This window comes from Pseudomonas sp. HP_12, from assembly GCF_055283955.1.
The window spans coordinates 171,017-228,687 of the sequence record NZ_JBTOQG010000034.1 but is presented as its reverse complement, the minus strand read 5'-3'; the positions used below and the strand labels follow the sequence as shown (position 1 = coordinate 228,687).

Genomic DNA, 57,671 nt, shown 5'->3' with positions numbered 1-57,671 from the left:
GCCGCGGGCTTCAAGCATCCGGATGACCATCCGGTACTCTTTGCACATGCGCCGCATGATCTGCCCGACCGGGTTGAACTGGCCCAACTGCCGGGTGATGTCACGCTCGATGTTCTGGAACTCCAGCTTCACCGCGCCGGAATCAAACCCCAGCGGGCGATTTTCGTAGTACGCGCGGTCGACGTCCGGCAGGTGTTTGCCTTTGCCGTCGAGGAAGGTCTTGCGGATGTTGTCATCCCATTTCACGGCATCAAGGATTCGAATCGGCGTCTGCGCCACCACGATACGATCGGACAACGTGCGAATAGTCTGTTGGTATTCGTCCACCCGGTACCCCTTATTGAACCGTTTGCGCTATTTGGTCATGCGCTGATATTGAGCTGCTTTGAGAAAGACGTCGGAATTGGCCGGGTCGTCGAGGTAGGCAAAGACCTTGTCCATGGGACTTGAGATCAGCATGCCGTCGCCCTTCACCGTATCGACCCGCTCGCCGTCGAGCCCCTTCTGCTCGACCAACTGCTGAAACCGCTCCAGGTCCAGGTCATAGACCACCAGTTCGTCGGCACCGTTCTCGTTGTCGATCAGGTCGAAACCGGCGATGACGTAATTGCCGCCGTATTTGTCAGGCAGCGCGGCGGACACGTACCAGCGACTGCCGTGGCGCGACACGGTGAAGGCGTACTCGTCACGGTTTTTGCGATCGCCCTTACGGTAGCTGACCGCTTTGTAGCGGTCGGGGCCGGCGCGGCTGATTTCCAGTTCGAGCGGCTCGCCCCAGGCATTTTTGCTGCTCCAGGTGCCGAGCAATTTGGGCGGGGCGGTGTTGCTGACCGGAATCGGGTCCTTGAACGTCACCAGGCATCCGCTCAACAGCGCGAACGACAGGGCGAGCAATACGCTCCAGACTCTCATCGGGTTCTCCTTGAGGTATCAGCCAGCCATCGGCTTGGCAGTGCCCAGTACCAGATGCATCTGGCGAGTAAGAATAGCGAGCATTTCTTCGTCTGCGCCGGGCAGAGGCCCGTTGAGCAGCCCCTGATATTCCATCCGGCAGATGAGCCCCGTCAACACTTGGGCGTCCAGTTGCGGCTGGACCGAGCCCATGACTTCAAGAAACTGGGCGCTGCCCTGCAGCAAAATCTGCTGATGGGCACTCACCAGTGGAGCCAGACGCGGGTTGATCAGCGCTTCGAGGTGGAAGGCGTGCTCGGCAATGAGCTGGTCGCGACGGGTCAGCAATTGATGACGCACGTACTCCATGGTCATGCGCGCGATCTCATCCGCCAGCCGGGCACGGGCCTCGGCGCTGCCGTCATTGCGCGCGACCATCTCGCGCAGCAGCGCCTCGGTGTTGGTCCACAGCTTGGCCATGTACGCCGCGCTGCGTTCAACGTATTGCGCGAAGGCATCGGTGAGCAGGTCATCGATGTCTTTGAAATAGTAGGTGGTGGCAGAGAGCGGCACTTGCGCCTCGGCTGCGACCGCGCGATGCCGCACGGCCCGGACGCCGTCACGGATGAGGATGCGCATGGCCGCATCGAGGATCTGTTGGCGACGCTGTTCACTTCCCTGTCGACTCGCCTTGCGGCCCTGGTACTGAACACTCTGTGCGACTGCCGTGGCCAGGCCAGCGGCTCCCTTTTGAGCGATGGTGCGGTTCACAACTGGATTTCCTTTTTTCGAGTCATTCACATCACAGCAACGTCAGCTTACGGCGGTGTCTGCGCCGACGTCATCGCGAGCAAGCTCACTCCTGCAATCGGCGGAGTGCCCCTGCAGGAGTGAGCTTGCTCGCGATAGCCTTTCCAAATGCAGCCGCGCACTACGAACAGACAAAAAAAAGCCGCCCTGCGCAGGCGGCTTGTTTTGACGCTTAGGCTTGCGGCCGCATGTGCGGGAACAGGATGACGTCCCGAATGGACGGCGAGTTGGTCAGCAGCATGACCAGACGGTCGATGCCGATGCCCTCGCCCGCTGTGGGCGGCATACCGTATTCCAGCGCACGGACGAAGTCTGCGTCGTAGTGCATGGCCTCGTCGTCGCCCGCATCCTTGTCCGCCACCTGAGCCATGAAACGCTCGGCCTGGTCTTCCGCGTCGTTCAACTCGGAATAGGCGTTGGCGATTTCGCGGCCGCCGATGAACAGCTCGAAGCGGTCGGTGACGTTCGGGTTGTCATCGTTGCGACGGGCCAGCGGCGACACTTCGAACGGGTACTGGGTGATGAAGTGCGGCTGCTCCAGCTTGTGCTCGACCAGCTCTTCGAAAATCATCACCTGCAGCTTGCCCAGACCTTCGAAGCCCAGCACCTTGGCGCCGGCTTTCTTGGCGATGGCGCGGGCCTTGTCGATGTCGTTCAGGTCATCGGCGGTCAGCTCGGGGTTGTACTTGAGGATCGAGTCGAACACCGACAGACGCGCAAACGGCTCGCCGAAGTGGAACACCTTGTCGCCATACGGCACGTCGGTGCTGCCGAGCACCAGCTGGGCCAGCTCACGGAACAGCTCCTCGGTCAGGTCCATGTTGTCTTCGTAATCAGCGTAGGCCTGGTAGAACTCGAGCATGGTGAACTCGGGGTTGTGCCGGGTCGAAACGCCTTCGTTACGGAAGTTGCGGTTGATCTCGAACACTTTCTCGAAGCCACCCACAACCAGACGCTTGAGGTACAGCTCAGGCGCGATGCGCAGGAACATTTCCAGGTCCAGCGCGTTGTGGTGAGTCTCGAACGGCTTGGCTGCGGCGCCGCCCGGGATAGTCTGCAGCATCGGCGTTTCGACTTCGAGGAAGTCGCGCTGCATCAGGAAGCTGCGGATGTGGGCGATGACTTTCGAGCGAACGCGGAAGGTTTCACGCACGTCTTCGTTGACGATCAGGTCGACGTAACGCTGGCGATAACGCTGCTCGGTATCGACCAGGCCATGGTGCTTGTCGGGCAGCGGACGCAGGGACTTGGTCAGCAGGCGGACATTGGTCATTTCGACGTACAGGTCGCCCTTCCCGGAACGGGCCAGGGTGCCTTCGGCTGCAATGATGTCGCCCATGTCCCAGGTTTTCACCGAGGCCAGGGTTTCTTCCGACAGCGTCTTGCGGTTGACATAGACCTGGATGCGACCGGTCATGTCCTGAATCACCATGAACGAGCCACGGTTGAGCATGATGCGCCCGGCAACCTTGACCGGAATCGCCGCTTCAGCCAGCTCTTCCTTGGTCTTGTCCGCGTACTGTTTCTGCAGGTCGTTGCAGTAGTTTTCGCGACGGAAGTCGTTCGGGAAGGCATTGCCCTTGGCGCGCTCGGCCGCAAGTTTTTCCTTGCGCAGGGCGATCAGGCTGTTTTCTTCCTGTTGCTGGGCTTGCGGGTCGAGTTGTTGGTCGCTCATGTCTTGATTATCCATCACAGGTTCGTGGCCCTTCGTCTGGCCGGGAAGCGCGACGAAGGATCGCGGGCGGCGACGTCATGATGACGCGCCCGACCCGCAACAGTGGTGTGGCGATTACAGGCCCTGTTTGAGGCTCGCGATCAGGTATTCGTCGATGTCGCCATCGAGCACCTTGTCGCAATCGCTGCGTTCGACGCTGGTGCGCAGGTCCTTGATGCGCGAGGCATCGAGCACGTACGAACGGATCTGGTGACCCCAGCCGATGTCCGACTTGGTGTCTTCCAGCGCTTGGGAGGCCGCGTTGCGCTTCTGCACTTCCTGCTCGTACAGGCGCGCCCGCAGCATCTTCATCGCGGTGTCTTTGTTGGCGTGCTGGGAGCGTTCGTTCTGGCAGCTGACCACGGTGTTGGTCGGCACGTGGGTGATCCGGACCGCCGAGTCAGTGGTGTTGACGTGCTGACCGCCGGCGCCCGAGGAGCGGTAGGTGTCGATGCGCAGGTCCGACGGGTTGATGTCGATTTCGATGTTGTCATCGATTTCCGGCGACACGAACACGGCCGAGAACGAGGTGTGGCGACGGTTGCCGGAGTCGAACGGGCTCTTGCGGACCAGACGGTGTACGCCGATTTCGGTGCGCAGCCAGCCGAATGCGTATTCGCCCTTGATGTGGACCGTGGCGCCTTTGATGCCGGCGACTTCACCGGCCGACAGCTCCATGATGGTCGCGTCGAAGCCGCGCTTGTCGGCCCAGCGCAGGTACATGCGCAACAGGATGTTCGCCCAGTCCTGGGCTTCGGTGCCGCCGGAACCGGCCTGGATGTCCAGGTAGGCGTTGTTCTGGTCCATCTCGCCGCTGAACATGCGACGGAATTCCAGTTTTTCCAGGGCCTCGCGAAGACGCTCGACTTCAGCAGCAACGTCGTCGACGGCGGCCTGGTCTTCTTCTTCGGCGGACATCAGCAACAGGTCCTTGGCATCCACCAGGCCGGTGCTCATTTCGTCGAGGGTGTCGACGATCTGCGCCAGCAGCGAACGCTCGCGGCCCAGTTCCTGGGCGTACGACGGGTTGTTCCAGACGTTTGGATCTTCGAGCTCGCGGTTAACTTCGGTCAGACGATCATGTTTGTGATCGTAGTCAAAGATACCCCCGAATGGTTTCGGAGCGCTCGGACAGGTCCTTGATGCTGTTTAGGATCGGGTTGATTTCCATGGTGGGCAGCACTCGCAGGCGATTTTCACAAAGCCGGCGAGTATAGCGCAGCGAACCCCCCGATGGCAGCCCGTTGGGCAGGGCTGGGCCGTGATCGTCGTTCTTTGCGGGGACATCACCTGGTTACGGCCAGAGCGCGCAGGAATGTGGATCCCCGCCCTACCCCATCGCCACCTGATTGCGCCCGTTATGCTTCGCCGCGTACAGCCCCTGATCCGCAGTCTGAATCAGCTGGCGGCTGTGGCTGCCCACTTGCGGGACGACAGTGGCGAGACCGATGCTGACCGTCAGGCTCGAGCCCTGGCTGGGCGCGACGTGGGGGATGTTCATGCTGGCGATGGTCTGGCGCAGTTTTTCCGCCAGCAAACGTGCGCCACCCGGGGAGGTATTGGGCAGCACCAGCGCGAACTCTTCACCGCCGTAACGTGCGGGCAGATCGGAGGGACGGCTGGAGTTGGCGCGGATGGCTTTGGCGACCTGACGCAGGGCTTCGTCACCTTCGAGATGCCCGAAGGCGTCGTTGTAGGCCTTGAAGTAATCCACGTCGATCATCAACAGCGAGATCTGCGTCTGCTCACGGGTAGAACGGCGCCATTCCAGCTCCAGGTACTCGTCGAAGTGGCGGCGGTTGGACAGGCCGGTCAAGCCGTCGGAGTTCATCAGGCGTTGCAGCACCAGGTTGGTGTCGAGCAGCTGTTGCTGGCTGACGCGCAACGCACGATAGGCTTCATCGCGCTGCAGCAGCGTCATGTACGAGCGCGAGTGGTAACGAATGCGCGCGACCAGTTCGATGTTGTCCGGCAGTTTGACCAGGTAATCGTTGGCCCCGGCGGCAAAGGCGGCGCTCTTGATCAGCGGATCTTCCTTGGTCGAAAGCACGATGATCGGGATGTCCCGGGTCTTCGGATTGCTGCGGTACTCACGCACCAGCGTCAGGCCGTCGAGGCCGGGCATGACCAGGTCCTGAAGAATGACCGTCGGCTTGATCAGGATCGCTTGGGCAATCGCCTGATGGGGGTCCGCGCAGAAGTGGAAGTCGATGTTTTCTTCCTGTGCCAGCCCACGTCGGACGGCCTCGCCGATCATGGCCTGATCGTCGACGAGCAACACCATGGCAGCGTTTTCATCCGTGGCGTGCAGATCGTCCAGTTGCAAATCATGCATTCGGGGTCTCCTGGTCACAGGTCGGCTGTGAAATCACCTGGAAATTCATTGGGTGAATACCTCCTTCAAGCGAGGTGCAATCGATTCCAGAGAGCGAATTTCCGTGGCGGCGTCGATGGCCGCGGCCGCTTTGGGCATGCCATACACCGCACAGCTTTCCTGATTCTGGGCGATGGTGAGAAAGCCCCGCTGACGCATCAGCTTGAGTCCCTGCGCACCATCACGGCCCATGCCGGTCAACAAAACACCCACTGCGTCACCATTCCAATAGCTGGCCACACTTTCGAAAAACACGTCGATGGAGGGCCTGTAAATTTCGTTAACCGGCTCTGCGGTGTACGCCAGCGTGCCGTTCCTGAGCAGACGAATATGGTGGTTGGTGCCTGCCAGCAGCACCGTGCCCACTTGCGGCGGCTCGCCATGGCGCGCCAGCCTGACCTCCAGCCCCGAAGAGCTGCTCAGCCATTGCGCCATCCCTTCGGCGAACACCTGATCCACATGCTGAACCAGCACAATGGCGGCCGGGAAATCCGTCGGCAGCGCCTTGAGCAGTATTTCCAGCGCAGCGGGGCCGCCGGCCGATGAGCCGATCGCGATCAACCGCTGACGCTGTGCCGACTCGCGCACCGGTGGCGGCACAGGGCGAACCCGCGTGTCCCGCTCGCCAATGAGCCAGCCTATATTAAGTATCTTGCGCAACAAAGGCGCGGCGGCATCCTTGGGGTTGCCGGCACCCAGCGCGGGCGTGTCGACGACGTCCAGCGCGCCATGGCCCATGGCTTCGAACACCCGATGCACATTCTGCTCGCGGTCCACGGTGACGATGACAATGGCGCACGGCGTCGCCGCCATAATACGTCGAGTGGCCTCCACGCCGTCCATCACCGGCATGATCAGGTCCATCAGGATCAGGTCGGGGGTCAGCTGCGCGCAACGCTCCACCGCCTCGGCGCCATTGCTGGCCACCCAGGCAATCTGGTGCGCCGGCTCAAAGGCCAGCGCGCGGCGCAACGCCTCCACTGCCATGGGCATGTCGTTGACGATGGCAATCTTCATCCCTGCGCATCTCCTATCAACTCAACGACCGCATCGAGCAGCGCGTCGTCATGGAAACTGGCCTTGGCCAGATAGTAATCGGCGCCAGCGTCCAGGCCGCGACGGCGATCTTCTTCACGGTCCTTGTACGACACCACCATCACTGGCAGCGATTGCAGGCGGCTGTCGCGGCGCACCAGCGTCACCAGTTCGATGCCGTCCATGCGCGGCATGTCGATGTCGGTGATGAGCAAGTCGAAATCCTCACCGCGCAAGGCGTTCCAGCCGTCCATGCCATCCACGGCCACCGCGACTTCGTAACCCCGGCTGGCCAGCAACTTGCGCTCCAGCTCGCGCACCGTCAGCGAATCATCGACCACCAGCACGCGCTTACGGGCTTGGGTGTCCGCCTGCTGGCTGCGCCGGTCAATGCGCGCCAGGCGTCCGGTATTGAGCAGTTTCTCCACCGATCGCAGCATGTCTTCGACGTCGATGATCAACACCGCCGAGCCATCGTCGAGCAAGGCGCCCGCGGAAATGTCCTGAACCTTGCCCAGGCGCGGATCCAGCGGCAGAACCACCAACGTGCGTTCGCCGATGAAGCGTTCCACGGCGACGCCATACACGGCATCGCGCTCGCGAATGACCACCACTTTGAGCACGTCTTCACTGTGCTGGCTGGCCGGACGGTTGAGCAACTGCGTGGCGGCCACCAGCCCGACATGCCGCTCCTCGTGCCAGAAATGCTGACGCCCTTCCAGCTGAACGATCTCGTCGGCGCGCACGTCACGCATCCGCTCGATGTGCGCCAGCGGAAAGGCATACGCTTCGCCGCCAACGTCCACCACCAGACTGCGCACCACCGACAAGGTCAGCGGCACTTCCAGATGGAAACGGCTGCCCTGCCCGGCGCGCTGGTCCATTTCGACGCCGCCACGCAGTTGCCGAATCATGTGTTGAACCGCGTCCAAACCGACGCCTCGGCCAGACACTTCGGTGACCGTGTCGCGCATGCTGAAACCGGGCAGGAACAGGAAGCTCAGCAGTTCTTCTTCGCTCAACTGCGCAGCGGTTTCGGCGGGCGAGAGCTTGCGCTCAATGATATTCAGGCGCAGGCGCTCGAGGTCGACACCGGCGCCGTCATCGATCAGCTCGACCACCAGCAGCCCGGCCTGGTGCGAGGCCTTCAGTTGAATCAGCCCCTCGGCCGGCTTGCCGCAGGCGAGGCGCTGTGCGGGCAGCTCTATGCCGTGGTCGACCGCGTTGCGCAGCAAATGGGTCAGCGGTGCTTCGAGTTTTTCCAGCACATCGCGATCGACCTGAGTCTTTTCGCCGTCGATTTCCAGGCGCACCTGCTTGCCCAACGAGCGCCCCAGATCCCGGACCATGCGCGCCTGGCCCACCAGCACATCGGCAAACGGGCGCATGCGGCAGGCCAGCGCAGTGTCGTAGAGCAGTTGCGCGCGTTGCGACGCCTGCCAGCCGAACTCATCGAGGTCGGCGGTTTGTTGAATCAGCAAATGCTGCGCTTCGCCGAGCAGACGCCGCGCTTCGTCCAGCGCCTTTTGCGCGTCGGGATCGGTGTTGGCGCCGAGCAAGGCTTCAAGACTGTCCAGTGCTCGGGTGGCGCCGGTCTGCGTGCGTTTGACCCGCTGCATCGCGGCCAGATAAGGCTTCAACCGTTGGGTCTCGACCAGCGACTTGCTCGACAGGTCCAACAGGTTGTTCAAGCGTTCGGCGGTGACGCGCAGGACCCTTTCACCGGTCTCGGCCACACGTCGTTCACCGGGGCCATCTGCTTTAGGCGCCAGGTCGGCAACGGGCTCGACAACGGCGGCGGCCAGTTCTTCGGCGGCCGAATCCTGCGCAGACTGAAGCGAGGTGACCAGCGACTGCGCGTTGGCAAGCAAGATGTCTTCAAGGGAAGGCGACGCGGTGGGCACCAGCATGGCTTTCATGGCCGGATCGGCGCTGACCATGTTGTTCATCAGCGCCACATAGCCGTCCACATCCGCCTGAGGCACGCTGGCGCCGGGCGTGGCAATGCGCATCAGCAAATCGGTGCCCATCAGCAAGGCGTCGATGTGCTCGGGCAGCAGGTGCAATCGGCCTTCCTGGGCGCTGACCAGGCAGTCTTCCATGACGTGGGAAACACTGACGCCCGCGTTGACCCCGACAATCCGCGCCGCGCCTTTCAGCGAATGGGCCGCGCGCATGCACGCTTCCAGTTGATCAGCCTGAGTCGGATTGCGCTCAAGGGCCAGCAGGCCCGCGCTCAACACCTGAGTCTGGGCTTCCGCCTCCAGGGTGAAGAGTTCGAACAGCGACGCGTCGCGCATTTGATCGGGCGTCATGTCAGGCTCCGGTTCACGGCCGACAAGAGCTGGTCTTCATCGAGCAGGCGCAGGCTGCGGTTCTTCCATTGCACGACGCCTCGGGTGAAGCGTGCGTTGTTGTTCTGTGCCGACGTCGAGGCGGTGTCCAGCAGGCGCGCTTCGATGGCATGAATGCCGTCAACCTCGTCCACCGGCACCACCACCGGACCGCCGTCTGCCGAAACAATCAGCATGCGCGGCATTGTGCGGGCATCCCCGACCGGCGCGACTGAAGGGTCCAGCCCGAGCAGTTCGACGAACGACAGGCAGGCCACCAGGGCGCCGCGCACATTGGCAACGCCCAGCAAGGCGCGGGAACGCTGATGTGGAAGCGAATGAATGGCTTGCACCGGCGACACTTCCACCAGACACCGGGTCGGCAGGCCGAGCCACTCTTCGCCGAGACGAAACACCACGGTCGAGCGGGTTTCGACGTCGACGGCCAGCGCATCGGTGTGCATCGACACGCGCTGCTCCTGGGCCAGCGAGTAACGGTCGAGCAAGCGTGTTGCCGCTGCCGAGTACACCGAGCAGTTGCGGCAATGAATATGATCGGCAAGTAGCGGGCAGGACCGGTCGCCATGGATGCCGATGCGGTTCCAGCAGTCGTCGATCGCCTCGGCGGTGTCGCTGACCAGCTCTGTGTGTACGCGACTCATCCGCTGCGTCCTTCTTTAGTGACACCCCGTGCCGCGCGCTCCTGGAGCCTCCGGGCCCCTGCGCTGTCGCCCTGGGCGGCGAGCAGCGCGGCCAGTTGCGCCAGGGTTTCCGGATGCTGCGGTTGCAGATACAACGCCTTGCGATAAAACCCTTGTGCCGCGCTCGCCTCCCCCGCCACTTCGCTGAGCAGGCCCAGCCAGTAGAACACCGGGGCAACAGGTTCGAAGCGCTTGAGGTACTGCTCGCAGGCCACCTTCGCCTCGGCACTGCGGCCTTCATTGGCAAGGGCCGCGATGCTGCGCAATAACTCGGCAGCGTCGCCGTTGCCCGCGCCCGGCGCCGCCACCGCTTTGATGTCGGGTCTGAGCGCAGCCCTGCGTTCTTCGGTCAGCGCAGGATCATTCAACAACCTCGGCGCAAAGGGCTGCGGTTTACGAGCGCCGCGCGACAGGGCCGATGTTGGGTAAGCAGACGTTGGCTGAGCAGGCGATGAATCGCTTCGCGACGGCGCCATGGCTGGGGCAGTCCAGACGCTGTGGGGTTCGGAGATGGCCTCGTCACGTCGACGAAAGGCGAACGATTGGGGAATGCCAATCGACACCATGCCCATGCGCCCGAGCAGGCTGCCCTCGGCGGGGCCGATGAACAGCACGCCGTCGTCGCGGGTCATGCGTTTCAGCGCATCAAAACCCTGACGCTGGGTGTCGACGTCGAAGTAGATCAGCAGGTTGCGGCAGAACACGAAATCGTAGGCCGATTGCGCGACCGGCATAGCGGGATCGAGCAGGTTGCCGGACTGAAAGCGGACCTGATCACGCACCCGCTCCTCCAGTCGATAGCCCTCCTCGACCGCGCTGAAAAAACGCTCACGGAAACCCAGCTGGTCGCCGCGAAAGGAGTTTTTGCCATACACGCCCTGGCGCGCGCGCTGGATCGAAAGCGGGCTGATGTCCACTGCCTCCACGCTGAACTGCGGCCCGCGCAGACCGGCGTCGAACAGCGCCATGGCGATGGAATAAGGCTCTTCGCCGGTGGAGCACGGCAGGCTGAGAATCCGCAGCGGACGCACGCCATTGAGCTGCGCCAACCGGGCGTTGGCCAGCTTGCCGAGGGTGGCGAAGGATTCCGGGTAACGGAAAAACCAGGTTTCGGGGACGATCACCGCTTCGATCAGCGCCTGTTGCTCGTCCGCCGAAACCAGCAGCGTCTGCCAGTAGTCGTCGTTGTCCCGCGCCTTGGACAGCGTGCAGCGCTGACGCACGGCGCGCTCAATGATCGCCTCGCCCACCGACGCGACGTCCAGGCCGATGCGGTCCTTGAGAAAGGCGAAGAAACGCGCGTCGCTGCTCATGGCGCCGCCTCGAAGGCATCCGGGCTCATGGGCTGCTCGGGAAACAACAGTTCGCGCACGGCGTCACTGAGCAAGTCATCCACACGTATCCATTGCAGCAGGCCGTGTTCGTCCTCGCGCACCGGGCCCAGGTACGGCGCCTGCGAGTTGTCCAGGCCGTAGGCTTTGAATTCGTGGGGCGAGCAGCGCAGCGTGTCGGTCGCCTGCTCGAGGATCAGGCCCAACTCACGCGGCGGGCGATCGCCGCCGAGGCGGTAATGCACCAACACCAGCCGTGTGCTGGTACGCAACGGGGCGGGATGGCCGAAGGTCAGCGCGCTGAGATCGATGACCGGCACGATCGCACCGCGGTGGGCAAACACACCCGCGACCCAGTGCGGCGCCTGGGCGATAGGCTTGAGCATCAGCCGTGGCAGCACTTCGGCGACTTCTGTCGCTTGCAGCGCATAGCGTTCCGCACCGATGCGGAACAGCAGAAACAGCTTGTTCTTCGGCGACACCGCAGCGCTGCGCTTGGCTGAATGCTCGATCATGGGCCTGACTCAGACCTTGAAACGCGAAACGCCGCTACGCAGCCCCACCGCCACCTGGCTGAGCTCGTCGATGGCGAAGCTGGCCTGACGCAGGGATTCGACGGTCTGGCTGCTGGCATCACCCAACTGCACCAGCGCCTGGTTGATCTGTTCGGCGCCAGTGGCCTGAGCCTGCATGCCTTCGTTGACCATCAACACACGCGGCGCCAGGGCCTGCACTTGATGGATGATCTGCGAAAGCTGCTCGCCGACCTGGGTCACTTCGTACATGCCGCGACGCACTTCTTCGGAGAACTTGTCCATGCCCATGACGCCCGCCGACACCGCCGACTGAATCTCGCGAACCATCTGCTCGATGTCGTAGGTGGCCACGGCGGTCTGGTCGGCCAGACGCCGGACTTCGGTGGCGACCACGGCGAAACCACGGCCGTATTCGCCGGCTTTTTCCGCTTCGATGGCGGCGTTGAGTGACAGCAGGTTGGTCTGGTCGGCGACTTTGACGATGGTCACCACGACCTGATTGATGTTGCCGGCCTTCTCATTGAGGATCGCCAGCTTGGAGTTGACCAGATCGGCCGCGCCCATGACCGAGTGCATGGTTTCTTCCATGCGCGCCAGGCCTTGCTGACCGGAGCCCGCCAGGACCGAAGCCTGATCCGCCGCTGAGGTTACTTCGGTCATGGTGCGCACCAGATCCCGGGACGTTGCGGCAATTTCCCGCGACGTGGCGCCGATTTCCGTGGTGGTCGCCGCGGTCTCTGTGGCCGTCGCCTGTTGCTGCTTGGAGGTGGCAGCAATCTCGGTCACCGACGTGGTCACCTGAATCGACGAGCGCTGGGCCTGGGACACCAATGCCGCAAGTTCGGCGACCATGTCGTTGAAGCCAGTCTGCACTGATCCGAATTCATCGTTGCGATCCAGCGCCAGCCGCGTGCTCAGGTCGCCGGTGCGCATGGTCTCGAGAATCTGCACGATGCGATTCATCGGCGCCAGAATCGCGCGCATCAGCAACAGGCCGCACGCGGCGGCCGCCAGCAAGGCAATGATCAACGAAATGCCGAGGGTGATTTTGGCGCTGGAGACGGCGGCTTGAATGGCGTCGGACGCCTTGTCGGCGACCACCTTGTTCTTGGCGCCGAGTGCGTTCAGCTGTTTGCGACCCTCAAACCACGTGGGGGTGAGTTGCTCGGCGAAAATCCGTTGGGCCAGCGCGTAGTTGTCGCCCTGATAAGCCGCGAGCACACCGTTCAGCACCAACTGGTAGCGCTCGCGCAGTTGCAGAAACTGGGCGAAGTCGTTGCGATCCGATTCGTCGAAGATGCTTTTCTGGTAATTGACGATCTGCGCCTGCAGGCGGTCTTCGAATTCTTTGTACTGGTCTTCTTCAGCGCTGGTGAGGTCGCGACCGGCGCCTTCACTGAGCAAATGCTGGGTGGCTACGTAGCTTTCGACCCAGGCGCCGCGCACGGTGCTGCTGTAGAAAACGCCGGGCAGCGCGTCCAGTCGTACGGCATCGCCGCTGCTCTCGATCACCAGCAGGCGATTGAACGACACGATCACCATCAACAGCATGATGGCGATGATGACAGCGAAGCTCGCCAAAATCCGTTGACGCAACGTCCAGTTCTTCACAGTCAGCCCTCAAGGGTTCAACGCCGGCATGACCGGGTTCAAGAAGCGGACCGACGGACGGTCCAAAGCGAGCGGGAGTATAGCCTAGTGACTTCCCAATAAACGGGCTGTTTCCGACAAGGAAAACGCCATATCACACAGCCAGATCGGAAGTGTCTTACACGCTATCGGCTTGATGTGACGTTGCTTGATGGTACGAGTACGTTGTTGGCGGATGTCTGCAGCGGACGTTCAGCGCACGGGAGAGAAATGCGGGTCAGGTACCAACGGTTGTTGGGCCTGACCCGGCAGGTTTGCGGGTGTCGGATGGTGTATCCAGGGCGGGTCGCTGGACAGGCTGACGGTTTAAGGCTGCGCCTGACGCACCTGGTGCTCAAGCTCGGTCTTGAGGGCGGGATCGAGCTTCAGCTGCTTGGCGAGTTCGTCCAGGTAAGCGCGCTCCATGAAGTGTTCTTCGTCGACCATCATCACGCTGGCCAGGTACATTTCGGCGGCGATTTCCGGGGTGTGCGCCGCGCGGGCGACATCGGCCGGGTCCAGCGGCTTGTTCAGTTCAGCGTGCAGCCATTGCTGCAGTTCGTTGTCGCCGGTGATGCGGGTGAACTCGCCTTCGATGAGTTCGCGTTCACGGTCGTCAACGTGGCCGTCGGCCTTGGCCGCTGCCACCAGCGCCCGCAGGATGGCCTCGCTGTGCTGCTCGACCTGGGCCGGCGGCACGCGGTCCACGGTTTGCGGCTCAACCGGTTGCGCCACACCCTGACTCGCCTGCCAGTTTCCGTAGGCCTTGTACGCCAACACGCCCAACGCTGCGAGCCCGCCGTAGGTCAGCGCTTTGCCGCCCATTTTGCGTGCGCCTTTGTTGCCCATCAGCAAGCCCATCGCGCCCGCTGCCAACGCGCCGCCACCGGCCCCGGAGAGCAGCCCGCCAAGGCTCCCGCCCAGCTTGCCGCCCAGGCCGCTGCCACCGACTTTGCCGAGCAGATCGCCAAGACCGCCCTGCCCGTTTTGCCCGCTTTTGCCGCTCTTGTCGTGAGCGCCGGCCTTGTTTTGCAGCAGGTCCTGGCCGGATTTCAACAGTTGATCGAGTAAACCGCGCGTGTTCATGACTTCACCTTCAGAAGGGGGACAGACGATTCGACCCGCAGGTTAAGGCGAAGGCACCGACGCGCGCCGGGCGGGTTTGCTTCTGAATGTTGCGGCGACTGAGCGTCCAGAGGCCGGATGGTTTTCGCTCAACCGCATCCGCCCTGCACGAATGGGCTCGGTATTTGCTGCGCCAAGTTTGTCGAGGCTCGAACGGGGCACTACGCTCTGCACCACCGATCTCTGCCCAAACAACCACCATGAGGCAAACCCACCATGCCCGTGCACAAGACTGCGATTCTGAGCGCCGTGATCACCGCCCTATTCACCAGCGGCGCGGTGCAGGCCGCTGAAGCACTCACGGCGGTGGGCGATGGCGAGGGGCAACTGGATATCGTGGCGTGGCCGGGCTACATCGAACGCGGCGAAAGCGACAAGGCCTACGACTGGGTGACCGGCTTCGAGCAGGAAACCGGCTGCAAGGTCAACGTCAAGACCGCCGCAACCTCCGACGAGATGGTCAGCCTGATGACCAAGGGCGGCTATGATCTGGTCACCGCGTCGGGCGATGCGTCGTTGCGACTGATCGCCGGCAAGCGTGTGCAGCCCATCGACCCCACGCTGATCCCGAACTGGAAGACCCTCGACCCGCGCCTGAAAGACGGCCCCTGGTACACGGTCGAGAACAAAACGTACGGCACGCCGTACCAATGGGGCCCGAACGTTCTGATGTACAACACCAACGTGTTCAAGACGCCGCCGGTCAGCTGGAGCGTGGTGTTCGAGCCGCAGGATTTGCCCGACGGCAAACCGAACAAGGGCCGGGTCCAGGCCTATGACGGGCCGATCTACATCGCCGACGCCGCGCTGTATTTGAAGACCGCCAAACCGGAACTGAACATCGTCGACCCTTACCAGCTCACCGAGACCCAGTACAAGGCCGTGCTCGACCTGCTTCGCGCTCAGCAGCCGCTGATTCACCGCTACTGGCACGACGCGACGGTGCAGATGAGCGACGTGAAAAACGAAGGTGTGGCAGCGTCGAGTTCGTGGGGTTACATGGTCAATGGGCTGGTCGCCGACAAGCAGCCCGTTGCTTCAACCATCCCCCAGGAAGGCGCCACCGGCTGGGCCGACACGACGATGTTGCACGCCGAGGCCAAACACCCCAACTGCGCCTACAAATGGATGAACTGGTCGCTGCAACCGAAAGTTCAGGGCGACGTTGCGGCCTGGTTCGGCTCCCTGCCGGTGGTGCCTGACGCGTGCAAGGGCAACGAGCTGCTCGGCGCCGAGGGTTGCGAGACCAACGGGTTTGACCTGTTCGACAAGATCGCCTTCTGGAAAACACCCCAGGCCGAGGGCGGCAAATACGTGCCGTACAGCCGCTGGACGCAGGATTACATTGCGATCATGGGCGGGCGTTAAGCCATGACCCACGCTGTCCAGTTCACCCAGGTCTCGCGGCTGTTCGGCGAGGTGAAAGCCGTGGACCGGGTGTCCATCGACATTGAGGACGGCGAGTTCTTTTCCATGCTTGGCCCTTCAGGCTCCGGCAAGACCACCTGCCTGCGCCTGATCGCAGGCTTCGAGCAACCCAGCGCCGGCTCGATTTGCATTCATGGCCAGGAAGCCGCCGGCCTGCCGCCGTACCAGCGTGACGTCAACACGGTGTTTCAGGACTACGCGCTGTTTCCGCACATGAACGTGCGGGACAACGTTGCCTATGGCCTGAAAGTCAAAGGCGTCGGCAAGGCCGAGCGGATCAAGCTAGCCGACGAGGCCCTGAACATGGTGGCGCTCGACGGCTATGGCGCGCGCAAACCTGTGCAACTGTCCGGCGGACAGCGCCAGCGTGTGGCCCTGGCGCGTGCACTGGTCAATCGGCCGCGGGTGCTGCTGCTCGACGAGCCCCTCGGCGCCCTCGACCTGAAGCTGCGCGAACAGATGCAGAGCGAGCTGAAGAAACTGCAGCGCCAGCTGGGCATCACCTTCATCTTCGTCACCCACGACCAGACCGAAGCGCTGTCGATGTCGGACCGGGTCGCGGTGTTCAACAAAGGCCGTATCGAGCAGGTCGATACGCCGCGCAATCTGTACATGAAACCGGCCACGACCTTTGTGGCGGAATTCGTGGGCACCTCCAACGTCGTGCGCGGCGAACTGGCCCAAGCGTTGAGCGGCAGCCCGGGCACTTTTTCGATTCGGCCCGAGCACATCCGTTTTGCCGAGAGCGGCACTGCGACGCACGACATTCAGCTCAGCGGCGTGCTGCACGACATTCAATATCAGGGCAGTGCCACCCGCTACGAGGTCAAACTGGACAACGGCCAGACGCTCACTGTCAGCCAGGCCAATAGCCAATGGCTGGACACCGGGGCGCGCTATCAGCCGGGGCAACGCCTGACGGCATGCTGGGCGCGGGAAGCGATGGTTGCGCTACATGACGCGCCACGTGAGTCGCCAGAAATCGCGACGGGCGAGGCGCCTTGAGATGGGTCAGACGTTCACTGGCTCCGCACCGATGCAACGGCAATCGCCACTCCGACGCTTTTCCAACCTGCTCTATCGCCGCCAGAATCTGTACCTGGCGCTGCTGCTGATCCCGCCGCTGCTGTGGTTCGGCGCGATTTACCTCGGCTCGCTGCTGGGCCTGTTGTGGCAGGGCTTCTACACCTTCGACGACTTCAGCATGACCGTGACGCCGGACCTGACCCTGGCGAACTTCGGCGCGCTGTTCAACCCGGCCAACTTCGACGTCATCCGCCGCACCCTGACCATGGCGGTCGCAGTGTCCATCGCCAGCGCCATCATCGCCTTCCCCATCGCGTATTACATGGCGCGCTACACCACCGGCAAAACCAAGGCGTTCTTTTACATCGCGGTGATGATGCCGATGTGGGCCAGTTACATCGTCAAGGCCTACGCGTGGACGCTGCTGCTGGCCAAGGGCGGCGTCGCGCAATGGTTCGTTCAGCATCTGGGATTGGCGCCGGTGTTGCAGGGGCTGTTGAGCGTGCCTGGCATCGGTGGCAGCACCTTGTCGACCTCCCACCTGGGGCGATTCATGGTGTTCGTCTACATCTGGCTGCCGTTCATGATCCTGCCGATTCAGGCCTCCCTCGAGCGCTTGCCGCCCTCACTGCTGCACGCCTCCGCCGACCTGGGCGCCACGCCCCGGCAGACGTTCATGCAGGTGATTCTGCCGCTGTCGGTGCCGGGCATTGCAGCGGGCTCGATCTTCACGTTTTCGCTGACGCTGGGGGATTTCATCGTGCCGCAACTGATCGGCCCGCCGGGCTACTTCATCGGCAGCATGGTCTACGCCCAGCAAGGCGCCATCGGCAATATGCCCATGGCGGCGGCATTCACGCTGGTGCCGATCGTGCTGATCGCGGTTTATCTGGCCATCGTCAAACGACTGGGGGCTTTCGATGCACTCTGAAAAAGCGTCGTGGGGCCTAAAGATCTCAGCCTGGGGCGGTCTGGTGTTTCTGCACTTTCCGATCCTGATCATCTTCGTCTACGCCTTCAACACCGAAGACGCCGCCTTCAGCTTCCCGCCGAAAGGCTTCACCCTGAAGTGGATCGGCGTGGCGTTCGCGAGGCCTGACGTGCTGGAGTCGATCAAGCTTTCGCTGCAAATCGCCTGCGTCGCCACGCTGATCGCACTGGTGCTCGGGACGCTGGCCTCGGCAGCGTTGTACAGGCGGGACTTCTTCGGCAAGGACGGCATTTCGCTGATGCTGATTCTGCCCATCGCCCTGCCCGGCATCATCACCGGTCTGGCCTTGTTGTCGGCGTTCAAGACCCTGGGGATCGAGCCGGGCATGTTCACCATCATCGTCGGCCACGCGACCTTCTGCGTGGTGATCGTCTACAACAACGTTATCGCCCGCCTGCGCCGCACGTCCCACAGCCTGATCGAAGCCTCGATGGACCTCGGCGCCGATGGCTGGCAGACCTTCCGCTACATCATCATGCCCAACCTGGGCTCGGCGCTGCTGGCCGGCGGCATGCTGGCGTTTGCCCTGTCGTTCGACGAAATCATCGTCACCACCTTCACCGCCGGGCATGAGCGCACATTGCCCATCTGGCTGCTCAACCAACTCAGCCGCCCACGGGACGTGCCGGTAACCAATGTCGTGGCGCTGCTCGTGATGATAGTAACCATGCTGCCGATCCTCGGCGCGTACTACCTGACGCGGGGCGGGGAAAGCGTGGCGGGGAGTGGGGGGAAGTGAGCGGCTATCTTCATTCCGGAGGCCGACGCAGGACAAGTGTGGGAGTGACCGGGGTGGCGCTCCCACATGGATCTTCTCCAGTAGAACCAGCATCACAGAGCAAAAGATGCTGGAGCAGTGCAGATCAGCTATTCGGCGGTGTGATCAATCCCGTAAATCCGACTCATGAATCGGCTGGTCGCGGTGCGTTGCCCGCTGGTATTGCGCGGGCCATGTGGCCTGGCGTCCGCCCAGATGTTCATCGGCACGCAGCGGCCAGTACGGATCGCGCAGCAGTTCGCGGGCGAGGAAGATCAGATCAGCCTGGCCCGTCCGCAGAATGGTGTCGGCCTGGGTGGGTTCGGTGATCATGCCCACGGTGCCGGTGGCAATGCCGGATTCGCTGCGCACTCGAGCGGCGAATTCGGTTTGATAGCCCGGGCCCACCGGAATCTCGGCTTTGGCCGCAGTGCCGCCGGAAGACACATCAACCAGGTCGACGCTCAGCTCTTTCAAGCGTTTGCCCAGCTCGACGGTTTCGTCCGCGTTCCAGCCGCCTTCCACCCAGTCGGTGGCCGAGACGCGCACGAACAACGGCAGGTCTGCGGGCCAGACTTCACGCACGGCCTTGGTGATTTCGAGGGTCAGGCGGATGCGGTTTTCGAACGAGCCACCGTATTGATCCTGACGCTGGTTGCTCAGCGGCGACAGGAACTGATGCAGCAGATAACCGTGGGCAGCGTGGATTTCGACCACTTTGAAACCTGCGGTCAAAGCACGTTTGGCAGCATCGACGAAGGCCCTGATGATGTCCTGAATCTGGGCCTCATCCAGCGCCGTAGGCACGGTGTAGGTCGGGTCGAAAGCGATCTTCGAGGGGCCCCAGGTCGCCCAGCCGCCTTGGTCGGCAGGGATGGCGCCGCTCTGGCTCACCCACGGCCGCCATGTACTGGCTTTGCGTCCTGCATGGGACAGCTGAATGCCGGCCACCGCGCCTTGGGCGTTGATGAATCGAGTGATGCGCTGGAGCGGCTCGATTTGCTCGTCGTTCCAAAGGCCGAGGTCTTCCGGGGTGATGCGCCCGTCCTGGGTTACCGCCGCCGCTTCGGTGAAAATCAGCCCGGCGCCGCCGACCGCGCGACTGCCCAGATGGACCAGATGCCAGTCATTGGCCAGGCCGTCGGCGCAGCTGTACTGACACATCGGCGAAACCACAATGCGATTGCGCAAGGTCAGTTGGCGAAGGGTGTAGGGTTCAAGCAGCAGGCTCATGGGCACCTCTCAGGTCGTGTGGCAGGTTCCATACGTTGCGAACCTTGAGCCTAGTCGACAACCCGAGCGAAGTGAGGGTTCACTCATTTCCCTCCTGAAGCCAGACATCCTGAAACAACGCGTACACCTGTAGGACTGGCTTTAGCCGGGAAGGCGTCAGTGGCCACACCGCAAGTTGATCGCAGTTCAGCGTGGCGAGAGGTGAACCACCATCAGTTGCACGGTTTCGTTGCCGCGGAATTCGTTCAGGTCCAGCTTGTACGCCAGCTCGACCCAGCGCACGGTCGGGTTGGGCCATACGTCGCGATCAACGCTGAAGGCGATGCCTTCGAGCTTGACGCTGCCGCATTCGGTCTTGAGTACCATCTTCAGATGGCGCTCGCCGACCACTCGCTGCTCCACCAGCTGAAACACGCCATGGAACAACGGCTCGGGAAAGTGTTGCCCCCACGGGCCGGCGTTGCGCAGCGCACGGGCCAGTTCCAGGTGAAACTCTTCGACGGCCAGTGTGCCGTCGGACAGCAGCCGGCCGGTCAGGTCTTCTTCCTTGAGCTGGCGGCGCACTTCAGCATCGAAGGCCTCGGCGAATGCCGGGAAGTTGCCTTCCGGCAGCGACAGCCCGGCCGCCATCGCATGACCGCCGAACTTGCTGATCAGCTCCGGATGTTTAGCCGCCACGGCATCGAGCGCGTCGCGGATGTGAAAGCCCGGCACCGAACGCGCCGACCCCTTCAGCACACCCTCGCCTGCGCTGGCGAAGGCAATGGTCGGGCGGTGATAACGCTCTTTCAAACGCGAGGCCAGAATGCCGATCACGCCCTGGTGCCATTCGGGTTCGAACAGACACAGACCAAACGGCATCGACTCCAGCGGCAGGTCCTTGAGCTGGGCGAGCGCCTCGCGCTGCATGCCCTGCTCGATGGATTTGCGGTCCTGATTGAGCTCGTCCAGACGCACGGCCATTTCCCGCGCCTCGGTCTCGTCATCGCAGAGCAGGCATTCGATGCCCAGGCTCATGTCATCCAGGCGCCCGGCCGCGTTCAGGCGCGGGCCGATGATGAACCCCAGGTCGGTGGAGGTGATGCGCGAGGCCTCGCGACGGGCGACCTCGAGAATGGCGCGCAACCCCGGACGGGCACGACCGGCGCGGATGCGCATCAGCCCTTGGTGCACCAGAATCCGGTTGTTGGCGTCCAGCGGCACGACGTCGGCGACGCTGCCCAATGCCACCAGATCCAGCAACTCGCCCAGATTGGGTTGAGCGCGGCCCTCGAACCAGCCGATGTCCCGCAGTCGTGCGCGCAAGGCCATCAACACATAAAAAATCACGCCAACACCGGCCAGCGACTTGCTCGGGAAGGTGCAGCCGGGCTGGTTCGGGTTGACGATGGCATCGGCCGCCGGCAATTCGTGGCCGGGCAAGTGGTGATCGGTGACCAATACCTGCAAGCCCGCCGCCTTCGCTGCTGCGACGCCTTCAACGCTGGAAATGCCGTTGTCCACGGTCATCAGCAAATCAGGCTGGCGCTCAAGGGCGACCTGGACGATTTCCGGTGTCAGGCCGTAGCCGAATTCGAAACGGTTCGGCACCAGATAGTCCACATGCGCCGCACCGAGCAGACGCAGACCTAATACACCCACCGTACTGGCCGTCGCGCCATCGGCATCGAAGTCGCCGACGATGAGGATACGCTGACGCTGCTGCAATGCAGTCACCAGCAAATCGACGGCGGCCTCGATGCCCTTGAGCTGTTGGTAGGGAATCAGCCGGGCGAGGCCCTTGTCGAGCTCTTCCTCCGAGGCCACACCGCGCGCTGCGTATAACCGGGTGAGCAAAGGCGGCAGATCGCCGAGAAAAGGCAGGGTGTCAGGTAACTCGCGTGGTTCGATGCGCATTCGGGTTCCGCTGGTGTTCTCGTTGGGGCCGGTTGGGTGTAGCGATGTCACCGCGATGCCGCTGTTGTAGCGTCGCAATGCAGGACTGAATCAGCCCCGCTCGCCTGCCAGCCACTGCAGTTGCACTTCGTGCTGGCCGCGATCATCGGTGACGAAGATCGTGCCTTCGCTGATCATCACGTCCCACTTGATCACTCGGGGCATGTCCTTGGCGAGGATTTCCAGTGCCTCCTGGGGGACCGAGGCGATATTGACGTTCTTCAGCGTCTTGATCGCCGGTATGACCTTGCCTTCCCACACCCGCAGACTGCCATAGGCCAGCAGGCTGGTGCGTTCGGTGCGGCGCGAGCACCACGTCAGGCGGTCAGCGTCGGGCTGGCCCACTTCGATCCAGTGCAGCACGCGATCGTCCAGGCTCTTTTCCCACAACGCAGGTTCGTCGACGTCCGACAGACCACGGCCAAACGACAGATGCTCGTTGTACCAGAAGGCGTAGGCCAGCAGGCGCACGGTCATACGCTCTTCGGTCTCCGAAGGGTGACGGGCGATGGTCTGCTTGACGGTTTCGTAGACCCCGCGATCAAGGTCGGTGAGATTGAGTTCGAACTTGTAGGTCGTGGACGGCTGGGCCATGAACGGGCTTCTAGTAGAGACGGGAAAGGCGGCAAGTCTACCCGATGCAGCCCCGTTGAACGACCGAACTCGATGAGCGATGCGGCTCGCCCTTCAGATCGGAGCTGGGGCACAACGTTCGCGAGGCGTTACTCATGCCCCCATGACATGTGTTAAATAAATGAGGCACATCACCGATTCCTTGCTGCGAGACGCTGTCGATGAGGGTCAACGCTTCCATGCATGTCACCGGTTCCCGAATGCGCGCCGTGCTGCTCGCTGCTCTGCTCACGAGCCTGCCCGGTACCGCGTCGGCACGTGAAACGCTGATCTGGCTGCTGCGCGACTTCCCGCCGCTGACTATATTTTCCGGGCCGTTGGCGGGCCAGGGCGCCATCGACAAGCTGATCCCTGAGCTGACCGCCCGGATGCCGGAATACGATCACCAGATCATGCACGTCAATCGCGCGCGCGGAACGCAGATGCTCAATGACCCCGACGTGTTCGCCTGCGACCCGACCCTGCTGTGGACGCCCGAGCGCGACAAAACCATGTTGTTTTCCATCCCCTCGTATGCCACGCCCAGTAATGGCGTGACGATCGAGCGCAGCCGCCACGCGCTGTTCGCACCTTACATCGACGCCGACGGCCGCCTCGACCTCGCCGCCCTGCTGGCCAGCGACAGCGTTGACGTCGGCATCGTCGGCGAACGCAGCTACGGCCCGGTCATCGATAAAGTGTTGCGCGAGACCACTCGCCCCAAACGTCTGATCCTGCACTACGGCAATACAGCGGTGGGCAGCATGCTGGAAATGGAACGGCTGGATCGCTTTCAAGCGATTATCAGTTACTGGCCGGAAGCCCGATTTCACGCTCAGCAACAAGGCATTCCACTGGATGCGCTGGAATTTCTCCCGGTCAAGGGCGTGCCCAAATACCAGTTTGCTCACATTGCCTGTTCGAAGACCGAGAAGGGACGCGCGGCGATGGAGATCATCAACCGGGAAATGCGTGTGCTGCGGGTCACGCGGCTGATCGGGTTTTACGCGGAGTGGATGGTCAAGAAGGAGGATTATCTGCGCGACGCCCAGACATTCTTTGAGGAGCCGCCGAACTGACCCGGCATAGACCCGCGGCCTGGAGCGAAAAGCCGAATTTGAGACAAAAGAAACCCCGAGCAGCGGGGAGACTACTCGGGGTCAACCGTGGTCCATCTTGGACCCGTACGGCAGGCAGCATGAACATCGGAGCACAATGCCTGCGCCTGCCGTAACTGATAGGAGCCTACTGAATCGAGAAGGTTCCCCGCAGCTCAGACGAAAGGTCGAGCTGCAGCGTAAGCAGCGGACTGGGACACATTGCGCATGGCTGAGATGACACAAGGCTCGATGCGCCCTTCTGCCACCATCAAATCACGGTGAAGACCATCTACCACGTCAGTCAGCTGGCGCTTGTCGCCCAGTTGCGACGCAGAAAAAACACGCTCGATCACTATCGCACCCGCTGGATTTTTCAGCGTCACCAGACGCTCGCCCAGAATACCGGCAGGGCCAATGCTCACCTGATAAGGGGACAGCGCTTCGCTCAGTAGCAAGCTGATATTTTCCATCCGGATCACCACTCAACAATTTGAATGCAAAGGTGCTAACCAATGACCATTGGCAGCAGTGGAAAGTTCTGCGCACTGTGGCGAGTTGACACATGCGCACTGCCTGCCGCAGTTTGATTCCGGAGCATGCCTGCCGAATGTGACAGGCAGAATTCACGCCCCTGACGTCTTCGCCTGCTCCAGGTCGTCGAGCAACGCCTTCAACTGGCCTGCCGCCTGCTCGGCCGCTAGACGGGCATCGTGCAACTCACCTTCCAGACGCTTGCGTTCGCTGATGTCCATCCATCCGCCGAGCAAGCCCTGTAACTGACCGTCCGCGCGGTGGTAGGGGGCCGTCCATTCCGAGACGTCGATCTGGCGTCCGTCCAGCCGCAGTACCCGCTCGGTAAACACACGCTCCCGCGTCTCCAGCATTTTCATGTAGTCAGCGTGCATCTGCTGGGCGAGGTCGCCGGGAATGAGGTCAACATCGATCAGGCGACGACCCTGCAATTGCTCGTAACTGATGCCGAAAATTTCCTCATAACTGCGGTTGCAGGCGACAAGACGGCCGTGAAGATCACGCACGTAAATCGGATTGGGGATGCCGTCGAGCAGTATCCGCTTGAAGGCAAGCTGATCACCCAGTTGCGCCTCGGCGCGCTGCCGCTGGTGAATCTGAAACTTCAGGCGGCTGCTCCACGCCAGTGACACCAGCCCCAGCAGTAAGGAAGCGCCAGTGAGCCAGTATATCCAGGCGGGAATGCGGTTCCAGACCGAGGGGTGAGGATTCGCCGCGCCGAGCCATTTCAGGCGGATCGCACGCATTTCAGCCACCGGGAATTCCTCCAGGGCCTTGTTGAGTATGCCGAGCAATTCGGGCTGGCTTCTGACGACCGAAAATTTGTCCGGCGACCACATGCCCTCGACGCTGCGTCCGACCTTCAGCTCGCCCAATGGATACAGCCACGCGCCTGCCTCGTTCTGGATGGTCGCGTCGGCGTCGCCCTTCTCCACCAGTCGGCGGGCATCCTCATACGTCGCCACAAGCTTGAGCTGGATATGCGGATAGCGTTGCTGAATGAACCCGAGCAACGCGTGTCGTGCGGGAAGCGCCAGCACCTTGCCGGTCATGTCCGACAGCTGGAAGGACGGGTCGCTGTCAGCGTGCACGAGAAAGACCCAGTTGTTGCCGCCAAATGCGTAGGTGAAATTCAACAGCCTTTGGCGTTCCGGGTTTTCGGCCAGCGTGGTGTTCATGTGTGCACTGCCGTCCGTCAACGTCTCCAGCAGATCTTCGGTCGAGGCCGACTCCTGATACACGAACTGCAGACCGGTCATACGCGAAATACGCGCGAGCACCTCCACGTTCAAACCCACCCAGCGACCTTGATCATCCTTATAGACGTAGGGAGGGTGCTGGGTGGACGCGACGATGACCTGCGGATGTCTGCGAATCCACCGCCGTTCGACCGCGTTGATGTTCACCTGCCGTCGGGCAAGATCGGCGCCCAACCCGAGGGTCCAGCGCCCCTGGATTTCACGGATGACAGCGTCGTCCACGCCTTCCAGCGCTCGGTCGAAGAGCGCCCGCAGCGTCGAGTCTTGCTCTCGGAAGGCAAATGAAAAGCCTGTGGATGGCAGCAGGCTGTCGAACTTGGTCTGTAAACCGAGGTAAGGCCGCAACAGGCTGTAAGACTGCACCGTCAGCTCATTGGCAATGAAGGCGTCGGCGGAGTCGTTCGCCAGTGCCTCCATCGCGCTGTACAGCGTGGGCGCGACGACAATCTCACTGTCCGGGTAGAGCCGCTGAACCTGCGCGTCGTCCGCATAACCGTCCAGCAGCAACACGCGCTTTCCTCTCAGCGAAGGGTGCAGGTCAGCGTTGTTGCCCCTGCCGAACACCACTGTTCGGTCAGGAATGTAGTCCCGGCTGAATGCCAGTCCGGACGTTTCTCGCTCGAAACCGCTGGCGCTGGTCAGCAAGTCGATTTCTCCGGCCAGCAATGCCTTGACCGCCTGCGCGCGCTTTGCGAACCCGCGTATCTGCACGGGCATGGAAAGCTGCCCACTGATCAGGCTCAGGTAATCCGCGCTGATGCCTTGATAGCGATTATGGTCGGTGGTGATGTCGATGGGCTCATGATCAGCAACGGAAATGCCGACTCTCAACACTTTCCGTGCGTTCAGCCACTGGCGGTCCGCCTCGTCAAGAACAAGCGGCTGTTGCGCCACGACGGGCGCGCTCAGGCCGAACCGCAAGTTTTCAGCTGCATGGCCTGCGCGACTGCAGACGCACACGAGCATCAGCAACGCCCACAGCGCCGGTTGGAGATTCGGGATGCGGCTGCTAAATGCCGCTGAGTAAAAATGTTTAACAACCACGGGCATATACCGAAAAAAGAAAATTCTTCGGAAGTGTGGCACGCAGAAAAAACAAGGCCCGCTGCGAGGCGGGCCTTAGTTGTTACACGGCGATACGGTCAGAGAGGTTTGCCACGATTACCGTGCTGGCTGACAAAGGCCTGCATGGCTTTGAGGTCATTTGGCAGAACAGTGCAGCGCTCGTCTCGCTCGAACAAATCAGACAAATGTGCAGGCAGCTCAAGCGCTTTTCCTACACCGGCTTTCAGCACGGCGTCCGGGAACTTGACCGGATGCGCCGTTCCCAGGATCACCATTGGCGTGTCCAGGCTGCGGCGGCAGTCCCGCGCGGCTTTCACGCCGATCGCGGTGTGCGGATCGAGCAGCTCGCCGGTGCTGGCGAACACTTCAGCGATGGTCTTGCAGGTGTCTTCGTCACTGACCGCCAGCGAATCAAACAGCTTGCGGGTCTCGGTCCAGCGCTCTTCCTGAACGCTGAAACCGCCGCCCTGCCTGAAGTTGGCCATGAGCTCGGCAATCGCCCCGCCGTTGCGACCGTGCATGTCGAACAGCAGACGCTCGAAGTTGGACGACACCATGATGTCCATCGACGGCGACAACGTGGCGTGCAGGGTTTCCTTGACGTACTGATTGCCGCTCATGAAGCGGTGCAGGATGTCGTTGCGGTTGGTGGCAACCACCAGCTGGCTGATCGGCAAGCCCATGTTGCGAGCGAGGTAACCGGCGAAGATGTCGCCGAAGTTGCCGGTGGGCACAGAGAACGCCACCGAACGCGCCGGGCCGCCCAACTGCAGCGCCGCGTGGAAGTAGTAAACGATCTGGGCCATGATCCGCGCCCAGTTGATCGAGTTCACCGCGACCAGACGCGTGCCCTTGAGGAAGCTCTGGTCGGCGAAGCTGTTCTTGACCATTTCCTGGCAGTCGTCGAAGTTGCCTTCGATCGCGATGTTATGGATGTTCTCGCCGAAGATGGTGGTCATCTGGCGGCGCTGAACATCGGACACGCGGTTGTTCGGGTGCAGGATGAAGATGTCGACGTTATCGCAACGACGGCAGCCTTCGATGGCGGCCGAGCCGGTGTCACCCGAGGTGGCGCCGATGATGACCACGCGTTCGCCGCGCTTCTCGAGCACATAATCCAGCAGACGACCCAGCAGTTGCAGGGCGAAATCCTTGAACGCCAGGGTCGGCCCGTGAAACAGCTCCAATACCCACTCGTTGCCGTTCAGCTGACGCAGCGGCGCAACCGCAGCGTGGGAAAACACGCCGTAGGTTTCTTCGAGAATCTTCTTGAAATCCGCGTCGGGGATGCTGCCCGTCACGAACGGACGCATCACGCGAAAAGCCAGCTCGTGGTAAGGCAGGCCGGCCCAGGACGCAATCTCTTCCTGCGTAAAGCGCGGCAGGTTTTCCGGCACATACAGACCGCCATCGCTTGCCAGACCGGTCAGCAGCACATCTTCGAAATTCAGGGCCGGTGCCTGGCCGCGGGTACTGATATAGCGCATTTTTCAAACCTTCGGTTTGGGCGGCAAGCTCAAAGAGGCCAGCTGCAAGTCAAAACGCTTTGTCTTTGACCTGCAGCCCGGAGCCCGAAGCTCACCGCGATATAAGTTTGCTGTTACTTGCAGCTTGCCGCTTAACGCTTGCGGCTCGTCTCAGTTCAGATGCTCGACGCGGATGCGCACAACCGGTCCGGCAACGTCTTCCAGCGCTTCCAGCGCTTCGATCGCATCGTTCATGCGTTTCTCGACCACGCGGTGGGTCAGCAGAATCATCGGCACCAGGCCGTCATGTTCTTCGACTTCTTTCTGCATGATCGATTCGATGTTGATGCCGCGCTCGGACAGAATGCTTGCCACCTGGGCCAGCACGCCGGGATGATCCTTGGCCTGGATGCGCAGGTAGTACGCGCTTTCACACGCGTCGATCGGCAGGATCGGGTGAGCGGACAGCGAATCGGGCTGAAAGGCCAGATGCGGAACGCGGTTTTCAGGGTCGGTGGTCAGGGCACGGACCACATCGACCAGATCCGCCACGACGGATGAAGCGGTCGGCTCCATGCCGGCACCTGCGCCGTAGAACAATGTCGAGCCGGCGGCGTCGCCGTTGACCATCACGGCGTTCATCACGCCATTGACGTTGGCGATCAGACGGTCCGCCGGGATCAGGGTCGGGTGGACGCGCAGTTCGATACCGCTCGGCGTGCTGCGGGCGACGCCCAGGTGCTTGATGCGGTAGCCCAGCGCTTCGGCGTAATTCACGTCGGCGGTGGTCAGCTTGGTGATGCCTTCGGTGTAGGCTTTGTCGAACTGCAGCGGGATGCCAAAGGCGATGGACGCCAGAATGGTCAGCTTGTGCGCCGCGTCGATGCCTTCGACGTCGAAGGTCGGATCGGCTTCTGCATAGCCCAGCGCCTGCGCTTCAGCGAGGACGTCCGGGAAGGTACGGCCCTTTTCACGCATCTCGGTGAGGATGAAGTTGCCAGTGCCGTTGATGATGCCGGCGACCCAGTTGATGCGGTTGGCCGACAGGCCTTCACGAATGGCCTTGATCACCGGGATACCGCCCGCCACCGCCGCTTCGAAAGCCACGATGACGCCCTTCTCACGGGCCTTGGCGAAAATCTCGTTGCCGTGCACGGCGATCAGCGCCTTGTTGGCGGTGACCACGTGCTTGCCGTTTTCGATGGCCTTGAGCACCAGCTCGCGGGCGATGGTGTAGCCACCGATCAGCTCGATGACGATGTCGATTTCAGGGTTGCTTGCCACGTCGAACACGTCGGTCGTGGTCGGGGTACCGGTAATCTGGCAATTGGGGTTTGGTGTACGCATGGCAATCTGCGCCACTTCGATTCCACGCCCGGCACGGCGGGCAATTTCCTCGGCGTTACGCTTTAGCACATTGAAGGTACCGCCACCGACAGTACCCAGCCCACAGATGCCTACTTTGACCGGTTTCACTATGAACTCCCCATAAAACGGCCGACGCGAGGCCGGCCGTGGAATCAGCCGCATTCAGCACGGCTCGCTATTGATGAAGCGCTACGGACAGGCCGCTTCAATGTTTACCGCAGGAGGCTGCGATAAACGAAATTACTTGGCACTCAGCGCGAGTTTGGCCACTTGTGGCGCCGGCTGGTAGCCCGGAATCAGCTGACCGTCGGCCAACACGATGGCCGGTGTGCCGTTCACGCCGATGGACTGGCCGATTTCAAACTGCTTGGTGACCGGGTTGTCGCACTTGGGCGCCTGGATATTCTTGCCATCGACCATGCGGTCCATTGCACCGCGGCGGTCCTTGGAGCACCAGACGGCCTGAAGTTGTTCGTCACCCGGCGAGCCCAGACCCTGACGCGGGAACGCCACATAACGCACTTCGATGCCGCGCTTGTTCAGCTCCGGCACTTCGGCGTGCAGTTTGTGGCAGTACGGGCAAGTGGTGTCGGTGAACACCGTGATGTGGGATTTGGTCTCGCCCACGGCTGGATAGACGACCATTTCAGCGGCAGGAATGCCATTAATGGTCTTGGAAATCGCCTGACGCTCGACCTTCTCGGTCAGGTTAACCGGCTTGCCGGCCTGCATCTGGTACAGGTTGCCCTGCATGACGAACTGACCGTCGGCGCTGGCGTACAGAACGCGACCGCCCTTTAGATTCACTTCGTAGAGGCCGTTCAACGGACTGCTGGAAATGCTCTCGACGGGAATCTCCAGATTCAGCGATTCCAGGGTCTTGCGAATGGCTTCATCGGACGCCTCGTCGGCGTGGGCAAACAGGCTGAAAGAGCTGGCCAGCGCTACAACGGCAGCACCGAGAAAACGAGTGACGCGCATGAAAACTCCTCGAGCGGTGAGCAGACGGGCCGGGCTGAAAACGGGTGGCGGAAAAGCACCGGGATGTTTTCAGGGCCTTGATCTGCGAAACCGGCAAAGCCTATCACATAAGGCTCGCGAGGCCGACGCCCGCTGATGTACGACACATCGTAAATTACTGAAGTCCTCTATCCCCTAGGATGGTGCTTCGTGTGCATTTCCTGCAACCGCGCGCGGGCGACGTGGGTGTAGATCTGCGTGGTCGATAGGTCGCTGTGGCCGAGGAGCATCTGCACGACGCGCAAGTCGGCACCGTGGTTGAGCAGGTGGGTGGCGAAGGCGTGACGCAGAGTATGGGGCGACAGCGATTTGCCGATGCCGGCGACTTTGGCCTGGTGCTTGATGCGGTGCCAGAAGGTCTGGCGGGTCATCTGTTCACCGCGCTGGCTGGGAAACAGCACGTCGCTGGGCCGACCGTTGAGCAATTCGTGGCGAGCATCGCGCATGTAACGCTCGACCCAGACGATGGCCTCCTCCCCCATGGGCACCAGACGTTCCTTGCTGCCCTTGCCCATGATGCGCAACACGCCCTGGCGCAAGTTGACCTGCTCAAGCGTCAGGCTGATCAGCTCGGTCACGCGCAGGCCGCAGGCATAGAGCACTTCAAGCATGGCCCGGTCGCGTTGACCAATGGCGTCGCTCAGGTCGGGCGCGGCGAGCAACGCTTCGACATCGGCTTCGGACAAGGATTTGGGCAGTGGCTTACCCAGCTGCGGCATGTCGACCTGCAACGTCGGGTCGACCGCGATCAGCTTTTCTCTAAGCAAGTAACGATAGAAGCCGCGCACGCCGGAAAGCAGGCGCGCCGTGGAGCGGGGCTTGTAGCCGTTGTCGACCCGCCACCCCAGGTGGTCGAGAATCGCTTCGCGACTGACACTCATCAGGTCCACGCCTTTTTCCTGCAACCAACCGTTGAACAGCGCGAGGTCGCTGCGATAGGCATCGCGCGTGTTGTCCGAAAGCCCTTTCTCAAGCCACAGGGCGTCGAGAAAGCGGTCGATCATGGGATGGTCTATGGCGGGCATGGGTTCTGACTTGTGTGGTGAAAAGCGGGGGGGGGGCAGTTTTTCATACCTGCACAGGCGGGACAAAACCAAATGCCAGAAAGCAAAAAAGCAGCCCGTAGGCTGCTTCTTCATTCGCATGGGAAGACTGGGATTAAACCAGTTTTTCCTTGATGCGAGCTGCTTTACCGGACAGGTCACGCAGGTAGTACAGCTTGGCCTTGCGAACGTCGCCGCGACGTTTCACAGCCATGCTGTCGATTTGCGGGCTGTAGGTCTGGAAAGTACGTTCAACGCCAACACCGTTGGAGATTTTACGAACAGTGAAAGCACTGTTCACACCACGGTTACGCTTGGCGATAACAACGCCTTCGAACGCCTGCAGACGAGCGCGGTCGCCTTCCTTCACTTTCACCTGAACGACAATGGTGTCGCCCGGGGCAAAGGGAGGGATCTCTTTGGTCATCTGCTCTGCTTCGAGTGCAAGGATGATTTTGTTAGTCATGCTGTGCTCCTAAGGTAAACCGGTCTGATTTACCATCGATACGTTAACTATCGTCCCGCTCGCGGAGGTATTCCGCCAGCAGCTTCTTCTCTTCTCCAGAAAGCGAGCGGCTTTCCAGAAGATCGGCGCGTCGTTCATAGGTCCGCCCAAGGGACTGCTGTAAACGCCAACGCCGGATGTGTGCGTGATTGCCACTAAGCAATACGTCGGGAACACGCTGATCCGCATACACCTCCGGTCGGGTGTAGTGCGGGCAATCCAGCAGACCATCCGTGAAGGAATCTTCCTCCGCGGAATCTACATGCCCTAAAGCTCCAGGCAGCAGTCGCGTAACCGCATCTATCAGGACCATGGCCGGCAGCTCACCGCCAGATAACACATAGTCGCCAATCGACCACTCTTCATCGACATGAGCTTCAATGAAACGCTCGTCGACGCCTTCGTAACGACCGGCAATCAGGATAAGTGCTTCTTCCTGCGCCAGTTCGCGTACCGCAGACTGATCCAGCTTGCGGCCTTGTGGCGACAGGTAAATTACCTTCGCCGCATCCCCCGCCGCCTGCCTGGCCTGAACCAGAGCATCTTCGAGGGGCTTGATCTTCATCACCATGCCAGGGCCACCGCCAAACGGGCGATCGTCCACAGTGTGATGTCGATCAGTGGTGTAATCCCGCGGATTCCAACAGGTGAGCTGCAACAGCTCCTGTTTCACCGCACGGCTGGTAATGCCGTATTCGCTGATGGCGGAAAACATCTCGGGAAACAGCGTGATGACTTCTATGCGCAGGCTGGCCATTGCTTAGAAATCCGCGTCCCATTCCACCTTCATCTCGCCTGCAACCAGATCAACTGCCAACACGCATTGCTCCGTATAGGGCAAAAGGCGTTCGCGATCGTCCAGACTGCCTGCGCAGGGTTTGACCACCATTACATCGTTGGCGCCGGTTTCCAGAAGATGATCGACCTTCCCGAGCAATTGCCCAAGACCGTCAATGACCTTCAGACCTTCAAGCTGGTACCAGTAGTACTCGCCGTCGGTCAATTCAGGGAACAGGTTGCGTGGCACGCAGATCTCGTAACCGGCCAGAAGACGAGCTTCTTCACGATCATCAAGACCCTTGAGCTTGGCGACCAGGAACTTGTCGTTCCCGCGTCCACTGACCAGCTCGACCTGTTTCACATTGCCTTCGCGCTTGAGCGTCCAGGTTTTGTACTGCAACAGGTTTTCGGTTGGATCAGTAAAGGAATACACCTTCACTTCGCCGCGAACGCCGTGTACCGAGTAAATCTTGCCGATGACGATCAGATCGTCGGCGGAAGCTGGCGTCGCGTTCATATTGCTCAGGCCGCAGCCTTAGCAGATTCCTTCAACAGCGAAGCAACACGCTCAGAAGGTTGTGCACCAACGCTCAGCCAGTAGGCCAGACGCTCTTGGTTCACGGACAGACGGATTTCCTGACCACGGGCAACCGGGTTGAAGAAACCGATTTGTTCCTTGTGGGAACCGTCACGTGGGTTGCGGCTGTCGGTGACAGTCAGGTGGTAGAACGGGCGCTTTTTAGAGCCGCCAAGGGCAAGACGGATTGTTAGCATTGAACAATTTTCCTGTAGTCGGTGCTGCAAATCTAAGATGCACAGCGGGCATGGGTGCCCGAAAGGCCGCATATTCTAAGGAATATCCGGATTTTTGCAAATGACTTTTTCCGGCGTACGCCGTCGGGCCACCTAGATCTGCCATGGAGCCGTCAGGGATGACGGCAGTGAGTGCCTGCCTGAGCAGGCCACCGGGACGGTTGCCCCAATGAAGAACGCGCGGGAATAACGCCCGCGCGATGCAATTTACATTTTGGGCATACCGCCGCCGCCGGGCAGCATTCCGCCCATGCCGCGCATCATCTTGGCCATGCCGCCCTTGGTCGAAAACTTTTTCATCATCTTCTGCATCTGTTTGTGCTGCTTGATCAGACGACCGATGTCCTGCACCTGGGTGCCGGAACCCATGGCGATACGGCGTTTGCGTGAACCGCTGATCAACTCAGGGTCGCGACGCTCGGCCGGGGTCATCGAGTTGATGATGGCTTCCATCTGCTTGAACTGCTTCTCGGCGGCACTTTGCGCGTTGCCCATCTGCGACAGATTAACGCCGCCGATGCTTGGCAGTTTGTCCATGAGCCCGCCCAGGCCGCCCATGTTCTTCATCTGTTGCAACTGATCGCGGAAGTCTTCGAGGTCGAAGCCCTTGCCCTTCTTCAGCTTCTTGGCCAGTTTGTCGGCCTTGTCCTTGTCGAGGGTCTGTTCGGCCTGCTCGATCAGACTGAGCACGTCGCCCATGCCCAGGATGCGCGATGCGATACGGTCGGGATGGAACGGCTCCAGCGCCTCGCTCTTCTCGCCCATACCGATGAACTTGATCGGCTTGCCGGTGATGGCGCGCACCGACAGCGCAGCACCGCCACGGGCGTCACCGTCGACCTTGGTCAGGATCACGCCGGTCAGCGGCAGCGCGTCACCGAAGGCCTTGGCGGTGTTGGCGGCATCCTGGCCGGTCATGGCGTCGACCACGAACAGCGTCTCGGCCGGCTTGACCGCCGCGTGCAGCGCCTGGATCTCGCCCATCATTTCCGCGTCGATGTGCAGACGACCGGCGGTGTCGAGGATCACGACATCGATGAACTTGAGCTTGGCTTCTTTAATAGCCGCTTCGGCGATGTCGACCGGCTTCTGGCTGATGTCGGACGGGAAGAACGTCACGCCGATGTCGTTGGCCAGGGTTTCAAGCTGCTTGATCGCGGCGGGACGGTAAACGTCCGCCGACACCAGCATCACGGTTTTCTTTTTGCGTTCTTTCAGAAATCGGGCGAGCTTGCCGGCAGTGGTGGTCTTGCCCGCACCTTGCAGACCGGCCATCAGAATGACCGCCGGCGGCGTGACGTTGAGGGTCAGCTCTTCGTTGGCCGCCCCCATCATCTCTTCCAGCTCGGCCTGGACGATCTTCACGAACGCCTGGCCCGGCGTCAGGCTGCGCGACACCTCGGTGCCGACGGCGCGCTCCTTGATGCGATTGACGAAGTCTTTGACAACCGGCAAGGCGACGTCGGCTTCAAGCAGCGCCATACGCACTTCACGCAGTGTGTCCTTGATGTTGTCCTCGGTCAGCTTGGCCTTGCCAGTGACCTGGCGCAGCGTCTGCGAGAGACGATCTGTCAGATTTTCAAACATGCGTGATCCTTTGGGTTCGTGCTGAACCCCGATTGATGCGGCCCGGCCCGTAGCGGCCTTTTCAGTCGGCTGCCGACATCGCGACGCCTGCGCTTTAAAGGATGGCTACTAATAATAGCGACGCTATAAAGGCGGCTGAAACAGCGATCGGCAAGCCTGTGGCTTGAGCAGGTCGCGGATTATAGCGAAGACTCCGGCGCACGGACACCACGGCGTCTGCTTCTCTAGTCTTTCGTGGGATGCGCGTTATATGCCAAACTCACCCGCTTTCGGGCACGCCCAACAGGATCTATGTCCCCCTTGTCACCGAGTTTGCTCTTCAGCCTCGCCGCCGCCGTCTTTTACGCCGCTGCGACCGTCTACCAGGGTATGCGCCTGCGTCAGGGCCAAAAGGCCGACAAATGGCTGCTGTGCCTGATCGGCACCCTTGCCGTTGCCTGCCAGGCCAGTGCCCTGTTCGGCCAACTGGTGCGCCCTATCGGCCTGGGTCTGGACTTTTTCAGTGCCGCCAGCCTGATCGCTGTGTCCGTGATCATCGTGACCATGCTCGCGTGCATTCGTCTCCCGGTGGAAATCCTGCTGATCCTCCTGTTCCCGCTGGGGCTGCTGACGACCCTGATGGCGCAGTTTGCGCCCTCCGGTACGCTGCAGCCGATCATTGAAGAACACGGCATCATCAGCCATATTCTGCTGTCGATCCTCGCCTACGGGATGTTTACCATTGCGGTGTTCCAGTCGCTGCTCCTGTTGTTGCAGGATCATCAGCTGAAAAACAAACACCCCCTTGGCCTGATCAAAAGCTTCCCGCCGCTGCAAACCATGGAAAGCCTGCTCTTCGGCTTCCTCTGGGCCGGCTGGGTGTTGCTGTCGATGTCGCTGATTTCCGGCTGGCTGTTCGTCGAAAACCTGTTTGCCCAGCATCTGGTGCACAAAACCCTGCTGTCGATCCTGGCATGGATCGTCTTCAGTGTGCTGCTGTGGGGACGCCATCATCTGGGCTGGCGCGGCCACAAGGCGATCCGCTGGACCCTGGGCGGGTTCCTGCTCCTGATGCTCGCCTATTTCGGCAGCAAGCTCGTTCGTGAATACATCCTGCACATCTGACGGGCGTTGATCATGGATAATCTGCCGGTCGGCACAATGCTCACCCTGCTTGCCCTGCTCACCCTGTGGTCCGGGCTATTCAGTGCGGTCGAGGCTGCGCACCACAATCTCAGGGCAATGCCGGTCAACCCCCGCTCCAACGAACCACCGAAGCCGGTTCTGGCGTTCAACCTCAACAGCCTCATCCTCGGCAACACGCTGCTCAAGGCGCTGATTACCGTCCTCGCCACGTTACTTGCCATCGGCCACTGGTATTTCCACGGTCCGCTGATTGCCTGGCTGGGCGTCGCCAGCGTGCTGGTGGTGGTGACCGAATTCATTCCGCGAAAGCTGGCGGCGCGTCGCCCCGAATCTATTCTGCTGCTGGGCAACAACGTGCTGCGCATCCCGGTTCGCCTGTTGCAGCCGCTGACCTGGATCTACAAGAACATCGCCAAAACGCTGTTGCGCCCTTTTCTGTCGAAGCGTCGGCCAGACAGCGTCGATGACGATGACGACGCGCACCCGACGGTCTATCAGGACAACGAAAGCCAGTATGGCCGCGCCCACGTGATCTCCGGAATCTACGCGCTGGACCGCATGACCGTGAACGACATCCTGGTGCCGCGCAGCGAAGTCGACGGCATCAACCTCGACGACACCATCGAAGAAATCATCGACAAGCTGATCATCTCCCGGCACACCCGTCTGCCGGTCTACCACAACGACATCAATCAGGTGGAAGGCGTGCTCAACACGCGGATGATCAGCCACCTGCTGCCGCGCAACGAACTGACCAAAGAGGCACTGCAAGCCGCCTGCTACGAGCCGTACTTTGTGCCGGAAAGCACGCCACTGCAGATGCAGCTGCTCAACTTCCATAAGCAGCAGCGGCGCATGGGCGTGGTCGTCGATGAATACGGCGAGGTACTGGGCATCGTCAGCCTCGAAGACATTCTCGAAGAGATCGTCGGTGAGTTCGAAAGCGAGCAGGCCCTCGATAACCCGCACATACAGCCGCAGCCTGACGGGCGTCTGGTGATTGATGGTGCGGCGTCGATTCGCGATCTGAATAAAAGCCTCGCCTGGCATCTGCCCTCCGATGGCCCCAAAACCCTCAACGGGCTGATCACCGAAGCGCTGGAGACGATCCCCAACAGCGCGGTCTGCCTGAAGATCGGGCCCTACCGCCTGGAAATCCTCGAAACCGAGGACAACCGTGTCAGCCGGGTGCTGATGTGGCTGAACACCCGCACCAAAGACGTGATCTAAACAGGCAGGCGGCGCCCTGAAACACTTGTTTCCGCGCCAATCCCCTTAATATAATCGATCCGCTTACCCAGCCCCGCCGATCCGCGTGCTACCCGCACAAAGCGCGATCCGGCCAGTCACACAGCCTGACCGCTCACGCGACACCCTGGCCTTCGCTCCCATCCCGAGCACGCCACGCGCCTTTGCCCGCATCCGGGCTAATCTGTTCAGCGCTGGACCCAAAACAACAATTACGATTGCCGCAGCGCGCGCACGAAATTTCGTCTCCCGCTGACAGGCGATACGACTGCCAGGGATATCCGCATGACCATGACTTCTGCCTGTCCAACCCGCGACGAGAGCGAAACCCGCCCCGCCAACTCCGCGGCCCGCGTCGCCACCGCCAGCTTCATCGGCACCGCGATCGAGTTCTACGATTTCTACGTGTACGCCACCGCCGCCGCGCTGGTGATCGGCCCGGTGTTCTTTCCGCAAACCTCCAGCACCGCACAGATGCTGTCGGCGTTTCTAACGTTCGGGATCGCCTTTCTCGCACGTCCGCTGGGCTCGGCGCTGTTCGGCCACTTCGGTGACCGTGTCGGCCGCAAATCGACGTTGGTCGCCTCTCTGTTGCTCATGGGCGTCTGCACCACGCTGATCGGCGTGTTGCCGGGTTACGACGCCATCGGCTCATGGGCGCCGATGCTGCTCTGCGTGCTGCGCTTCGGCCAAGGCCTCGGACTGGGCGGCGAATGGGGCGGCGCGGCGCTGCTGGCCACCGAGAACGCGCCCAAGGGCAAACGTGCGTGGTTCGGCATGTTTCCGCAGTTGGGTCCTTCGATCGGTTTCCTGGCAGCAAACGGGCTGTTTCTGACGCTGGCGATGACGCTGGACGACGAGCAATTTCGCTCCTGGGGTTGGCGCGTACCGTTTCTGCTCAGCGCCGTGCTGGTCATCATCGGGCTGTACGTGCGGCTGAAGCTTGAGGAAACGCCCGTCTTCGCCAAGGCCATCGCCCGCCATCAGCGTGTGAAACTGCCGATTGTCGAACTGTTCGGTCAGTACTGGAAGCCGATGCTGCTGGGGGCAGCGTCAATGGTGGTCTGCTACGCGCTGTTCTATATCTCCACCGTCTTCTCGCTGAGCTACGGGGTGAAAACCTTGGGTTACAGCCGCGAGTCGTTTCTCGCCATGCTGTGTTTTGCGGTGCTGTTCATGGCCCTGGCGACGCCGCTTTCGGCATTGGCGAGTGATCGATTTGGTCGCAAGCCGGTGCTGGTGATCGGCGGCGTGCTGGCGATTCTGTCGGGCTTTCTGATGGAGCCCTTGCTGACCCACGGCACGACTTGGGCGGTGACGCTGTTTCTGTCGATCGAGCTGTTTCTGATGGGCGTCACCTTCGCGCCGATGGGGGCGATGTTGCCGGAGCTATTTCCCACGCGGGTGCGTTATACCGGCGCGTCGGCGGCCTACAACATCGGCGGCATTGTCGGTGCCTCGGTCGCGCCGTTCTTCGCACAGAAGCTGGTGGAAATGGGCGGTTTGAGCTGGGTCGGTGGGTATGTCTCGGCGGCAGCACTGATCAGCGTGATCGCCGTGCTCTGCCTGAAAGAAACCCGGCATGCGGACCTGGATACGATTGCCTGAGCAAACCGGATATCGACGGTGCGTCATAGCCAAACAAAAACGGCGCCCCTGAGGGCGCCGTTTTTCATTCAGCGTGATGCTTACAGCTGAACCTTCACCGCCATCGAAGCGCGAGTGGCCTTGCGACGGGCCGCTTCGATTGACTCGTCGCGGGCCAGAGCCACGCCCATGCGGCGCTGACCATTGACCTCGGGCTTGCCGAACAGGCGCAGCGCGGTGTCCGGTTCGCTCAGGGCTTGTTCCAGGTTGGCGAACGCCGTCTGGGTCGATTGACCTTCGACCAGAATCACCGCCGACGCCGATGGCCCGAACTGGCGAATCAGCGGGATCGGCAGACCGAGAATGGCCCGGGCGTGCAGCGCGAACTGCGACAGGTCCTGGGAGATCAGCGTGACCAGACCGGTGTCGTGGGGGCGCGGCGAGACTTCGCTGAACCACACCTGATCGCCCTTGATGAACAGCTCGACGCCAAACAGACCACGGCCACCCAGCGCTTCGGTTACCGCTTTGGCGACGCGCTCGGACTCGGCCAATGCGACCGGGCTCATGGCCTGGGGCTGCCACGATTCCTGATAGTCGCCCTTCTCCTGACGATGCCCGACCGGCGCGCAGAAGGTGGTGCCGCCGACGTGACGCACGGTCAGCAGAGTAATTTCGTAATCGAAATCAATGAAGCCTTCGATGATCACCCGGCCTTTGCCGGCACGACCGCCTTCTTGGGCGTAGTCCCAGGCCTTCTGAATGTCCGCGTCGGTTTTCAGCAGGCTCTGGCCTTTGCCCGACGAGCTCATCACCGGTTTGACCACGCACGGGAAGCCCAGGTCTTCGACGGCTTTTTTGTAGTCTTCGAAGGTGTCGGCGAAGTGATACGGCGAGGTCGGCAGATCCAACTCCTCAGCGGCCAGACGACGAATACCTTCGCGGTTCATGGTCAGCTGCGCAGCGCGGGCCGTCGGAATGACCGTGAAGCCTTCGGACTCCAGCTCCACCAGAGTCGCGGTGGCGATGGCTTCGATTTCCGGGACGATGTAATGGGGCTTCTCGGATTCGATGACCGCACGCAAGGCGGCGCCGTCGAGCATATTGATCACGTGGCTGCGGTGCGCGACCTGCATCGCCGGAGCGTTGGCGTAACGGTCGACGGCGATCACTTCAACGCCCAGGCGTTGCAGCTCGATCACTACTTCCTTGCCAAGCTCGCCGCAACCGCAGAGCAAAACGCGGGTCGCGGTCGGCGAAAGTGGAGTTCCGATTTGAGTCATCTCAGGTCCTCGTGGAGCAGGTCGAGGGTTGCTCGCCGTGTGCAAGCAACCGCAGGTAGAAAGGCGCGCAATTTACCATGAAGGCCGGGGAATGGGATGCAGCGCCGCAGGGTTGATTCAACCTCGAGGGCTGTTGCCACTCACCTGAAACATCATCCCGCTTGCCCTCGCCCGCTCATCGCAGGCGACCAACACGGCACGGCGCGCCTGGTTGTCCATTCGGCTCCAGCCGGTGATCTCGGCCACGGTGCGCTGGCAACCGGTGCAGATGTCGGCGTCGTCCAGTGCGCAAATGCTCACACAGGGAGAGCGGACCGGCTTTTCATGGATCGGCTGTTCATCGAGGGGTGCGGCATGGATGGGGGGTTCGGCGCTGGACATCAATCTTCCTGCGGGGCCAGGTCACGCGCGTAGCGCTGGGCGTTGTGGACGTAGTGGGCGGCGCTGGCGTCGAGCATCTGCTTCTGTGCGTCAGTCAGCTCGCGGACGATCTTGCCCGGCGAGCCCATGACCAGCGAACCGTCAGGAATGACTTTGCCTTCGCCGATCAGTGAATTCGCGCCGATGATGCAGTGTTTGCCGATCTTCGCGCCGTTGAGGATGACCGAGTTAATGCCGATGAGCGTGCTGTCACCCACGCTGCAACCATGCAGCATCGCGTTGTGGCCGATGGTCACGTTGCGGCCGATGGTCAGCGGCGAGCCCATGTCGGTGTGCATGACGGTGCCGTCCTGCACGTTGCTGTTCTCGCCGATGTCGATCAGCTCGTTGTCGCCGCGCAGCACGGCGCCAAACCAGACGCTGGCGTTGGCCTGCAAGCGCACATTACCGATGACAGTGGCTGTCGGCGCGATCCAACTGCTGGCGTGCGCGTCGACGCGGGCATCGCCCAGGCGGTACTTCATGGTCTGCTCCTCATGGCTCGGTTCTCATGGCTCGGCTCTCATCGCTCGGCGCGGCCGTGGCTCAGGATTTCAGCGTGTGGATGATTGATCGTTTGGGCGGTTCGTTGAGGTCGATGCCGCTGTCGAACAACAGGTTCATCAGCTCGACGATCATGATCGCGGTCAGGCCCCAGATCTTGTACTCGCCGAAGCGGTAACTCGGCACGTACCAGCTGCGCCCTTGATAGTCGATGCGGTGGGTGTGTTCGCGCGCATCCTGGCGGAAGAAATCCAGCGGCACGCTGAAGACCGCCGCGATCTCGCCATCATTAGGGGTGTATTCAACGAAGTCGGGAATAACGCCGACGTAGGGCGTCACTTTGATGCCGTGCTTGGAGATCAACGGACTCAGCGGGCCGATCACCTCCACGAGACCCGGTGGCAAACCGATTTCCTCTTGGGCTTCGCGCAGCGCCGTGAAGATCAGGTCAGGGTCTTCCGGATCACGCCGTCCGCCCGGAAAGGCCACTTCGCCGCCGTGGGTCGAAAGGCCGCTGGCGCGCAGGGTCAGCACCAGTTCGGGCTCTGCGCTGCGAGTGATGGGCAGAAGCACGGCGGCTTCGGGAAAGCGCGCGTCCGTTTCCAGCATCACCGGCGTGTGGCTGCTCATACGGTGAAGTAGCTCATCCAGCATGGGAATTCTCGATCGGTTGCCTGCCCGGCATCATGCACCAAAGCGAAGATGCGCCCAAGTCTTGTAGGACAACCCGCCCGCGCAAGACGCCTCTTGCCGTCCACCCGCGCTACAGCTCAAGATAGCCGCTGCCAACAGGAACCCGATTCGATCATGAAATTCTGCAGCAACTGCGGCGAACAGGTCATCCAGCGTATCCCCGAGGGCGACAGCCGCCCGCGTTACGTGTGTGAACATTGCGACACCATTCACTACCAGAACCCCAACATCGTGGCCGGCGTCGTGCCGGTGTGGGGTGAGAAAGTGTTGCTGTGCCGTCGCGCCATCGAGCCACGACTGGGTTACTGGACGTTACCCGCCGGTTTCATGGAAAACGGCGAAAGTGTCGAGCAGGCCGCGCGCCGCGAGACACTTGAAGAAGCCTGCGCGGAGGTCGAGGACCTGCAGCTGTATTCAATGATCGATGTGCCGCACATCAACCAGGTGCACATCTTCTACCGCTCGAATCTGGTCAAACCGGAGTTCGCGGCCGGCATCGAAAGCCTGGAAGTGAAGTTGTTCGACGAAGCCGATATCCCGTGGTCGGAGCTGGCTTTCCAGACTGTCAGACGTACCCTAGAATGCTTTTTCCGCGACCGGCGGCAGCAGGATTTCCAGGTGTACACCGATTGCCTGTCCGTCACACCTCCTCATAAAACCACTTGATCAAGACGACGGCGCGCGATTGCCGCGCAGGCTTCAGGGATACCCTTTTCATGCGTTGGTTGCTTGCCGTTTTATGCCTGTCGGTTGTGCCGATGTCCCAGGCTGCGTTCACTCAGACCATCGTGCCCAAAGGCAGCGAACAGAAGTTCGTCGGCGGTAAGGTTGTCGACACCCAGAACATCGCGGACCGGACCATCGATAAGGTGTTGGTGCTTAAATCCGCGCATCAGCTGCAGCTGATCAGCCGTGGCGAGGCGCTGAAGACCTATCGAATCTCACTGGGCAAGGCGCCCATCGGACCGAAACTGCAAGAGGGAGACCAGCGCACACCGGAAGGTTTCTACTGGCTCGACTGGCGCAAGACCAGCGACGCCTACAACCTGTCGATGCACATTTCCTACCCCAACATCTCCGATGCCGCACGCGCCCGTCGCGAAGGCGTGAAGCCCGGCAGCATGATCATGATCCACGGTACGCCGATCAATGACGATTATCCGGAGTGGTATTTCCACACGCTCGACTGGACGAACGGCTGCATCGCGATGCGCAACAGCGATATTCGTGAGGTGTGGGATCTGGTGAAAGACGGCACGATGATCGAGATCAGGCCGTAAGCATCTGCGGGGGTCATGCAGAAAGCATCTGTCTAAAGCAAGGCTGCGGGGAAAGCTAGATATCTTCCAGTTTCCACACGTCATAAGCCGGTACTTCGTAAGGATGACTGGCCTTCAACGCAGCAACCGCCTGCCCGATCAGCTCATCTGACACGACAAGCTCGACCTTCCATTCCTGAACCTGCTCGACCTCGCCGGCGTGCCCGATGAACGGCTGACTGCCGTCCAACGGGCGAAACTGGCCTTGCCCGAGCACCTGCCATGAGCAGCAGTCATACGCGCCGATTCGCCCCGCACCGGCGGCGAACAACGCGCTTTTGACCTGCTCCACATGGCTCGGTGGCACAAAGAAGGCCAGCTTGTACATCAGCGGTCAGTTAACCCAGACGCGCGCGTTACGGAACATGCGCATCCACGCGCCATCTTCAGCCCACTCATCCGGACGCCACGAGTTGGTCACGGCGCGGAACACACGCTCAGGGTGCGGCATCATGATGGTGACGCGACCGTCAAGCGTGGTCAGACCCGCGATACCACGGGGCGAGCCATTTGGGTTGGCTGGATAGGTTTCAGTGACCTTGCCGTGATTGTCGACGAAACGCACGGCAACGGTGCCGGACAGATCGGTTTCAATCAGCGCCTCAGGGGTCTTGAACTCGGCGTGACCCTCACCGTGCGCGATGGCGATAGGCATGTGCGAGCCGGCCATGCCTTGCAGGAAGATCGACGCCGACTTCTGGATTTCGACCATCGCCACGCGCGCTTCGAACTGCTCCGAGCGGTTGCGCACGAAGTGCGGCCAGAACTCGCTGCCCGGGATCAGTTCGCTGAGGTTGGACATCATCTGGCAACCGTTGCAGACACCCAGCGCGAAGCTGTCGCTGCGGGCGAAGAAGCCCTGGAACGCATCCCGTGCACGGCTGTTGAACAGCGCGGACTTGGCCCAGCCTTCGCCGGCACCCAGTACGTCGCCGTAGGAGAAACCACCGCACGCCACCAGACCTTTGAAGTCATTGAGGTCGACGCGACCGGCGAGGATGTCGCTCATGTGCACATCAACCGAGGCGAAACCGGCGCGGTCGAAGGCAGCCGCCATTTCAACCTGACCGTTGACGCCCTGCTCACGCAGCACTGCCACTTGTGGGCGAACGCCCTTCTTGATGTAAGGCGCAGCGATGTCGTCGTTGACGTCATAGCCCAGCTTGACGTTCAGGCCCGGGTTGTCTTCTTCCAGCAGCGCATCGAATTCCTGATCGGCGCAATCGGCGTTATCACGCAGGCGCTGGATCTGATAGCTGGTTTCGCTCCACTGGCGCTGCAGCAGGCGGCGATCGCCTTTGAACACGGTGTCGCCGCTCAGGCTGATGATCACGTCGCTGTTGTTGATCGGCTTACCGATCACGGCAACGCAATCTTCGCCCAGGCCGGCAGCGCTGAATTGCGCGAGCACGAGCGGCGTGGCGTCCTGGCGAACCTGGATCACTGCACCCAGCTCTTCGTTGAACAGAATGGCCGCGACTTTTTCGCGTTTGCCGGTCAGCGTGTCGAGTTCGAGGTTCAGGCCACAATGGCCTGCGAACGCCATTTCCAGCACGGTCGCCATCAAGCCACCGTCGGAACGGTCGTGATAGGCCAGCAGGTGGCCGTCGGCGTTGAGGCCCTGAATGACGGCGAAGAAAGCTTTGAGGTCTTCGGCGTCATCGACGTCCGGCGCGACGCTGCCGAGCTTGCCGTGGGTCTGGGCGAGAATCGACGCGCCCATGCGGTTATGGCCACGACCGAGGTCGATCAGGATCAGATCGGTCAGGCCCTTGTCCATGCGCAGTTGCGGGGTCAGGGTTTTGCGGATGTCGGTGACCGGTGCGAAACCGGTAACGATCAGCGACAGCGGCGAGGTCACGGTTTTTTCGGTGCCTTCGTCGCTCCAGCGGGTCTTCATGGACATCGAGTCCTTGCCCACCGGAATGGTAATGCCCAGCTCGGGGCACAGTTCCATGCCGACCGCTTTCACGGTGTCGTACAGCCGCGCATCTTCGCCCGGGTGACCGGCAGCGGACATCCAGTTGGCGGACAGCTTGATGTCGGAGATCTTGCCGATACTCGACGCGGCGATGTTGGTCAGGGTCTCGCCAATCGCCATGCGGCCGGACGCCGGAGCGTCCAGCAAGGCCAGCGGCGTGCGCTCGCCCATCGCCATGGCTTCGCCGGTGTAGACGTCAAAGCTGGTTGCGGTGACGGCGACGTCCGCCACGGGCACTTGCCACGGGCCGACCATTTGGTCGCGATTGACCATACCGGTGATGCTGCGGTCGCCAATGGTAATAAGGAAGCTCTTGCTCGCGACTGCCGGGTGATGCAGCACGCGCTGCACGCTCTCTTCGATGTCGAGGGCGCTCGGGTCGAAGTCGTCGCCCAGCTCGGTTTCACGCTCGGCCGAACGGTGCATGCGCGGGGCCTTGCCCAGCAGCACTTCCAGCGGCATGTCGACAGGGTTGTTGCCGAAGTGGCTGTCGGTGACGGTCAGTTGCGGCTCTTCAGTCGCCTCGCCTACCACCGCAAACGGGCAACGCTCACGTTCGCAGATGGCTTTGAAGCGTTCGAAATCAGGGGCGCTGACGGCCAGAACGTAACGTTCCTGGGACTCGTTGCTCCAGATTTCCAGCGGCGCCATGCCTGGCTCGTCGTTCGGCACGTTGCGCAGCTCGAAGCGGCCACCGCGGCCGCCGTCGTTGACCAGCTCCGGGAAGGCGTTGGACAGACCGCCCGCGCCGACGTCATGGATGAACGCGATCGGGTTGGCCTCGCCCAGCTGCCAGCAGCGGTCGATGACCTCCTGACAACGGCGTTCCATTTCCGGGTTTTCACGCTGTACCGAGGCGAAGTCCAGGTCAGCCGAGCTGGTGCCGGTGGCCATGGAGGAAGCTGCGCCGCCACCCAGACCGATCAGCATCGCCGGGCCGCCGAGCACGATCAGCTTGGCGCCGACGGTGATTTCGGCTTTCTGCACGTGCCCTTCGCGAATGTTGCCCATGCCGCCTGCGAGCATGATTGGCTTGTGGTAGCCGCGAACTTCATCGCCGTGTGGCGTGCTGATCGACTGCTCGAAGGTACGGAAATAACCGGTCAGGGCCGGACGACCGAACTCATTGTTGAACGCCGCGCCACCCAGCGGCCCTTCGATCATGATGTCCAGCGGCGTCACGATGCGCTCGGGTTTGCCGTACGGCTTTTCCCACGGCTGCTCGAAACCCGGAATGTTCAGGTTGGACACCGTGAAACCGGTCAGGCCGGCTTTCGGCTTGGCACCACGGCCGGTTGCGCCCTCGTCGCGGATCTCGCCGCCGGAACCGGTGGCTGCGCCCGGAAACGGAGCAATCGCCGTCGGGTGGTTGTGGGTTTCGACCTTCATCAGAATGTGCACCGGCTCCTGAACCGCACCGTACTCGCGGCTTTCAGGATTCGGGAAGAAGCGGCCGGCCACGCTGCCGACGATCACCGAAGCGTTGTCCTTGTAAGCGGACAGCACGCCTTCGTTGTGCATCTGATAGGTGTTCTTGATCATGCCGAACAGGCTTTTTTCCTGGCTCTGGCCGTCGATATCCCAACTGGCGTTGAAGATCTTGTGACGGCAGTGCTCGGAGTTGGCCTGCGCGAACATCATCAGTTCGATGTCGTGGGGGTTGCGCTTGAGGCCGGTGAACGCGTTCACCAGATAATCGATTTCGTCTTCGGCGAGGGCCAGGCCCAGTTCGACGTTGGCTTTTTCCAGCGCCGCGCGGCCGCCACCCAGTACGTCGATGGCGATCAGCGGCTTGGGCTCGGCGTGGCTGAACAGGCTGGCGGCCTCTTCGAGCGCGCCCAGTACGATCTGGGTCATGCGGTCGTGCAGCGCGTCGGCGATCAGCTGTGCGTCGGCGTCGCTGAACTGGCCTTCTACATAAAAGGCAATGCCGCGCTCAAGACGCTGGATCTTGGTCAGGCTGCAATTGCGCGCGATGTCGGTGGCCTTGCTCGACCATGGCGAAATGGTGCCGAAACGCGGGAGGACCAGGAACAGGCGGCCCGCAGGCTCCTGCACCGGTACGCTCGGACCGTATTTCAGCAGGCGGGCAAGCACTTGCTGCTCGTCTTCGGTCAGGACGCCATTGACCTCAGCGAAGTGGGCGAATTCAGCGTACAGGCCACTGACAGCCGGAACTTTATCGTTCAGCTGCGCAAGTAATTTCTTGTGGCGGAAGGCGGAAAGGGCGGGAGCACCACGCAGGATCAACATCGTCGGGACAGCCTCGGGAAGGGGGTGTGCTTTGAGGCCGTGCATTCTAGCCTAATCGCTCACCGTCGGCACCCGAAACCACGGCATGGGATGCACCCGAATGTCGGCTCCGGGCGCTTGCCTGCGTCGTAAGGTAAAAAATCCTCTGCTCTATCAGACGCGACCCGCGCTGTCGAGATATGGCGGTATGGCTGCTTTGCGTATACTGCAACGATGTTTTCCCAATCAGATTTCCGCCCACGCTGTGCCAAGTGGCTCATCGCAACCGGAATCTTCCTGCTGCTCGGCGCGTGTGTGGAGAAACCCAACACGCTGGAACGAGTCAAGGAGGATGGCGTTTTGCGCGTCGTCACCCGCAACAGCCCGGCGACCTATTTTCAGGACCGCAACGGTGAAACCGGTTTCGAGTACGAACTGGTGAAGCGCTTCGCCGACGATCTGGGCGTTGAACTGAAAATCGAAGCCGCCGACAACCTCGACGACCTGTTCGATCAGATGGGCAAACCCGGCGGGCCGGTGCTGGCGGCAGCGGGTCTGGTCAGCAGCGAAAACCGCGCGAAGCAGGTACGTTTTTCCCACTCCTATCTTGAAGTCACCCCTCAGGTCGTTTACCGCAACGGTCAGTCGCGCCCCACCGATCCGGGCGATCTGGTCGGCAAGCGCATCCTCGTGCTTAAAGGCAGCAGCCACGCCGAGCAACTGGCAGCGCTGAAGGTCAAGTACCCCGGCATCAACTACGAAGAGTCCGATCAGGTCGAAGTCGTCGACCTGTTGCGCATGGTGGACGAGGGCCAGATCGACCTGACCCTGGCGGACTCCAACGAACTGGCGATGAACCAGGTGTATTTCCCCAACGTGCGCGTCGGCTTCGACCTTGGCGATGGCCGCGATCAGCGCTGGGCAGTGGCATTAGGCGATGACAACAGCCTGCTCAACGAGATCAACGCCTATCTCGACAAAATGCAGAAGAACGGCATGCTGCAGCGACTCAAAGACCGCTATTACGGGCATGTCGACGTGCTCGGTTACGTTGGCGCCTACACCTTCGCCCAGCACTTGCAGGAACGCCTGCCCAAGTACGAGAAGCACTTCCAGACCGCCGCCAAGGCTGAACAGGTCGACTGGCGTTTGCTGGCGGCAATCGGTTATCAGGAATCTTTATGGCAGCCGGGCGTGACGTCGAAGACCGGCGTGCGCGGCTTGATGATGCTCACCCAGAGCACGGCCCAGGCCATGGGCGTGTCCAATCGGCTCGACGCCAAACAGAGTATTCAGGGCGGCGCCAAGTATTTTGCCTACGTCAAGGAACAGCTCGACGACTCGATTCAGGAGCCCGATCGCACCTGGCTGGCGCTGGCGTCCTACAACATTGGCACAGGCCATCTGGATGACGCGCGCAAGCTGGCGGAAAGCGAAGGCCTGAACCCGAACAAGTGGCTGGACGTAAAGAAGATGCTGCCGCGTCTGTCGCAGAAGAAGTGGTACAGCAAGACCCGCTACGGTTATGCCCGGGGCGGCGAACCGGTCAGTTTCGTCGCCAACATCCGCCGTTATTACGACATCCTGACGTGGGTGACGCAGCCGCAGATGGAGGGCGGTCAGGTCGCGGAGGGCTCGTTGCATGTGCCCGGAGTCGACAAGACCAAACCGTCGGAAGAGAAAGCGCCGCTTTAATCAGTGTCAGAAACTGTCCGGGATGGCCTCAAAAACACAGGACTTGTGGGAGTGAGCTTGCTCACGAAGACTGATTCCGAGGCGCTGGAGGTGTAGTGATTTCACTCACACGGCCTGACAGCAAACCCAGCTCCAGCTACCCCTTCGCTCGCCTCATCCTGAAAAACTCGCTCAGCATCGTCCCGCACTCCTCCCCCAGCACCCCGCCTTCAAACAGCACGCGATGATTGAGGAACGGCTGCATGAAGAACTGCCCCTGACTCTGCACTACCCCCGCTTTCGGCTCAGTCGCGCCATACACCACGCGGGTGATGCGCGAGTGGACGATCAAACCGGCGCACATGCTGCAGGGTTCCAAGGTCACGTACAGCGTGCTGCCCGGCAAGCGGTAATTGCTGAGTGACTGCGCCGCTGCGCGAATGGCGACCATCTCGGCGTGGGCGCTAGGGTCGCTGCCGCTGATGGGGCAATTGAAACCCCGGCCCACGATTTCACCGTCCTGCACCACCACCGCGCCGACCGGCACCTCGCCCAGCAACGCACCCTCCGCTGCCAGCGCCAGGGCTTCACGCATGAAGTGCTGATCGCGGCTGCGATCGATGATAGGCGGCTGACGCATCAGGAGACCTCGATAGCGGCCATGAGACCGGTTTCCATGTGATCGATCACATGGCAGTGAAACATCCATACGCCGGGATTATCCGCCACCAAAGCGACGCGCGCGCGCTCATTGCGCCCCAGCAGGTAGGTGTCGGTGAAGTACGGAATCACGTCCTTGCGATTGGAGGCGATGACTTTGAAGCTCATGCCGTGCAAGTGAATGGGATGCTGATACTGCGTCATGTTCTTCAGCTCGAAGATGTAACTCTTGCCTCGTTCAAGCCTGGCGATCGGCCGGTCGGCACAGGTCTTGTCGGTGATGTCCCAGGCCTGGCCATTGATCTGCCACAAGCTGGGCAGTTTGCCGTTGTCGACATTCACCGACACTGAACCGACCCACTCGAAATTGAAATTGAGCTTCTCGGCGTTGGCCAGATCAGGCTCGGCGACCGGATTCGCCGGCAGCTCAGGCGGCCATTTGCCCGGCGCATCGTTGTTGGCGACCGAGCGAAAGGTGCCCAGCCGTACGGGGCCGTTGCGCAGGGAGATCTCTTCACCGACGGCAGGCGCCTTGATCGCCAGACAGATGCGCATGCCCGGCCCCAGCCAGTAATCCTTGCCCAGCGCGCGCGGTTTGACCGGGTTGCCGTCCAGGGCGTAGATCATCGCCTCCGCGCCCGGCAGGTTCAGGCGATAGGTCACTGTGTTGTCGAGGTTGAGAATGCGCACCCGAGTGATTTGCCCGGCAGGCAGCTCGACGACGCCTTGTGGCACGCCATTGACCGTCGACAATCGCCCCGCCGTGCCCTCGCGGGCGGCCTCGCGAATGACGCTGAAATCGGTGAAAGCGCCCTCCTCGTCAACGTGCCAGCTCTTCAGGCTGACCACGCGTTCGTGGGCAAACCCGGTGGGCTCGCGCTCCTCGACGATCAGCGGCCCGACCAGCCCGCGACCGAGTTCCTCGCTGCTGCTGACGTGGGGGTGATACCAATAGCTGCCAGCGTCCGGCACACGGAATTTATAGTCGAAATACTCGCCCGGCTTGACCGGCAATTGCGAGACGTACGGCACGCCGTCCATCTCCAGCGGCAGCCGAATGCCGTGCCAATGAATGGTGGTTTCAACGGGCAGGTGATTGATGAACCGCACCCTCAGCCATTCGCCCTGCCTGACGCGCAGTTCAGTGCCCGGCGCCGAACCGCCGAATGCCCAGGCGGGCGTCTGGTGTCCCGCAACCAGCTCGACGTCCAGCGGCGCGGCGATCAGCTCGTAATCGTGCCCTTCGCCCGGTCCGCGCTTGCCCAGCCAATACCTTGAGGCACCGCCCGCGCCAAGCCCGACCACGGCAAGACCGGCCAGACCTCCGAGTATCTGTCGACGGGTAAAAGACATGTACGAAAAAACCTCAAACGACGGGTCGCATCCTTGAACGATGCGAGGGGCGGACACGATACACCTGCACTTACAGAAATTTAAGAAGACCGCGTACGCAATACATATTTAGTGCCAAATCAATCGGCAATCCCGCCAAGCTTGTCTTCCCGTTCATCAAGGAAGACGAATATGACCACCGCAGCTAATCACCTGTCCTCTGCTACCCTGGACCAGGATCGAACCGCCCTCATCAGAATAAGTGAGCGTCTGGTCGAGGCCTGCCCGGACATGCGTGAAATGGCCCGCAGCATCGCCCGGGAAATCCTCCTGCGTCAGACAGGTCACGACGCCGAGCCCGACACGGTTTACTGGCACCGCTTCCACACGGCGGTTAGCAGTCCGCGATCATTCAATGGCTGGCAGCACCGCGATGCGCCCTATCAGTCGATGACCCTCCCGCAGCTGGTCATGCACCGTTTCAACCCCCACGACCAAGACAACGCCGACACCCTGCAGATGCTTAGCGGGTTCTACACCGCAGACGCCGATGCGGACGCCTTCGATGAGCGAAACGAGGTCAGGATGTTGCCCGCTCAGGTCATGGGTGAGTTTTGGTCAGTGGATTTCAAATCCCGCTATCACGAGAAGCTGAAGGCGTTCTGGCGCGACTTCGCCGATCACTTCCGCACCATGGCCAAGGCCAACTTTATCGCCAGCGCCCTTGAAGACCATCAAGCGGGATGGCTCACCGAAGAGGATCTGCGAAGCGTCCTAGGCGTGGCGAACGTAGAACCGTCCGAGTCACCAAGCCTGGAAACTCTTCAAGCCAGCGCTCCGGCCAGCGCCGCAGCGAGCGTCTGGACCTTCGACGTGATCGGCTATGAAGCCAGCGATATCCTGCGCATCGTTACCGCTGGCGGCCGACAGATTCTCTACACCCCCGGCGAGGTGCAGGCGTTTCATGCTTTCGCGAATCCGGAAGAATTGCATTGGTGGCTGCTGTCGCAAAACAACCGCCCGGAGCGACGCGCGCGTTTCATGGGTCACTTCCCGCTGTCAGCCCACGGCGAGGCTGACGACAACATCGGGTTGTTTCACGGCCTGGACGTGCTTTACACCACATGGGGCGCAGCGAATCCCGGCGTGATCAATCAACACAGCCAGCACGTGTCGGGCGACCCGTTCACTCGTCTGCGCGACTCGATCCGCACGCGGATGTTGGCCGACGCAGACCTGGCGCTGCACTCCAACGGCGACCTGCGCAAACAGATGTGGATCGGCTATCTGCGGTCGTTCTCCCAGCTTTCCGGTGCGCTGGCGGCGGTTGACTGGCCGATTGCGCTGGCAGCCGTGGGCGCGGGCATCGCCGACATGGGCCTCAACATTGATCAGGCCGTGAACGGCGCGAGCACGGCGCAGCGCAAGGCAGGGGTCATCGGGGCCGTCACGGCAGGCGTCGATGTGCTGTTCAACAGCACCTTTCTCGCCGGCGGTGAGGCGATATCGGAAGGCGAGGTGCTGCAGCCTGAATTTGAGGGGGAGCCAGTACCCGAAGTCGATGAGCCTATTGATGGATTCGTTGAAACGCCGGGCTTCGAACCAGAATCCGTTTACCCCTTTGAACGCAACGATGGGCTGGCCTCCTTCGAGACCAACATGCTGCTGGATGCCTTCGAACCCATAGGCGAAGAAGGCCGCATGAAAGGCGTCTACCTGACTGATCAGGGCGAGACATTTATCGAGATCGATGGCTTCGCCTACGCCGTTCGCTACATCAACGAGCTCAAATCCTGGGTCATCATTGATCCGGAAAATCCTTTCTCCTTTTACCGAAACTTGCCTGTGCGCCTGAACGCTGCCGGGGCATGGGAGCCCGTCACACCCTTGGGTCTGTCAGGCGGCGGGAAGGTGCTCGGCAAGATCGGGCCCGGTCGTGGTGTCGGCGTTTCTCCGCAGACGACCACCCTTCCCAGCCCATACGAAATCCCCGACGCGCTGAAACCGGAGGTCATGGATGGCGCGCAGTATGGCGGTCGCTTTGTCGACGATCGCTATCGCAGTCCCGATTTCGACAAGCCCGACCCGTACGACGAGTTCAAGCGCATCCGTCGCAATCTGCGAGACGACGCCAACGCATTCTTCAACACGCTGGAACAGCCAAAGCGTCCAGAGATTCCCGAACTGCCTGCCAACGCGCCGCTCAAAAGCGTTCTCAAGAGCCTATTCAAACGCTCGTCGGGCCTGGTCATCGGCGAGAGTCATGCCGGGATCGGCAGCAAGCAATTTCTCATTGAACAGATGCCGTTACTCGCCAAGCTCAAGGTGAAAACCCTCTACATGGAGCACATGCTCACCGACTTCCATCAGGCTGATCTGGATGCTTTTTCGAGAACCGGCACTTTGTCGTCTCAGCTCGAGGAGTACATCAAGACGCTGGACAAAGGCCATCGAACTGACCCAACCGGAAAGTACACCTTCATGTCCGTGCTCAAATCCGCGCAAGAAAACCGCGTGCGCATTCGGGCAATCGACTGCATGGCGAGCTACCGCGTCGACGGCATGGAGGGCGCGGAGCAAACGCTGCGGCAGAAGGTGATGAATTATTACGCCAAAGGCGTCATCGACGCGGACCAGGGCGCGGGAAGCGGCAGCAAATGGGTAGCACTTGTGGGTAACTCCCACGCTAATACCTACCAAGGCGTTGCCGGTGTCGCGGAACTGGAAGGGGCTGTAGGGCTGCGCATTGAGGACGTTCGTGTGGCAGAGTCAGCGGGAATAACCCCAGACCCCGGCATAGAAACGACCGACACGGTGGGCCGTCGTGCGGGACGAGTGCAGAGTGATCTGCGTCTGCAAGTTCTGGTCGCCGCGCCCCGGATTGAGCTCAGCCTGGAGAACAAGCTGCTTCGAGCGGGCATGTTCACCCTCGATGACAGTGATGGTCAGTTGACCCTCGTTCACCGCAGCAATGAAGGCGTGGCGGTTCGTACCGAGGTCAAAAGGGAGGGCAAGCGCGTCTTTATCGACCGGCCGAAGTGGCAGCGAGTGAGCGGACGTCGGTTTGAGACGTTGGGGGATTTGACGTCGGCGCTGGAGCTGATGGGGATGACGTTGGTGCGGTGAGGCCTTGAAGCTTTGAATGCAAAAAAGCCGGGGGATGCGTTGATGCCCCCCGGCCTTTAGGCTACGACGTTATAACGAGTTCAGATCAGAATTTGATCATTCCCACTCAATCGTCGCAGGCGGCTTGCTCGACACGTCATACGTCACGCGCGAAATGCCTTCGATCTCATTGATGATCCGGCCGCTCACCGTTTCCAGCAGCTCGTAAGGCAGGTGTGCCCACCGTGCGGTCATGAAGTCGATGGTTTCGACGGCACGCAGGGCGACGACCCAGGCGTAACGACGGCCATCGCCGACCACGCCAACCGATTTCACCGGCTGGAACACAACGAAGGCCTGGCTGACTTTGTGGTACCAGTCGGCTTTGCGCAGCTCTTCGATGAAGATGTGGTCGGCGCGACGCAGCAGGTCGGCGTATTCCTTCTTCACTTCACCGAGGATGCGCACGCCCAGGCCCGGGCCCGGGAATGGGTGGCGGTAGACCATGTCGTACGGCAGGCCGAGTTCGAGACCCAAACGACGGACTTCGTCCTTGAACAGTTCGCGCAGTGGCTCGACCAGTTTCAGGTTCATCTCTTCCGGCAGGCCGCCCACGTTGTGGTGCGACTTGATGACGTGAGCCTTGCCGCTTTTTGCGCCAGCGGACTCGATGACGTCAGGGTAGATGGTGCCCTGGGCCAAGTACTTGATGTTGTCGAGCTTGGTCGACTCGGCGTCGAAGACGTCGATGAAGGTGCGCCCGATGATCTTGCGCTTCTTCTCCGGATCGCTTTCGCCGGCCAGGTTGTTGAGGAACTGGTCTTCAGCGTTGGCGCGGATGACCTTGACACCCATGTTCTCGGCGAACATGGCCATGACTTGCTCGCCTTCGTGCAGGCGCAGCAGGCCGTTGTCGACGAAGACGCAGGTCAGTTGGTCGCCGATGGCTTTGTGCAGCAGCGCTGCGACCACCGAGGAGTCAACACCGCCAGACAGGCCGAGCAGTACGTTGTCGGTGCCGACTTGGGCGCGAACCTGGGCGATGGCGTCTTCAGCGATCTTCGACGGGGTCCACAGTGCTTCGCAGCCGCAGATGTCGAGGATGAAGCGCGACAGGATGCGACCGCCCTGCTTGGTGTGGGTCACTTCCGGGTGGAACTGCACGCCGTAGTAGCCGCGGGTGTCGTCGGCCATGCCAGCGATAGGGCAGCTCGGGGTGCTGGCCAGAACGTGGAAGCCTTCCGGGATTTCAGTGACTTTGTCGCCGTGGCTCATCCACACGTCGAGACCGAAAACGCCATCGGCGTCGACGTGGTCTTCGATGCCATCCAGCACGCGGCTCTTGCCGACGATGTCGACACGGGCATAACCGAATTCACGCAATTCGGAACCGGCCACGCGGCCACCGAGCTGCTCAGCCATGGTCTGCATGCCGTAGCAGATCCCGAAGATCGGCACATTCAGGTCGAACACGGCCTGGGGCGCGCGCGGGCTGTCGGCAACGTGGACGGACTCGGGACCGCCGGCGAGGATGATGCCTTTCGGGGCGAATTCGCGGATCGCTTCGTCCGACATGTCGAACGGGTGCAGCTCGCAGTACACGCCGATTTCGCGAACGCGACGGGCGATCAGCTGGGTGTACTGGGAACCGAAGTCCAGGATCAGGATGCGGTGGGCGTGAATGTCGAGGGCCATAGTCATTCTCGTCGAAAATCAGAAACAAGACGGGGCTGTCATGAACAGCCCCGGTAAACAATTCGTGAAGCGCGCCTGAGTCATCAGGCGCGTTCCGATCAACCTACGCGGTAGTTCGGCGCTTCCTTGGTGATCTGCACGTCGTGAACGTGAGACTCGGCCATGCCGGCACCGGTGATGCGCACGAATTCAGGCTTGGTGCGCATTTCGTGGATGTCGGCGCTGCCGGTGTAACCCATCGACGAGCGCAGGCCGCCCATCAACTGGTGAACGATGGCAGTCAGCGAACCCTTGTACGCAACGCGGCCTTCGATACCTTCCGGTACGAGTTTTTCCGCGCCGTCGGACGAGTCCTGGAAGTAACGGTCCGAAGAGCCTTGGGCCTGGGACATTGCGCCCAGCGAACCCATGCCGCGATACGCCTTGTACGAACGCCCCTGGAACAGCTCGATCTCGCCCGGCGCTTCTTCAGTACCGGCAAACATCGAACCCATCATCACGCAGTACGCACCGGCAACGATGGCCTTGGACAGGTCACCCGAGAAACGGATGCCGCCGTCGGCGATCAGGGGAACGTCTGTGCCTTCCAGTGCCGAGGCCACGTTGGCAATGGCGCTGATCTGCGGGACGCCCACGCCAGCGACGATACGGGTGGTGCAGATGGAGCCAGGACCGATGCCGACCTTGACGCCGTCAGCGCCGGCTTCGACCAGTGCCCGTGCAGCGGCGCCGGTGGCAATGTTGCCGCCGATGACTTGCACGTCAGGAAAGTTCTGTTTGACCCAGCGAACGCGGTCGATCACGCCTTTGGAGTGGCCATGTGCGGTATCGACAACGATGACGTCCACGCCCGCAGCAACCAGCGCGCTGACGCGTTCGCCGGTGTCTTTACCGGTGCCGACTGCAGCGCCGACACGCAGACGACCCTGGTCGTCCTTGCTCGCCAGAGGCCAGGCTTTGGATTTCTCGATGTCCTTGACGGTCATCATGCCCTTGAGCGCGAACTTGTCGTCGACGATCAGGACTTTTTCCAGACGGTGCTTGTGCAGCAGATCGCGCACTTCGTACTTGTCGGCGCCTTCACGGACAGTGACCAGACGCTCTTTCGGCGTCATCACTTCGCGGACAGGGATGTCGAGGCGGGTTTCAAAACGGACGTCGCGGGAGGTCACGATGCCGACGAGCTCGCCGTCGTGCAGGACTGGGACGCCGGAGATGTTGTGTTGACGGGTCAGTTCGAACAGGTCGCGAACGGTGGCGTCAGCCTCAATGGTGATCGGATCCTTGACCACACCCGCTTCGAACTTCTTGACCTTGCGCACTTCGGCAGCTTGCTGCTCGACGGTCATGTTCTTGTGGATGATGCCGATGCCGCCTTCCTGAGCCATGGCGATCGCCAGACGGGCTTCAGTGACGGTGTCCATAGCGGCGGAAACGAGGGGGATGTTGAGTTCGATGCCACGGGTCAATCGTGTTTTCAGACTGACTTCGTTGGGAAGCACCTCGGAATAACCGGGCACAAGGAGAATGTCGTCGAATGTAAGGGCTTCTTGGCTGATACGCAGCATCGCTGGGCTCCCGAGCGGGAAAATGGAAGCGCGCCATTGTACCCAGACACCTGCAGTATCTCAATGTAAAGATCAGGCTATTTACTAATGAACCGGATTAATGCGCCCAATGACAGCGGCGAAGATCTACATCCTGACTTTGACATGGGACACCGGGCGGTCCATGCGCTCGGCAAACGCCTCGATAAAGCTGCTTTTAAAGCCGGCGTCCAGCCAGTTATTGAAGATGAATCCCAGATTCGAGAAC

The 57,671-nt window shown here is 61.4% G+C and carries 49 protein-coding genes and 1 pseudogene (2 of these 50 running past the window's edge); 12 read left to right on the top strand and 38 right to left on the bottom strand.

The features are described from left to right. The 13 genes from ACYASU_RS19635 to ACYASU_RS19575 all read right to left on the bottom strand — a co-directional run. Window positions 1-327 carry the start of a flavohemoglobin expression-modulating QEGLA motif protein gene (locus tag ACYASU_RS19635; RefSeq protein WP_463583755.1) on the bottom strand. The gene continues 951 nt to the left of window position 1, outside the view, so 327 of the gene's 1,278 nt are visible here — the first part of the coding sequence; it begins with the start codon at window positions 325-327; its stop codon lies off the left edge, out of view. Window positions 328-354: 27 nt separating this feature from the next. Then, window positions 355-912 carry a hypothetical protein gene (locus ACYASU_RS19630; protein ID WP_346630059.1) on the bottom strand — a complete coding sequence of 186 codons (558 nt, stop codon included), beginning with the start codon at window positions 910-912 and terminating at the stop codon, window positions 355-357. Between the two features lie 18 nt (window positions 913-930). After that, window positions 931-1,662 (bottom strand): TetR/AcrR family transcriptional regulator, encoded by a 732-nt coding sequence (locus ACYASU_RS19625; protein ID WP_463583754.1) that lies wholly within the window; start codon window positions 1,660-1,662, stop codon window positions 931-933. A gap of 211 nt (window positions 1,663-1,873) precedes the next feature. After that, window positions 1,874-3,376 (bottom strand): lysine--tRNA ligase, encoded by a 1,503-nt coding sequence (lysS, locus tag ACYASU_RS19620; protein ID WP_282372843.1) that lies wholly within the window; start codon window positions 3,374-3,376, stop codon window positions 1,874-1,876. Window positions 3,377-3,490: 114 nt separating this feature from the next. Further along, window positions 3,491-4,586 (bottom strand): peptide chain release factor 2 gene (prfB, locus tag ACYASU_RS19615; protein ID WP_108120905.1). Its coding sequence is split into 2 segments (ribosomal slippage): window positions 3,491-4,513 and window positions 4,515-4,586, totalling 1,095 coding nucleotides; the frame shifts between segments, so codons are not numbered across the junction. A 159-nt stretch (window positions 4,587-4,745) separates the two neighbouring features. After that, a complete protein-coding gene (locus ACYASU_RS19610) occupies window positions 4,746-5,750 on the bottom strand; it encodes a response regulator (protein ID WP_192170793.1) in 1,005 nt (334 codons plus the stop codon). A gap of 45 nt (window positions 5,751-5,795) precedes the next feature. Further along, window positions 5,796-6,806 carry a chemotaxis response regulator protein-glutamate methylesterase gene (gene cheB, locus ACYASU_RS19605; RefSeq protein ID WP_192170792.1) on the bottom strand — a complete coding sequence of 337 codons (1,011 nt, stop codon included), beginning with the start codon at window positions 6,804-6,806 and terminating at the stop codon, window positions 5,796-5,798. Further along, window positions 6,803-9,139 (bottom strand): response regulator, encoded by a 2,337-nt coding sequence (locus ACYASU_RS19600; protein ID WP_463583753.1) that lies wholly within the window; start codon window positions 9,137-9,139, stop codon window positions 6,803-6,805. The genes cheB and ACYASU_RS19600 overlap by 4 nt, the downstream gene beginning before the upstream one ends. Next, the gene (locus ACYASU_RS19595) at window positions 9,136-9,819 is read right to left on the bottom strand and encodes a chemotaxis protein CheW (RefSeq protein WP_192170790.1); all 684 of its coding nucleotides are present in this window, start codon (window positions 9,817-9,819) and stop codon (window positions 9,136-9,138) included. The genes ACYASU_RS19600 and ACYASU_RS19595 overlap by 4 nt, the downstream gene beginning before the upstream one ends. Continuing rightward, complete coding sequence (locus tag ACYASU_RS19590) at window positions 9,816-11,171, bottom strand: CheR family methyltransferase (protein ID WP_463583752.1); 1,356 nt, start codon at window positions 11,169-11,171, stop codon at window positions 9,816-9,818. The genes ACYASU_RS19595 and ACYASU_RS19590 overlap by 4 nt, the downstream gene beginning before the upstream one ends. Next, window positions 11,168-11,704: a chemotaxis protein CheW gene (locus ACYASU_RS19585; RefSeq protein ID WP_463583751.1), complete on the bottom strand. Its 537-nt coding sequence runs from the start codon at window positions 11,702-11,704 to the stop codon at window positions 11,168-11,170. Before ACYASU_RS19585 ends, ACYASU_RS19590 begins: the two co-directional genes overlap by 4 nt. Window positions 11,705-11,713: 9 nt before the next feature. Continuing rightward, complete coding sequence (locus ACYASU_RS19580; protein WP_244655837.1) at window positions 11,714-13,276, bottom strand: methyl-accepting chemotaxis protein; 1,563 nt, start codon at window positions 13,274-13,276, stop codon at window positions 11,714-11,716. A 405-nt stretch (window positions 13,277-13,681) separates the two neighbouring features. Then, window positions 13,682-14,440 carry a tellurite resistance TerB family protein gene (locus ACYASU_RS19575; RefSeq protein ID WP_463583750.1) on the bottom strand — a complete coding sequence of 253 codons (759 nt, stop codon included), beginning with the start codon at window positions 14,438-14,440 and terminating at the stop codon, window positions 13,682-13,684. Between the two features lie 255 nt (window positions 14,441-14,695). Here ACYASU_RS19575 and ydcS point away from each other — a divergent pair, with 255 nt between their 5' ends. From ydcS to ACYASU_RS19555, 4 genes are read left to right on the top strand one after another with little or no spacing between them, the layout of a single operon-like run. Further along, on the top strand, window positions 14,696-15,847 hold the full coding sequence (gene ydcS / locus ACYASU_RS19570; protein ID WP_463583749.1) for a putative ABC transporter substrate-binding protein YdcS: 1,152 nt from the start codon (window positions 14,696-14,698) through the stop codon (window positions 15,845-15,847). A gap of 3 nt (window positions 15,848-15,850) precedes the next feature. Then, window positions 15,851-16,912, top strand: coding sequence for an ABC transporter ATP-binding protein (locus tag ACYASU_RS19565; protein ID WP_463583748.1), 1,062 nt, complete (start codon window positions 15,851-15,853; stop codon window positions 16,910-16,912). Between the two features lie 31 nt (window positions 16,913-16,943). Beyond that, window positions 16,944-17,864, top strand: coding sequence for an ABC transporter permease (locus tag ACYASU_RS19560; RefSeq protein ID WP_463583820.1), 921 nt, complete (start codon window positions 16,944-16,946; stop codon window positions 17,862-17,864). After that, entirely contained in the window at window positions 17,854-18,663 is an 810-nt protein-coding gene (locus ACYASU_RS19555) for an ABC transporter permease (RefSeq protein WP_463583747.1), read from the top strand. Before ACYASU_RS19560 ends, ACYASU_RS19555 begins: the two co-directional genes overlap by 11 nt. 144 nt (window positions 18,664-18,807) lie before the next feature. Here the strand turns inward: ACYASU_RS19555 and ACYASU_RS19550 are convergent, their stop codons facing one another. From ACYASU_RS19550 to ACYASU_RS19540, 3 genes are all read right to left on the bottom strand, one after another. Then, window positions 18,808-19,914: an NADH:flavin oxidoreductase/NADH oxidase gene (locus tag ACYASU_RS19550; protein WP_463583746.1), complete on the bottom strand. Its 1,107-nt coding sequence runs from the start codon at window positions 19,912-19,914 to the stop codon at window positions 18,808-18,810. 186 nt (window positions 19,915-20,100) lie between these two features. Beyond that, window positions 20,101-21,810 carry a single-stranded-DNA-specific exonuclease RecJ gene (gene recJ, locus ACYASU_RS19545; RefSeq protein ID WP_282373304.1) on the bottom strand — a complete coding sequence of 570 codons (1,710 nt, stop codon included), beginning with the start codon at window positions 21,808-21,810 and terminating at the stop codon, window positions 20,101-20,103. Between the two features lie 90 nt (window positions 21,811-21,900). Beyond that, a complete protein-coding gene (locus ACYASU_RS19540; protein ID WP_192170779.1) occupies window positions 21,901-22,443 on the bottom strand; it encodes a YaeQ family protein in 543 nt (180 codons plus the stop codon). 251 nt (window positions 22,444-22,694) lie between these two features. Here ACYASU_RS19540 and ACYASU_RS19535 point away from each other — a divergent pair, with 251 nt between their 5' ends. Beyond that, window positions 22,695-23,540: a TIGR02285 family protein gene (locus tag ACYASU_RS19535; protein ID WP_463583819.1), complete on the top strand. Its 846-nt coding sequence runs from the start codon at window positions 22,695-22,697 to the stop codon at window positions 23,538-23,540. A 194-nt stretch (window positions 23,541-23,734) separates the two neighbouring features. On the opposite strand, the gene ACYASU_RS19530 is transcribed toward ACYASU_RS19535, so the two are convergent. The 11 genes and pseudogenes from ACYASU_RS19530 to ffh all read right to left on the bottom strand — a co-directional run bounded on the left by ACYASU_RS19530 (window position 23,735) and on the right by ffh (window position 34,998). Then, window positions 23,735-24,031 carry a DUF3509 domain-containing protein gene (locus ACYASU_RS19530; RefSeq protein WP_463583745.1) on the bottom strand — a complete coding sequence of 99 codons (297 nt, stop codon included), beginning with the start codon at window positions 24,029-24,031 and terminating at the stop codon, window positions 23,735-23,737. Window positions 24,032-24,250: 219 nt separating this feature from the next. Further along, window positions 24,251-26,317: pseudogene (locus ACYASU_RS19525) on the bottom strand (transporter substrate-binding domain-containing protein); the annotation flags it as partial. 176 nt (window positions 26,318-26,493) lie between these two features. Beyond that, window positions 26,494-27,903: a threonine synthase gene (gene thrC, locus ACYASU_RS19520; protein WP_192170776.1), complete on the bottom strand. Its 1,410-nt coding sequence runs from the start codon at window positions 27,901-27,903 to the stop codon at window positions 26,494-26,496. Between the two features lie 150 nt (window positions 27,904-28,053). After that, complete coding sequence (locus ACYASU_RS19515) at window positions 28,054-29,358, bottom strand: homoserine dehydrogenase (protein ID WP_108120894.1); 1,305 nt, start codon at window positions 29,356-29,358, stop codon at window positions 28,054-28,056. A gap of 132 nt (window positions 29,359-29,490) precedes the next feature. Next, window positions 29,491-30,231, bottom strand: coding sequence for a bifunctional protein-disulfide isomerase/oxidoreductase DsbC (dsbC, locus tag ACYASU_RS19510; protein ID WP_463583744.1), 741 nt, complete (start codon window positions 30,229-30,231; stop codon window positions 29,491-29,493). A gap of 167 nt (window positions 30,232-30,398) precedes the next feature. Further along, the gene (gene xerD, locus ACYASU_RS19505) at window positions 30,399-31,295 is read right to left on the bottom strand and encodes a site-specific tyrosine recombinase XerD (RefSeq protein ID WP_108120893.1); all 897 of its coding nucleotides are present in this window, start codon (window positions 31,293-31,295) and stop codon (window positions 30,399-30,401) included. 133 nt (window positions 31,296-31,428) lie between these two features. Next, complete coding sequence (gene rplS, locus ACYASU_RS19500) at window positions 31,429-31,779, bottom strand: 50S ribosomal protein L19 (RefSeq protein ID WP_037012438.1); 351 nt, start codon at window positions 31,777-31,779, stop codon at window positions 31,429-31,431. A 43-nt stretch (window positions 31,780-31,822) separates the two neighbouring features. Further along, window positions 31,823-32,575, bottom strand: coding sequence for a tRNA (guanosine(37)-N1)-methyltransferase TrmD (gene trmD / locus ACYASU_RS19495; RefSeq protein WP_192170770.1), 753 nt, complete (start codon window positions 32,573-32,575; stop codon window positions 31,823-31,825). A 3-nt stretch (window positions 32,576-32,578) separates the two neighbouring features. Then, on the bottom strand, window positions 32,579-33,115 hold the full coding sequence (gene rimM / locus ACYASU_RS19490) for a ribosome maturation factor RimM (RefSeq protein WP_037012440.1): 537 nt from the start codon (window positions 33,113-33,115) through the stop codon (window positions 32,579-32,581). 5 nt (window positions 33,116-33,120) lie between these two features. Next, a complete protein-coding gene (rpsP, locus tag ACYASU_RS19485; protein WP_037012442.1) occupies window positions 33,121-33,372 on the bottom strand; it encodes a 30S ribosomal protein S16 in 252 nt (83 codons plus the stop codon). A gap of 246 nt (window positions 33,373-33,618) precedes the next feature. Beyond that, a complete protein-coding gene (gene ffh, locus ACYASU_RS19480; protein ID WP_122535068.1) occupies window positions 33,619-34,998 on the bottom strand; it encodes a signal recognition particle protein in 1,380 nt (459 codons plus the stop codon). Between the two features lie 291 nt (window positions 34,999-35,289). Between ffh and ACYASU_RS19475 the strand changes: the two genes are divergently transcribed. From ACYASU_RS19475 to ACYASU_RS19465, 3 genes are all read left to right on the top strand, one after another. Then, window positions 35,290-36,102, top strand: coding sequence for a cytochrome C assembly family protein (locus ACYASU_RS19475; protein ID WP_192170768.1), 813 nt, complete (start codon window positions 35,290-35,292; stop codon window positions 36,100-36,102). Window positions 36,103-36,114: 12 nt separating this feature from the next. Next, window positions 36,115-37,353 (top strand): transporter associated domain-containing protein, encoded by a 1,239-nt coding sequence (locus ACYASU_RS19470; RefSeq protein ID WP_346625569.1) that lies wholly within the window; start codon window positions 36,115-36,117, stop codon window positions 37,351-37,353. 309 nt (window positions 37,354-37,662) lie between these two features. Further along, complete coding sequence (locus tag ACYASU_RS19465; RefSeq protein ID WP_463583818.1) at window positions 37,663-38,979, top strand: MFS transporter; 1,317 nt, start codon at window positions 37,663-37,665, stop codon at window positions 38,977-38,979. 80 nt (window positions 38,980-39,059) lie between these two features. On the opposite strand, the gene purT is transcribed toward ACYASU_RS19465, so the two are convergent. The 4 genes from purT to ACYASU_RS19445 form a co-directional block, all read right to left on the bottom strand. Next, window positions 39,060-40,241 carry a formate-dependent phosphoribosylglycinamide formyltransferase gene (purT, locus tag ACYASU_RS19460; RefSeq protein WP_172610874.1) on the bottom strand — a complete coding sequence of 394 codons (1,182 nt, stop codon included), beginning with the start codon at window positions 40,239-40,241 and terminating at the stop codon, window positions 39,060-39,062. A gap of 117 nt (window positions 40,242-40,358) precedes the next feature. Next, the gene (locus ACYASU_RS19455; RefSeq protein WP_463583743.1) at window positions 40,359-40,622 is read right to left on the bottom strand and encodes a DUF1289 domain-containing protein; all 264 of its coding nucleotides are present in this window, start codon (window positions 40,620-40,622) and stop codon (window positions 40,359-40,361) included. Beyond that, on the bottom strand, window positions 40,622-41,146 hold the full coding sequence (locus ACYASU_RS19450) for a gamma carbonic anhydrase family protein (RefSeq protein WP_192170765.1): 525 nt from the start codon (window positions 41,144-41,146) through the stop codon (window positions 40,622-40,624). Before ACYASU_RS19450 ends, ACYASU_RS19455 begins: the two co-directional genes overlap by 1 nt. A 61-nt stretch (window positions 41,147-41,207) precedes the next feature. Beyond that, complete coding sequence (locus ACYASU_RS19445) at window positions 41,208-41,819, bottom strand: CoA pyrophosphatase (RefSeq protein ID WP_192170764.1); 612 nt, start codon at window positions 41,817-41,819, stop codon at window positions 41,208-41,210. Window positions 41,820-41,972: 153 nt separating this feature from the next. Between ACYASU_RS19445 and ACYASU_RS19440 the strand changes: the two genes are divergently transcribed. Then, window positions 41,973-42,524, top strand: a complete 552-nt coding sequence (locus tag ACYASU_RS19440) for an NUDIX hydrolase (RefSeq protein WP_463583742.1) — start codon at window positions 41,973-41,975, stop codon at window positions 42,522-42,524. Window positions 42,525-42,574: 50 nt separating this feature from the next. Next, on the top strand, window positions 42,575-43,138 hold the full coding sequence (locus tag ACYASU_RS19435; RefSeq protein ID WP_192170762.1) for a L,D-transpeptidase family protein: 564 nt from the start codon (window positions 42,575-42,577) through the stop codon (window positions 43,136-43,138). A gap of 55 nt (window positions 43,139-43,193) precedes the next feature. On the opposite strand, the gene ACYASU_RS19430 is transcribed toward ACYASU_RS19435, so the two are convergent. Further along, window positions 43,194-43,505: an NGG1p interacting factor NIF3 gene (locus ACYASU_RS19430; RefSeq protein ID WP_463583741.1), complete on the bottom strand. Its 312-nt coding sequence runs from the start codon at window positions 43,503-43,505 to the stop codon at window positions 43,194-43,196. A 6-nt stretch (window positions 43,506-43,511) separates the two neighbouring features. Then, window positions 43,512-47,411 (bottom strand): phosphoribosylformylglycinamidine synthase, encoded by a 3,900-nt coding sequence (gene purL, locus ACYASU_RS19425; RefSeq protein ID WP_463583740.1) that lies wholly within the window; start codon window positions 47,409-47,411, stop codon window positions 43,512-43,514. Window positions 47,412-47,624: 213 nt separating this feature from the next. On the opposite strand from purL, the gene mltF reads away from it, so the two are divergent. Then, window positions 47,625-49,085, top strand: coding sequence for a membrane-bound lytic murein transglycosylase MltF (gene mltF, locus ACYASU_RS19420; RefSeq protein WP_463583739.1), 1,461 nt, complete (start codon window positions 47,625-47,627; stop codon window positions 49,083-49,085). Between the two features lie 136 nt (window positions 49,086-49,221). Here mltF and tadA read toward each other — a convergent pair whose 3' ends face one another. Both tadA and ACYASU_RS19410 read right to left on the bottom strand, forming a co-directional pair. Continuing rightward, on the bottom strand, window positions 49,222-49,704 hold the full coding sequence (gene tadA, locus ACYASU_RS19415; protein ID WP_192170758.1) for a tRNA adenosine(34) deaminase TadA: 483 nt from the start codon (window positions 49,702-49,704) through the stop codon (window positions 49,222-49,224). Next, entirely contained in the window at window positions 49,704-51,077 is a 1,374-nt protein-coding gene (locus tag ACYASU_RS19410; protein ID WP_463583738.1) for a multicopper oxidase family protein, read from the bottom strand. Before ACYASU_RS19410 ends, tadA begins: the two co-directional genes overlap by 1 nt. 171 nt (window positions 51,078-51,248) lie before the next feature. On the opposite strand from ACYASU_RS19410, the gene ACYASU_RS19405 reads away from it, so the two are divergent. Continuing rightward, entirely contained in the window at window positions 51,249-54,182 is a 2,934-nt protein-coding gene (locus ACYASU_RS19405) for a membrane-targeted effector domain-containing toxin (RefSeq protein WP_463583737.1), read from the top strand. Window positions 54,183-54,278: 96 nt separating this feature from the next. Here the strand turns inward: ACYASU_RS19405 and guaA are convergent, their stop codons facing one another. From guaA to ACYASU_RS19390, 3 genes are all read right to left on the bottom strand, one after another. After that, window positions 54,279-55,856 carry a glutamine-hydrolyzing GMP synthase gene (gene guaA, locus ACYASU_RS19400; protein WP_122535040.1) on the bottom strand — a complete coding sequence of 526 codons (1,578 nt, stop codon included), beginning with the start codon at window positions 55,854-55,856 and terminating at the stop codon, window positions 54,279-54,281. Between the two features lie 98 nt (window positions 55,857-55,954). Continuing rightward, entirely contained in the window at window positions 55,955-57,424 is a 1,470-nt protein-coding gene (gene guaB / locus ACYASU_RS19395; protein WP_172610855.1) for an IMP dehydrogenase, read from the bottom strand. 126 nt (window positions 57,425-57,550) lie between these two features. Then, window positions 57,551-57,671: the final stretch of a sugar ABC transporter ATPase gene (locus tag ACYASU_RS19390; RefSeq protein ID WP_172610854.1), read on the bottom strand. It continues 428 nt past the right edge of the window; the window shows 121 of its 549 coding nt (coding positions 429-549); the start codon falls outside the window, past its right edge — the gene reads right to left on this strand; its stop codon occupies window positions 57,551-57,553.

What these genes read in the sequence shown, in the direction of transcription:
- rpsP (WP_037012442.1), bottom strand. Translation starts at nt 33,372, where the DNA reads ATGCTAACAATCCGTCTTGCCCTTGGCGGCTCTAAAAAGCGCCCGTTC.
- rimM (WP_037012440.1), bottom strand. Translation starts at nt 33,115, where the DNA reads ATGAACGCGACGCCAGCTTCCGCCGACGATCTGATCGTCATCGGCAAG.
- cheB (WP_192170792.1), bottom strand. Translation starts at nt 6,806, where the DNA reads ATGAAGATTGCCATCGTCAACGACATGCCCATGGCAGTGGAGGCGTTG.
- ffh (WP_122535068.1), bottom strand. Translation starts at nt 34,998, where the DNA reads ATGTTTGAAAATCTGACAGATCGTCTCTCGCAGACGCTGCGCCAGGTC.
- guaA (WP_122535040.1), bottom strand. Translation starts at nt 55,856, where the DNA reads ATGGCCCTCGACATTCACGCCCACCGCATCCTGATCCTGGACTTCGGT.
- recJ (WP_282373304.1), bottom strand. Translation starts at nt 21,810, where the DNA reads ATGCGCATCGAACCACGCGAGTTACCTGACACCCTGCCTTTTCTCGGC.
- tadA (WP_192170758.1), bottom strand. Translation starts at nt 49,704, where the DNA reads ATGCGTCAGCCGCCTATCATCGATCGCAGCCGCGATCAGCACTTCATG.
- ACYASU_RS19465 (WP_463583818.1), top strand. Translation starts at nt 37,663, where the DNA reads ATGACTTCTGCCTGTCCAACCCGCGACGAGAGCGAAACCCGCCCCGCC.
- ydcS (WP_463583749.1), top strand. Translation starts at nt 14,696, where the DNA reads ATGCCCGTGCACAAGACTGCGATTCTGAGCGCCGTGATCACCGCCCTA.
- ACYASU_RS19580 (WP_244655837.1), bottom strand. Translation starts at nt 13,276, where the DNA reads ATGCTGTTGATGGTGATCGTGTCGTTCAATCGCCTGCTGGTGATCGAG.
- ACYASU_RS19630 (WP_346630059.1), bottom strand. Translation starts at nt 912, where the DNA reads ATGAGAGTCTGGAGCGTATTGCTCGCCCTGTCGTTCGCGCTGTTGAGC.
- ACYASU_RS19585 (WP_463583751.1), bottom strand. Translation starts at nt 11,704, where the DNA reads ATGATCGAGCATTCAGCCAAGCGCAGCGCTGCGGTGTCGCCGAAGAAC.
- trmD (WP_192170770.1), bottom strand. Translation starts at nt 32,575, where the DNA reads ATGGCCAGCCTGCGCATAGAAGTCATCACGCTGTTTCCCGAGATGTTT.
- ACYASU_RS19590 (WP_463583752.1), bottom strand. Translation starts at nt 11,171, where the DNA reads ATGAGCAGCGACGCGCGTTTCTTCGCCTTTCTCAAGGACCGCATCGGC.
- ACYASU_RS19540 (WP_192170779.1), bottom strand. Translation starts at nt 22,443, where the DNA reads ATGGCCCAGCCGTCCACGACCTACAAGTTCGAACTCAATCTCACCGAC.
- ACYASU_RS19450 (WP_192170765.1), bottom strand. Translation starts at nt 41,146, where the DNA reads ATGAAGTACCGCCTGGGCGATGCCCGCGTCGACGCGCACGCCAGCAGT.
- xerD (WP_108120893.1), bottom strand. Translation starts at nt 31,295, where the DNA reads ATGCCCGCCATAGACCATCCCATGATCGACCGCTTTCTCGACGCCCTG.
- ACYASU_RS19550 (WP_463583746.1), bottom strand. Translation starts at nt 19,914, where the DNA reads ATGAGCCTGCTGCTTGAACCCTACACCCTTCGCCAACTGACCTTGCGC.
- ACYASU_RS19445 (WP_192170764.1), bottom strand. Translation starts at nt 41,819, where the DNA reads ATGCTGGATGAGCTACTTCACCGTATGAGCAGCCACACGCCGGTGATG.
- ACYASU_RS19575 (WP_463583750.1), bottom strand. Translation starts at nt 14,440, where the DNA reads ATGAACACGCGCGGTTTACTCGATCAACTGTTGAAATCCGGCCAGGAC.
- ACYASU_RS19430 (WP_463583741.1), bottom strand. Translation starts at nt 43,505, where the DNA reads ATGTACAAGCTGGCCTTCTTTGTGCCACCGAGCCATGTGGAGCAGGTC.
- ACYASU_RS19410 (WP_463583738.1), bottom strand. Translation starts at nt 51,077, where the DNA reads ATGTCTTTTACCCGTCGACAGATACTCGGAGGTCTGGCCGGTCTTGCC.
- ACYASU_RS19440 (WP_463583742.1), top strand. Translation starts at nt 41,973, where the DNA reads ATGAAATTCTGCAGCAACTGCGGCGAACAGGTCATCCAGCGTATCCCC.
- ACYASU_RS19475 (WP_192170768.1), top strand. Translation starts at nt 35,290, where the DNA reads ATGTCCCCCTTGTCACCGAGTTTGCTCTTCAGCCTCGCCGCCGCCGTC.
- ACYASU_RS19530 (WP_463583745.1), bottom strand. Translation starts at nt 24,031, where the DNA reads ATGGAAAATATCAGCTTGCTACTGAGCGAAGCGCTGTCCCCTTATCAG.
- ACYASU_RS19600 (WP_463583753.1), bottom strand. Translation starts at nt 9,139, where the DNA reads ATGACGCCCGATCAAATGCGCGACGCGTCGCTGTTCGAACTCTTCACC.
- rplS (WP_037012438.1), bottom strand. Translation starts at nt 31,779, where the DNA reads ATGACTAACAAAATCATCCTTGCACTCGAAGCAGAGCAGATGACCAAA.
- ACYASU_RS19470 (WP_346625569.1), top strand. Translation starts at nt 36,115, where the DNA reads ATGGATAATCTGCCGGTCGGCACAATGCTCACCCTGCTTGCCCTGCTC.
- ACYASU_RS19435 (WP_192170762.1), top strand. Translation starts at nt 42,575, where the DNA reads ATGCGTTGGTTGCTTGCCGTTTTATGCCTGTCGGTTGTGCCGATGTCC.
- ACYASU_RS19405 (WP_463583737.1), top strand. Translation starts at nt 51,249, where the DNA reads ATGACCACCGCAGCTAATCACCTGTCCTCTGCTACCCTGGACCAGGAT.
- mltF (WP_463583739.1), top strand. Translation starts at nt 47,625, where the DNA reads ATGTTTTCCCAATCAGATTTCCGCCCACGCTGTGCCAAGTGGCTCATC.
- dsbC (WP_463583744.1), bottom strand. Translation starts at nt 30,231, where the DNA reads ATGCGCGTCACTCGTTTTCTCGGTGCTGCCGTTGTAGCGCTGGCCAGC.
- guaB (WP_172610855.1), bottom strand. Translation starts at nt 57,424, where the DNA reads ATGCTGCGTATCAGCCAAGAAGCCCTTACATTCGACGACATTCTCCTT.
- ACYASU_RS19560 (WP_463583820.1), top strand. Translation starts at nt 16,944, where the DNA reads ATGCAACGGCAATCGCCACTCCGACGCTTTTCCAACCTGCTCTATCGC.
- lysS (WP_282372843.1), bottom strand. Translation starts at nt 3,376, where the DNA reads ATGAGCGACCAACAACTCGACCCGCAAGCCCAGCAACAGGAAGAAAAC.
- purL (WP_463583740.1), bottom strand. Translation starts at nt 47,411, where the DNA reads ATGTTGATCCTGCGTGGTGCTCCCGCCCTTTCCGCCTTCCGCCACAAG.
- ACYASU_RS19565 (WP_463583748.1), top strand. Translation starts at nt 15,851, where the DNA reads ATGACCCACGCTGTCCAGTTCACCCAGGTCTCGCGGCTGTTCGGCGAG.
- ACYASU_RS19455 (WP_463583743.1), bottom strand. Translation starts at nt 40,622, where the DNA reads ATGTCCAGCGCCGAACCCCCCATCCATGCCGCACCCCTCGATGAACAG.
- purT (WP_172610874.1), bottom strand. Translation starts at nt 40,241, where the DNA reads ATGACTCAAATCGGAACTCCACTTTCGCCGACCGCGACCCGCGTTTTG.
- thrC (WP_192170776.1), bottom strand. Translation starts at nt 27,903, where the DNA reads ATGCGCTATATCAGTACCCGCGGCCAGGCACCGGCCCTGAATTTCGAA.
- ACYASU_RS19595 (WP_192170790.1), bottom strand. Translation starts at nt 9,819, where the DNA reads ATGAGTCGCGTACACACAGAGCTGGTCAGCGACACCGCCGAGGCGATC.
- ACYASU_RS19555 (WP_463583747.1), top strand. Translation starts at nt 17,854, where the DNA reads ATGCACTCTGAAAAAGCGTCGTGGGGCCTAAAGATCTCAGCCTGGGGC.
- ACYASU_RS19610 (WP_192170793.1), bottom strand. Translation starts at nt 5,750, where the DNA reads ATGCATGATTTGCAACTGGACGATCTGCACGCCACGGATGAAAACGCT.